Source organism: Citrobacter sp. RHBSTW-00986 (assembly GCF_013783065.1).
Classification (GTDB): Bacteria; Pseudomonadota; Gammaproteobacteria; order Enterobacterales; family Enterobacteriaceae; genus Citrobacter; species Citrobacter braakii.
Genome location: NZ_CP056200.1, coordinates 4,027,356 through 4,085,026, shown reverse-complemented (window position 1 = coordinate 4,085,026; position 57,671 = coordinate 4,027,356). Strand labels below are relative to the sequence as shown.

The 57,671-nt window shown below is 53.5% G+C and carries 47 protein-coding genes, 1 pseudogene and 1 riboswitch (1 of these 49 only partly in view); of the genes and pseudogenes, 20 read left to right on the top strand and 28 right to left on the bottom strand.

What is annotated here, in order from left to right:
* A protein-coding gene (locus tag HV345_RS19760; protein WP_181635957.1) for a class I mannose-6-phosphate isomerase crosses the window boundary here: on the bottom strand, positions 1-931 show its 5' portion. It extends 815 nt beyond the left edge of the window; 931 of the gene's 1,746 nt are visible here — the first part of the coding sequence; it begins with the start codon at positions 929-931; the stop codon falls past the left edge of the window.
* Positions 932-1,118: 187 nt separating this feature from the next.
* On the opposite strand from HV345_RS19760, the gene HV345_RS19755 reads away from it, so the two are divergent.
* The 5 genes from HV345_RS19755 to caiF all read left to right on the top strand — a co-directional run bounded on the left by HV345_RS19755 (position 1,119) and on the right by caiF (position 8,599).
* Complete coding sequence (locus HV345_RS19755; RefSeq protein WP_016151647.1) at positions 1,119-2,126, top strand: LacI family DNA-binding transcriptional regulator; 1,008 nt, start codon at positions 1,119-1,121, stop codon at positions 2,124-2,126.
* Positions 2,127-2,259: 133 nt separating this feature from the next.
* On the top strand, positions 2,260-3,081 hold the full coding sequence (gene dapB / locus HV345_RS19750) for a 4-hydroxy-tetrahydrodipicolinate reductase (protein ID WP_016151648.1): 822 nt from the start codon (positions 2,260-2,262) through the stop codon (positions 3,079-3,081).
* A 455-nt stretch (positions 3,082-3,536) separates the two neighbouring features.
* A complete protein-coding gene (gene carA, locus HV345_RS19745; RefSeq protein WP_181635956.1) occupies positions 3,537-4,685 on the top strand; it encodes a glutamine-hydrolyzing carbamoyl-phosphate synthase small subunit in 1,149 nt (382 codons plus the stop codon).
* A 17-nt stretch (positions 4,686-4,702) separates the two neighbouring features.
* Positions 4,703-7,930, top strand: coding sequence for a carbamoyl-phosphate synthase large subunit (carB, locus tag HV345_RS19740; protein ID WP_047498316.1), 3,228 nt, complete (start codon positions 4,703-4,705; stop codon positions 7,928-7,930).
* Between the two features lie 273 nt (positions 7,931-8,203).
* The gene (caiF, locus tag HV345_RS19735; protein WP_016151651.1) at positions 8,204-8,599 is read left to right on the top strand and encodes a carnitine metabolism transcriptional regulator CaiF; all 396 of its coding nucleotides are present in this window, start codon (positions 8,204-8,206) and stop codon (positions 8,597-8,599) included.
* A 42-nt stretch (positions 8,600-8,641) separates the two neighbouring features.
* On the opposite strand, the gene caiE is transcribed toward caiF, so the two are convergent.
* The 6 genes and pseudogenes from caiE to caiT form a co-directional block, all read right to left on the bottom strand.
* Positions 8,642-9,238, bottom strand: coding sequence for a carnitine operon protein CaiE (caiE, locus tag HV345_RS19730; protein WP_181598600.1), 597 nt, complete (start codon positions 9,236-9,238; stop codon positions 8,642-8,644).
* Positions 9,239-9,298: 60 nt separating this feature from the next.
* The gene (gene caiD, locus HV345_RS19725) at positions 9,299-10,084 is read right to left on the bottom strand and encodes a crotonobetainyl-CoA hydratase (protein ID WP_000004376.1); all 786 of its coding nucleotides are present in this window, start codon (positions 10,082-10,084) and stop codon (positions 9,299-9,301) included.
* A gap of 54 nt (positions 10,085-10,138) precedes the next feature.
* The gene (gene caiC / locus HV345_RS19720) at positions 10,139-11,692 is read right to left on the bottom strand and encodes a crotonobetaine/carnitine-CoA ligase (protein ID WP_047358346.1); all 1,554 of its coding nucleotides are present in this window, start codon (positions 11,690-11,692) and stop codon (positions 10,139-10,141) included.
* Between the two features lie 62 nt (positions 11,693-11,754).
* Positions 11,755-12,972, bottom strand: coding sequence for an L-carnitine CoA-transferase (gene caiB / locus HV345_RS19715; RefSeq protein ID WP_016155668.1), 1,218 nt, complete (start codon positions 12,970-12,972; stop codon positions 11,755-11,757).
* 105 nt (positions 12,973-13,077) lie between these two features.
* Positions 13,078-14,220, bottom strand: coding sequence for a crotonobetainyl-CoA dehydrogenase (caiA, locus tag HV345_RS19710; protein WP_003018898.1), 1,143 nt, complete (start codon positions 14,218-14,220; stop codon positions 13,078-13,080).
* Positions 14,221-14,254: 34 nt separating this feature from the next.
* Positions 14,255-15,771, bottom strand: a pseudogene (caiT, locus tag HV345_RS19705) (L-carnitine/gamma-butyrobetaine antiporter).
* Between the two features lie 481 nt (positions 15,772-16,252).
* Here caiT and HV345_RS19700 point away from each other — a divergent pair.
* The 9 genes from HV345_RS19700 (at position 16,253) to folA (ending at position 24,544) form a co-directional block, all read left to right on the top strand.
* Positions 16,253-17,023, top strand: coding sequence for an electron transfer flavoprotein FixA (locus tag HV345_RS19700; protein ID WP_047417242.1), 771 nt, complete (start codon positions 16,253-16,255; stop codon positions 17,021-17,023).
* Positions 17,024-17,038: 15 nt separating this feature from the next.
* Complete coding sequence (locus HV345_RS19695; RefSeq protein ID WP_181635955.1) at positions 17,039-17,980, top strand: electron transfer flavoprotein subunit alpha/FixB family protein; 942 nt, start codon at positions 17,039-17,041, stop codon at positions 17,978-17,980.
* 49 nt (positions 17,981-18,029) lie between these two features.
* Positions 18,030-19,316: an FAD-dependent oxidoreductase gene (locus HV345_RS19690; protein ID WP_016151658.1), complete on the top strand. Its 1,287-nt coding sequence runs from the start codon at positions 18,030-18,032 to the stop codon at positions 19,314-19,316.
* A complete protein-coding gene (gene fixX, locus HV345_RS19685) occupies positions 19,313-19,600 on the top strand; it encodes a ferredoxin-like protein FixX (protein WP_000203738.1) in 288 nt (95 codons plus the stop codon). The genes HV345_RS19690 and fixX overlap by 4 nt, the downstream gene beginning before the upstream one ends.
* 109 nt (positions 19,601-19,709) lie before the next feature.
* Positions 19,710-21,053 (top strand): MFS transporter, encoded by a 1,344-nt coding sequence (locus HV345_RS19680; protein ID WP_016151659.1) that lies wholly within the window; start codon positions 19,710-19,712, stop codon positions 21,051-21,053.
* A gap of 90 nt (positions 21,054-21,143) precedes the next feature.
* Positions 21,144-21,377 carry a YgdI/YgdR family lipoprotein gene (locus tag HV345_RS19675; RefSeq protein WP_003018880.1) on the top strand — a complete coding sequence of 78 codons (234 nt, stop codon included), beginning with the start codon at positions 21,144-21,146 and terminating at the stop codon, positions 21,375-21,377.
* A gap of 103 nt (positions 21,378-21,480) precedes the next feature.
* The gene (kefF, locus tag HV345_RS19670; RefSeq protein WP_016151660.1) at positions 21,481-22,011 is read left to right on the top strand and encodes a glutathione-regulated potassium-efflux system oxidoreductase KefF; all 531 of its coding nucleotides are present in this window, start codon (positions 21,481-21,483) and stop codon (positions 22,009-22,011) included.
* The gene (kefC, locus tag HV345_RS19665; protein ID WP_016151661.1) at positions 22,004-23,866 is read left to right on the top strand and encodes a glutathione-regulated potassium-efflux system protein KefC; all 1,863 of its coding nucleotides are present in this window, start codon (positions 22,004-22,006) and stop codon (positions 23,864-23,866) included. The genes kefF and kefC overlap by 8 nt, the downstream gene beginning before the upstream one ends.
* 198 nt (positions 23,867-24,064) lie before the next feature.
* Complete coding sequence (folA, locus tag HV345_RS19660; protein WP_016151662.1) at positions 24,065-24,544, top strand: type 3 dihydrofolate reductase; 480 nt, start codon at positions 24,065-24,067, stop codon at positions 24,542-24,544.
* A 94-nt stretch (positions 24,545-24,638) separates the two neighbouring features.
* Here the strand turns inward: folA and apaH are convergent, their stop codons facing one another.
* The 6 genes from apaH to lptD are packed head-to-tail and all read right to left on the bottom strand — an operon-like array spanning position 24,639 to position 31,432.
* Positions 24,639-25,487, bottom strand: coding sequence for a bis(5'-nucleosyl)-tetraphosphatase (symmetrical) ApaH (gene apaH / locus HV345_RS19655; protein WP_016151663.1), 849 nt, complete (start codon positions 25,485-25,487; stop codon positions 24,639-24,641).
* 10 nt (positions 25,488-25,497) lie between these two features.
* Positions 25,498-25,875 carry a Co2+/Mg2+ efflux protein ApaG gene (apaG, locus tag HV345_RS19650; RefSeq protein ID WP_003018867.1) on the bottom strand — a complete coding sequence of 126 codons (378 nt, stop codon included), beginning with the start codon at positions 25,873-25,875 and terminating at the stop codon, positions 25,498-25,500.
* A 2-nt stretch (positions 25,876-25,877) separates the two neighbouring features.
* Complete coding sequence (gene rsmA / locus HV345_RS19645; protein WP_003018865.1) at positions 25,878-26,699, bottom strand: 16S rRNA (adenine(1518)-N(6)/adenine(1519)-N(6))-dimethyltransferase RsmA; 822 nt, start codon at positions 26,697-26,699, stop codon at positions 25,878-25,880.
* Positions 26,692-27,684, bottom strand: coding sequence for a 4-hydroxythreonine-4-phosphate dehydrogenase PdxA (gene pdxA, locus HV345_RS19640; protein ID WP_080859382.1), 993 nt, complete (start codon positions 27,682-27,684; stop codon positions 26,692-26,694). The genes rsmA and pdxA overlap by 8 nt, the downstream gene beginning before the upstream one ends.
* Positions 27,684-28,970 carry a peptidylprolyl isomerase SurA gene (surA, locus tag HV345_RS19635; protein ID WP_181635954.1) on the bottom strand — a complete coding sequence of 429 codons (1,287 nt, stop codon included), beginning with the start codon at positions 28,968-28,970 and terminating at the stop codon, positions 27,684-27,686. Before surA ends, pdxA begins: the two co-directional genes overlap by 1 nt.
* A gap of 53 nt (positions 28,971-29,023) precedes the next feature.
* Positions 29,024-31,432: an LPS assembly protein LptD gene (gene lptD, locus HV345_RS19630; protein ID WP_181635953.1), complete on the bottom strand. Its 2,409-nt coding sequence runs from the start codon at positions 31,430-31,432 to the stop codon at positions 29,024-29,026.
* Positions 31,433-31,775: 343 nt separating this feature from the next.
* Here lptD and djlA point away from each other — a divergent pair, with 343 nt between their 5' ends.
* Positions 31,776-32,591: a co-chaperone DjlA gene (gene djlA, locus HV345_RS19625; protein ID WP_046276044.1), complete on the top strand. Its 816-nt coding sequence runs from the start codon at positions 31,776-31,778 to the stop codon at positions 32,589-32,591.
* A 94-nt stretch (positions 32,592-32,685) separates the two neighbouring features.
* On the opposite strand, the gene rluA is transcribed toward djlA, so the two are convergent.
* From rluA to polB, 3 genes are all read right to left on the bottom strand, one after another.
* Positions 32,686-33,345, bottom strand: coding sequence for a bifunctional tRNA pseudouridine(32) synthase/23S rRNA pseudouridine(746) synthase RluA (gene rluA / locus HV345_RS19620; protein ID WP_016151668.1), 660 nt, complete (start codon positions 33,343-33,345; stop codon positions 32,686-32,688).
* An 11-nt stretch (positions 33,346-33,356) separates the two neighbouring features.
* Complete coding sequence (gene rapA, locus HV345_RS19615) at positions 33,357-36,263, bottom strand: RNA polymerase-associated protein RapA (protein ID WP_047358342.1); 2,907 nt, start codon at positions 36,261-36,263, stop codon at positions 33,357-33,359.
* A 177-nt stretch (positions 36,264-36,440) separates the two neighbouring features.
* Positions 36,441-38,792, bottom strand: a complete 2,352-nt coding sequence (gene polB, locus HV345_RS19610; protein WP_181635952.1) for a DNA polymerase II — start codon at positions 38,790-38,792, stop codon at positions 36,441-36,443.
* A gap of 600 nt (positions 38,793-39,392) precedes the next feature.
* Between polB and HV345_RS19605 the strand changes: the two genes are divergently transcribed.
* Positions 39,393-39,776, top strand: a complete 384-nt coding sequence (locus HV345_RS19605) for a DUF4751 family protein (protein ID WP_016155677.1) — start codon at positions 39,393-39,395, stop codon at positions 39,774-39,776.
* Between the two features lie 44 nt (positions 39,777-39,820).
* Here the strand turns inward: HV345_RS19605 and araD are convergent, their stop codons facing one another.
* From araD to araB, 3 genes are read right to left on the bottom strand one after another with little or no spacing between them, the layout of a single operon-like run.
* The gene (araD, locus tag HV345_RS19600; RefSeq protein WP_016151673.1) at positions 39,821-40,516 is read right to left on the bottom strand and encodes an L-ribulose-5-phosphate 4-epimerase; all 696 of its coding nucleotides are present in this window, start codon (positions 40,514-40,516) and stop codon (positions 39,821-39,823) included.
* Between the two features lie 57 nt (positions 40,517-40,573).
* On the bottom strand, positions 40,574-42,076 hold the full coding sequence (gene araA, locus HV345_RS19595) for an L-arabinose isomerase (protein ID WP_016155678.1): 1,503 nt from the start codon (positions 42,074-42,076) through the stop codon (positions 40,574-40,576).
* A gap of 10 nt (positions 42,077-42,086) precedes the next feature.
* The gene (gene araB, locus HV345_RS19590) at positions 42,087-43,796 is read right to left on the bottom strand and encodes a ribulokinase (protein ID WP_049281576.1); all 1,710 of its coding nucleotides are present in this window, start codon (positions 43,794-43,796) and stop codon (positions 42,087-42,089) included.
* A 339-nt stretch (positions 43,797-44,135) separates the two neighbouring features.
* On the opposite strand from araB, the gene araC reads away from it, so the two are divergent.
* The gene (gene araC / locus HV345_RS19585) at positions 44,136-44,981 is read left to right on the top strand and encodes an arabinose operon transcriptional regulator AraC (protein ID WP_003018834.1); all 846 of its coding nucleotides are present in this window, start codon (positions 44,136-44,138) and stop codon (positions 44,979-44,981) included.
* A gap of 119 nt (positions 44,982-45,100) precedes the next feature.
* Positions 45,101-45,868: a DedA family protein gene (locus HV345_RS19580; protein WP_016155679.1), complete on the top strand. Its 768-nt coding sequence runs from the start codon at positions 45,101-45,103 to the stop codon at positions 45,866-45,868.
* Between the two features lie 49 nt (positions 45,869-45,917).
* Here the strand turns inward: HV345_RS19580 and thiQ are convergent, their stop codons facing one another.
* The 4 genes from thiQ to sgrR form a co-directional block, all read right to left on the bottom strand.
* Complete coding sequence (thiQ, locus tag HV345_RS19575; RefSeq protein ID WP_016151677.1) at positions 45,918-46,619, bottom strand: thiamine ABC transporter ATP-binding protein ThiQ; 702 nt, start codon at positions 46,617-46,619, stop codon at positions 45,918-45,920.
* Complete coding sequence (gene thiP, locus HV345_RS19570; protein WP_181635951.1) at positions 46,603-48,213, bottom strand: thiamine/thiamine pyrophosphate ABC transporter permease ThiP; 1,611 nt, start codon at positions 48,211-48,213, stop codon at positions 46,603-46,605. The genes thiQ and thiP overlap by 17 nt, the downstream gene beginning before the upstream one ends.
* Entirely contained in the window at positions 48,189-49,172 is a 984-nt protein-coding gene (gene thiB / locus HV345_RS19565) for a thiamine ABC transporter substrate binding subunit (RefSeq protein WP_181635950.1), read from the bottom strand. The genes thiP and thiB overlap by 25 nt, the downstream gene beginning before the upstream one ends.
* Positions 49,173-49,205: 33 nt before the next feature.
* A riboswitch (TPP riboswitch) is annotated at positions 49,206-49,308 on the bottom strand.
* Between the two features lie 239 nt (positions 49,309-49,547).
* Positions 49,548-51,203 (bottom strand): HTH-type transcriptional regulator SgrR, encoded by a 1,656-nt coding sequence (gene sgrR, locus HV345_RS19560; protein WP_016155682.1) that lies wholly within the window; start codon positions 51,201-51,203, stop codon positions 49,548-49,550.
* A gap of 99 nt (positions 51,204-51,302) precedes the next feature.
* On the opposite strand from sgrR, the gene sgrT reads away from it, so the two are divergent.
* Both sgrT and HV345_RS19550 read left to right on the top strand, forming a co-directional pair.
* Positions 51,303-51,425, top strand: a complete 123-nt coding sequence (gene sgrT, locus HV345_RS19555) for a glucose uptake inhibitor SgrT (protein ID WP_016151681.1) — start codon at positions 51,303-51,305, stop codon at positions 51,423-51,425.
* Between the two features lie 115 nt (positions 51,426-51,540).
* On the top strand, positions 51,541-52,719 hold the full coding sequence (locus tag HV345_RS19550; RefSeq protein WP_019078362.1) for a sugar efflux transporter: 1,179 nt from the start codon (positions 51,541-51,543) through the stop codon (positions 52,717-52,719).
* Positions 52,720-52,764: 45 nt separating this feature from the next.
* On the opposite strand, the gene leuD is transcribed toward HV345_RS19550, so the two are convergent.
* The 5 genes from leuD to leuL all read right to left on the bottom strand — a co-directional run bounded on the left by leuD (position 52,765) and on the right by leuL (position 57,623).
* The gene (gene leuD, locus HV345_RS19545) at positions 52,765-53,370 is read right to left on the bottom strand and encodes a 3-isopropylmalate dehydratase small subunit (RefSeq protein WP_016155684.1); all 606 of its coding nucleotides are present in this window, start codon (positions 53,368-53,370) and stop codon (positions 52,765-52,767) included.
* 10 nt (positions 53,371-53,380) lie between these two features.
* Entirely contained in the window at positions 53,381-54,781 is a 1,401-nt protein-coding gene (leuC, locus tag HV345_RS19540) for a 3-isopropylmalate dehydratase large subunit (protein WP_016155685.1), read from the bottom strand.
* A 2-nt stretch (positions 54,782-54,783) separates the two neighbouring features.
* A complete protein-coding gene (leuB, locus tag HV345_RS19535; RefSeq protein ID WP_016155686.1) occupies positions 54,784-55,875 on the bottom strand; it encodes a 3-isopropylmalate dehydrogenase in 1,092 nt (363 codons plus the stop codon).
* The gene (gene leuA, locus HV345_RS19530) at positions 55,875-57,446 is read right to left on the bottom strand and encodes a 2-isopropylmalate synthase (RefSeq protein ID WP_181635949.1); all 1,572 of its coding nucleotides are present in this window, start codon (positions 57,444-57,446) and stop codon (positions 55,875-55,877) included. The genes leuB and leuA overlap by 1 nt, the downstream gene beginning before the upstream one ends.
* Positions 57,447-57,536: 90 nt before the next feature.
* Positions 57,537-57,623 carry a leu operon leader peptide gene (leuL, locus tag HV345_RS26740; RefSeq protein ID WP_049269161.1) on the bottom strand — a complete coding sequence of 29 codons (87 nt, stop codon included), beginning with the start codon at positions 57,621-57,623 and terminating at the stop codon, positions 57,537-57,539.
* Positions 57,624-57,671 lie beyond the last annotated feature (48 nt).

Here is a 57,671-nt window from a genome sequence, read left to right as displayed (position 1 = left end):
CCGCGCCAAAGCGCGCATGAACTTTTTCACCCAGCAGGGGGCGGGGACAGGTCAGCACCAGATCCTGAGAGGGGATCTCGATCCGCACGTTGCCAAAACGCAGTAACAGGCTGTTTTCCTCGGGCACGCAATCAAAACACCACGCGTAATTGGGGGCTGAGGGATCGAGATCGAAGCGTTGTTTCATCCATTGCCCGCCCCAGACGCCTGGGTCAAAGAAAGGGGCAACGCGAAACGGTTGTTCGGTGGTTTGTTGCAGACCGGCGCGTAACGCGTCGCCGCTGACCATCGTAGGACTATTTTCTACCGTGGTATCGAGCAAATAATCGGCGCGTTTGAGTAACGGCGTTTTGTGTTTGTCGAATACCCGCCACTCAATGAAAAAAGCACGTTTGTAACGACGAAGAATATCTTCATCCTGGTTTTCTGCACCCCAGTTACCCAGCCCGTTATGACGCATACGCTGTTGAATTTCCCAGCGCGGAAGATCGGCATAAACCAGTACGTCACCAGGGTGTGCCAGCGCAGCGCCCGAGCCGTACACCACAACCAGCCCTGAGGTAACGGCATCAATCTGTTGGCGGAGTTGGCTGAGTTTGTCGCTATCAAAAAATTCATCCAGGTGATGACAGGAGAGAACGCCGAATACGCGATCGTCGGTAAGGTTACGCGCCAGTAAATCATGCAGGGCCTGCTCATCGCGGCGGGCGGATTCAATATTTAGCACCAGTGCGGTATCTAATGTCGTAACAAGCTGTTGCTCCAGCTCGTCAAGCCGCACGCCCGGATAGCAATCCACGATCAATACGGTTTTGGCGCCGGTAGAAACCCTGGTGTTAAGCACTGAATGAATTGACGACCAACCCTGCCAGGCGTGGTTGTCATAGCCCTGAACGTTAACCTCAGGGAATTTATTATAGGTTGTACGCATATTCTGTCTCCGTGTTGGCTTATTTAAGATTAATCGATTAACCTTATTTTCATAGTGTGGTTAACGCGATTAACCCGCCATAATCAGAATCCAGTGCGGTGAAATGCACGTTAGCGTGATGTGAATCACACGTAAAAAGGCAATATTTTGGTTATTCGATTAACCTTCGAAATAAACAGGAGAGGTCATGACTACAGTCACGCTGGCGCAGGTTGCTGAACGCGCGGGAGTCTCCACGGCAACCGTTTCAATGGTGTTGCGTAACCGGGGGCGCATTTCTCAGGCCACACGTGACAGGGTGCTCAAAGCGCTGGACGATGCCGGCTACGTTTATAATCAAACCGCCGCTAACCTGCGTAACCGGAGCAGTAATCAGGTCGGATTGTTGTTACACGATATCACTAACCCTTTTTACGGTGAGATGACTGCAGGGCTAAGCCATGAGATGGAGCGGCATGACCTGCTTCTGTTTCTGGCAAACAGTGAAGAGTCAGGAGAAAGGCAGCAAAAATTTGTCGACTCGTTGATGCGCAATAATGCCTGCGGCATGGTGCTCTGCGCGGCGCGTGAAACACCGACCTCCTTCTTCGAGGCGCTGAAAAGGCGCAATATTCCCGCCATCATGGTGGTTCGCCCTCTTAGCGACCCTGATTTTGATTTTGTGGGAACCGATAACTTTCTCGGTACGCAAATGGCCACCACCCATTTAGTCAAAATGGGGCATAAGAATATTGCGTTTATCGGTGGTAGCCCAAGTTCCGGGAGCCGGGCACAGCGTATCGGTGGATTCACCAGCACGTTGCTGGAGCAGGGAATATCGCCGAATCCGCAATGGATAGTGGCGACGCAGGCCAGCCAGATTGACGGCGCAAAAGTGGCAGAGTCGCTTCTTATGCGGTTCCCGGAAATTACCGCCGCCGTTTGTTATCAGGATATTGTGGCGCTTGGGGTTATGCAGGCATTACGTAAAATGGGGCGTGAACCAGGGCGCGATTTTGCGCTGGTGGGGTTCGATGACATCACCGAAGCGGCGCTGGTACAACCTGCGCTCACCACCGTGTCGGTGGCCGCAAAAGAGATAGGTCGCAAGGCTGGGGAGCTACTTTATAGTCGCATTCAGGGAAATGACGAACCTCCGAAACGCATTATTCTGCCACCTGCGCTGGTGGTCAGAGAATCATGTGGTTTTCGCTGATCGTCATGCCTTTTACTGATATCTCTCCCTGTTTATCATTAAATTCTAATTATCGACGTTTTCGGCTGGCGGCGCAGCGATGTGCTGGTTAATCTGAAAACGATTTACGTAAAATTAACAAAAGAGAATAGCTATGCATGATGCACAAATCCGCGTTGCCATCGCGGGAGCCGGAGGGCGCATGGGGCGTCAGTTGATTCAGGCCACTCTTGGCATGGATGGCGTACAGCTCGGCGCGGCGCTGGAGCGCGAAGGTTCTTCTTTGCTGGGAAGCGATGCCGGAGAATTAGCGGGAGCCGGTAAAACGGGCGTTACCGTGCAAAGTAGTCTTGAGGCGGTGAAAGATGATTTTGATGTTTTCATCGATTTTACTCGCCCGGAAGGCACGCTGGCGCATCTGGCGTTTTGCCGCCAGCACGGTAAAGGGATGGTGATTGGCACCACTGGCTTTGATGACGCGGGCAAACAGGCTATTCGTGATGCTGCGCAGGATATTGCTATCGTTTTCGCCGCGAACTTTAGCGTTGGCGTTAACGTCATGCTTAAGCTGCTGGAGAAGGCGGCGAAAGTGATGGGTGATTACACCGATATTGAGATTATTGAAGCCCATCACCGTCATAAAGTGGATGCGCCGTCAGGCACTGCGCTGGCGATGGGGGAGGCGATTGCCGGGGCGCTGGATAAAGATTTAAAAGAGTGTGCCGTCTATTCGCGTGAAGGTTACACCGGTGAGCGCGTACCCGGTACGATCGGTTTTGCCACGGTGCGGGCGGGAGATATCGTTGGTGAGCATACCGCGATGTTTGCCGATATTGGCGAGCGCATTGAGATCACGCATAAAGCCTCCAGCCGCATGACCTTTGCCAATGGCGCAGTACGATCGGCAATTTGGCTGAAATCAAAGTCAAATGGTCTTTTTGATATGAAAGATGTGCTTGATTTACGCAGTTTATAACTTTTATTACCCTTCGTGATGTGGTTATTGTAATCATAACTATTTGATTACATAGGGCAATGTTTTATTGCCCTTTTATTTTTCGCTTTTTAATTTGATTTTTTATTTAATGACCTATTTGTTGATGTTTTGCGGGGTTATTTTGTTATTTCAATGTAAATTTTGACCAAATGGTCCACTTTTATCTATCGCGCTTCCTGTTTTTACACTCTTTATCTTCCGCAAGCGTTTTCCACCCCAAGTTAGCTGATCTTTTTGCCTGTTAAATCGTGTGTTTTATCTCAGTGGCGTAAAATAATAATAAAAAATGCCCTTTTGGGTAGACTTTTACGTGGGCTATCTCTAGAATGCCGCCGTTTGCCAGAAATCCATAGGTAAGCAAATTTGCATTGATTCATGATGTGTTAATGAATTAATATGCAAATAAAGTGAGTGAATATTCTCTGGAGGGTGTTTTGATTAAGTCAGCGCTATTGGTTCTGGAAGACGGAACCCAGTTTCACGGTCGGGCCATAGGGGCAACAGGTTCGGCGGTTGGGGAAGTCGTTTTCAATACTTCAATGACCGGTTATCAAGAAATCCTCACTGATCCTTCCTATTCCCGCCAAATCGTCACTCTTACTTATCCTCATATCGGTAATGTCGGCACCAATGAAGCCGATGCAGAATCTTCTCAAGTACATGCGCAAGGCCTGGTCATCCGCGACCTGCCGCTGATTGCCAGCAACTTCCGCGATACCGAAGACCTCTCTTCTTACCTCAAACGCCATAATATTGTGGCAATTGCCGATATCGATACCCGTAAGCTGACGCGTTTGCTGCGTGAAAAGGGCGCACAGAACGGCTGCATTATCGCGGGTGATAACCCGGATGCGGCGCTGGCGCTGGAAAAAGCGAAAGCCTTCCCGGGGCTGAACGGCATGGATCTGGCGAAAGAAGTGACCACCGCGGAGCCTTATAGCTGGACGCAAGGTAGCTGGACGCTGGCCGGTGACCTGCCGGAAGCTAAATCCGCCGATGAACTGCCGTTCCACGTAGTGGCCTACGATTTTGGCGCTAAACGTAACATTCTGCGTATGTTAGCGGAGCGCGGCTGCCGCCTGACGGTTGTGCCGGCGAAAACCTCTGCTGAAGATGTTCTGAAGATGAATCCGGACGGTATCTTCCTGTCCAACGGCCCTGGCGATCCGGCGCCGTGCGACTACGCGATTACCGCGATTCAGAAATTTCTTGAAACCGATATTCCGGTATTTGGCATCTGCCTCGGCCATCAACTGCTGGCGCTGGCAAGCGGTGCGAAGACCATTAAGATGAAGTTTGGCCACCACGGCGGCAACCATCCGGTAAAAGATATTGATAACAACACCGTGATGATCACCGCTCAGAACCACGGTTTTGCGGTCGATGAGGCCTCCATGCCTGCCAACCTGCGCGTGACCCACAAGTCGCTGTTCGACGGCACCCTGCAGGGGATTCATCGTACCGACAAACCGGCGTTCAGTTTCCAGGGACACCCTGAAGCAAGCCCGGGTCCACACGACGCTGCGCCGCTGTTCGACCACTTTATCGAGTTAATTGAGCAATACCGTCAGTCCGCGAAATAATCAGGAGTAAAAGAGCCATGCCAAAACGTACAGACATAAAAAGTATCCTGATTCTGGGCGCGGGTCCGATCGTTATCGGTCAGGCGTGTGAGTTTGACTATTCCGGCGCGCAGGCGTGTAAAGCCCTGCGTGAAGAGGGTTACCGCGTTATTCTGGTGAACTCCAACCCGGCGACCATCATGACCGACCCGGAAATGGCCGATGCCACCTACATCGAGCCGATTCACTGGGAAGTGGTACGCAAAATCATTGAGAAAGAGCGCCCGGATGCGGTGCTGCCAACCATGGGCGGTCAGACGGCGCTGAACTGTGCGCTGGAGCTGGAACGCCAGGGCGTACTGGCTGAGTTCGGCGTGACCATGATTGGCGCGACGGCGGATGCCATTGATAAAGCGGAAGACCGTCGTCGCTTCGACATCGCGATGAAAAAAATCGGTCTCGATACCGCACGTTCAGGCATCGCTCACACCATGGAAGAAGCGCTGGCGGTTGCCGCTGACGTCGGCTTCCCGTGCATTATCCGTCCGTCCTTCACCATGGGTGGCACCGGCGGCGGTATCGCCTACAACCGCGAAGAGTTTGAAGAAATTTGCGAACGCGGTCTGGATCTTTCCCCAACCAACGAACTGCTGATTGATGAATCGCTGATTGGCTGGAAAGAGTACGAGATGGAAGTGGTGCGTGATAAAAACGACAACTGCATTATCGTCTGCTCCATCGAAAACTTCGACGCGATGGGCATCCATACCGGTGACTCCATCACCGTTGCGCCAGCCCAGACGCTGACCGACAAAGAATATCAAATCATGCGTAACGCCTCGATGGCGGTGCTGCGTGAAATCGGCGTTGAAACCGGTGGTTCTAACGTCCAGTTTGCGGTAAACCCGAAAAACGGCCGTCTGATTGTTATCGAGATGAACCCGCGCGTCTCACGCTCCTCGGCGCTGGCGTCCAAAGCAACCGGCTTCCCGATTGCTAAAGTCGCAGCCAAGCTGGCGGTAGGTTACACCCTCGACGAACTGATGAACGACATCACTGGCGGGCGGACTCCGGCTTCGTTTGAGCCGTCCATCGACTACGTTGTGACGAAAATTCCACGCTTCAACTTCGAGAAATTTGTTGGCGCTAACGACCGTCTGACCACCCAGATGAAATCTGTCGGTGAAGTGATGGCGATTGGCCGCACCCAGCAGGAGTCTCTGCAAAAAGCGCTGCGCGGTCTGGAAGTGGGCGCGACCGGCTTCGACCCGAAAGTAAGTCTGGATGACCCGGAAGCGCTGACCAAAATCCGCCGCGAGTTGAAAGACGCGGGCGCTGAGCGTATCTGGTACATCGCCGATGCTTTCCGTGCTGGCCTGTCCGTCGATGGCGTGTTCAACCTGACCAACATCGACCGCTGGTTCCTGGTGCAGATTGAAGAACTGGTGCGCCTGGAAGAAAAAGTCACAGACCTTGGCATCAACGGCCTCGACGCTGACTTCTTGCGCGTACTGAAGCGCAAAGGTTTCGCCGATGCGCGTCTGGCGAAGCTGGCCGGCGTACGCGAAGCGGAAATCCGCAAGCTGCGTGACCAATATAACCTGCACCCGGTCTACAAGCGCGTGGATACCTGCGCGGCAGAATTTGCCACCGACACCGCTTACATGTACTCCACTTATGAAGACGAGTGCGAAGCGAATCCAACTCAGGATCGTGACAAGATTATGGTGCTGGGCGGTGGTCCAAACCGTATCGGTCAGGGCATTGAATTCGACTACTGCTGCGTACACGCCTCGCTGGCGCTGCGCGAAGACGGTTACGAGACCATCATGGTCAACTGTAACCCAGAAACCGTTTCTACCGACTACGATACCTCCGACCGTCTGTACTTCGAGCCGGTAACGCTGGAAGACGTGCTGGAAATCGTGCGCATCGAGAAGCCGAAAGGCGTTATCGTGCAGTACGGCGGCCAGACTCCGCTGAAGCTGGCGCGCGCGCTGGAAGCGGCAGGCGTGCCGGTTATCGGCACCAGCCCGGATGCTATCGACCGTGCGGAAGACCGTGAACGCTTCCAGCAGGCGGTTGACCGTCTGAAGCTGAAACAACCGGCGAACGCCACCGTGACCGCCATTGAAATGGCGGTTGAGAAGGCGAAAGAGATTGGCTACCCGCTGGTGGTGCGTCCGTCCTACGTTCTCGGCGGCCGCGCGATGGAAATCGTCTACGACGAAGCCGACCTGCGTCGCTACTTCCAGACCGCGGTCAGCGTTTCTAACGATGCGCCGGTACTGCTGGACCGTTTCCTTGATGACGCGGTTGAAGTGGACGTGGACGCCATCTGCGACGGCGAAATGGTGCTGATTGGCGGCATCATGGAGCACATCGAACAGGCGGGCGTGCACTCCGGTGACTCCGCATGTTCTCTGCCTGCGTATACCCTGAGCCAGGAAATTCAGGATGTGATGCGCCAGCAGGTGCAGAAACTGGCCTTCGAACTGCAGGTTCGCGGTCTGATGAACGTCCAGTTTGCGGTGAAGAATAACGAAGTTTACCTGATTGAAGTGAACCCGCGTGCGGCGCGTACCGTTCCGTTCGTCTCCAAGGCAACGGGCGTACCGCTGGCGAAAGTCGCGGCGCGCGTGATGGCCGGGAAAACGCTGGCACAGCAGGGCGTCACCAAAGAAGTTATCCCGCCGTACTACTCGGTAAAAGAAGTTGTGCTGCCGTTCAACAAGTTCCCGGGCGTTGATCCGCTGTTAGGGCCAGAAATGCGCTCTACTGGTGAGGTGATGGGCGTGGGCCGTACCTTCGCGGAAGCGTTCGCCAAGGCACAGCTCGGCAGCAGCTCCACCATGAAAAAACAGGGTCGTGCACTGCTCTCCGTTCGCGAAGGCGATAAAGAGCGCGTGGTTGACCTGGCGGCGAAGCTGCTGAAGTTTGGTTTCGAGTTGGATGCGACGCACGGCACCGCGATTGTGCTGGGCGAAGCGGGTATCAATCCACGTCTGGTGAACAAGGTGCATGAAGGCCGTCCGCACATTCAGGACCGTATCAAGAATGGCGAGTACACTTACATCATCAACACTACCGAAGGCCGTCAGGCTATTGAAGACTCCAAGCTGATTCGCCGCAGCGCACTGCAGTACAAAGTGCATTATGACACCACCCTGAACGGTGGTTTCGCAACGGCGATGGCGCTGAATGCCGATGCTACCGAGAAGGTGACCTCGGTTCAGGAAATGCACGCGCAGATCAAAAAGTCATAAAAAAAGGGTCCGGTGATAATTGCGCTAACCGGGCCTGCAATATAATTGGGAAAGGGTTTCTGTAAAGAAACCCTTTTTTTATCTCTCATAAGGTCATTCCTGGCCAACCGTGCTTTCATAACCACATTTTCAATGTAATAAGCACGATGTTGCTCACACTAATCAACATTCAAGTCGCATACTATCCATTATATCCACAATTTTAATATGGCTTAGTTTTTATTAATTTGGACAGGCCGTAGCCAGATTTTTAATTTGTGAAATGGTGTGCTTATGTGTGAAAAATATGTTGAAAGACCGCTTTATTTGTTAATTGCTGACTGGATGATGGCTGAAGATCGTTGGATCACAGCAAAGGAAATTTCCCGCCATTTTGATATTGAACACTGCAAAGCAATTAATACGCTCTCTTATATTCTGTCGGAAGTGGGAGAAATTGTTTGTGAAGTTAAGATGATCCCTAATCAAATTGCAGGCCGCGGCTGCCAGTGCCAGCGTTTGGTGAAAGTCATCAGTATTGATTCTCATCTCTACAGACGATTGAATCACAATTTGCAGGAAAAAAAGGTGAGTGTGGCGAAAACGCCGCGACTGCCAGCGGTTCCCCCAACAGAGCTTAACCGTGAGCAGAAATGGCAGATGATGCTCTCCAAGAGCATGCGTCGATAATGGTGATTTGCCGGATCGGCGTGAGCGCTTCTCCGGCATAAATTACCGTGCTGATTTTGGCTTTACGTCCGTCGTGCCTTTCAGGCGCGGCCGATTTTTTTCGACCTGCGTTAATGGCAAGGTTTCGTGTAGTCCTGTTTGGCAGCGGATTGCAAGGTCCTGATACTCTTTGGTGTTCAGCCGTTTCCAGTACAGCTCCTGGTCCGTGACTTCACGCAGTACGCGAACCGGTGAACCAACCAGCATCTGCCTTGCCTCTCCCTGAAATCCGGCTTTGACAAAGCTCATGGCAGCGACAATGCTCTCTTCGCCAATCACCGCACCGTCCATAATCACGCTGTTCATGCCAATCAGTGCATCTCTGCCCACCACGCAGCCGTGCAGGATTGCGCCATGGCCGATGTGTCCATTCTCATGCACGATAGTGTCGGTGTCGCAATAGCCGTGCATGATGCAGCCATCCTGCAGGTTAGAACCGGCTTCCAGAATCAGGCGACCATAGTCACCGCGCAATGAGGCGTGTGGACCAATATAAACCCCGGCCCCCACAATGACATCGCCAATCAGCACAGCGCTGGGATGGACATAGGCATCCGGATGTACCACCGGAATCAGGCCCTCAAAGGCGTAATAGCTCATTGTCTTATCTCGGTTTTATTGCCGGATTGCGGCGTAAATACCTTATCCGGCATAGGCACATTAACGACCTTTCCATACCGGATCGCGTTTTTCCGCAAATGCCTGTGGTCCTTCGAGCGCATCTTCCGAGTGCAGCACCGATGGATAGTGCTTCAGCACACCGCTGCGGATGTACCGGTAGCCTTCTTCCACCGGCATTTCGCTGGTCGCACGGTAAATCTCTTTCAGCGCGGCGATAGCCAGCGGGGCGCTATTTACCAGCTGCTGCGCCAGTTCGCGCGCGCTATCCATCAGTTCGCTCTGGCTGACAACGCGGTTGACGATGCCCCAGCGCAGTGCTTCTTCGGCGCTCATTCGTCTGCCGGTCATCACCATTTCGTTAACGATTGCCGGTGGCAGCAGTTTAGGTAAACGCAGTACGCCGCCGCTGTCAGGCACGATCCCGAGTTTTGCTTCCGGCAGCGCGAAGCTGGCATTTTCCGCACAGACGATAAAATCCGCCGCCAGCGCCAGCTCAAAACCGCCGCCAAACGCGTAGCCGTTTACCGCGGCGATGACCGGCTTATCGAGGTCGAAAATTTCGGTTAAACCGGCGAAGCCGCCTGGGCCAAAATCGGCATCTGGCGCTTCACCTTCGGCCGCCGCTTTTAAGTCCCAGCCCGCAGAAAAGAATTTCTCTCCGCCGCCGGTGATAATTGCTACGCGTAATTCCGGGTCATCACGAAAATTAAGAAAAGCTTCCCCCATTGCAAAGCTGGTTTTAGCGTCAATGGCATTGGCTTTAGGCCGGTCAAGGGTAATTTCCAGGATCGGGCCGTTACGGGTCAGATGTAATGATTCACTCATAGTTCATCTCCAGATAATTAGGTTTCCCGGCCGGAGGAATTCCGACCGGAAGGGTTATTTCAGATTTTTTTTGATTATTTTTCCTGAACAATTGCGCGGCAGGTCGGTTCTTATCTCCATAAAAGAAGGAACCTTGAATTTCGCCATATTGTTTTCGCAGAAGCTGAAGAACTCAGCTTCGCTTAATGTTTCGCCCTCATTAAGGACGACAAAAGCTTTAATGGCTTCATCACGGATCGAGTCTTTAATACCGACAACCACAATGTCCTGAATTTTCGGATGCGCAGAAATAATATTTTCCAGCTCGACGCAGGAGACATTTTCCCCACCGCGTTTAATCATGTTGCAGCGTCTGTCGACGAAATAAAAAAAACCGTCCGCATCCTGGTAACCCGAATCACCGGTATGTAACCACCCTTCAGGTTCCAGCGCTTTGGCAGTAGCGTCGGGTTGCGCGTAGTACTCTTTGAAGATTGTTTTTCCCGGCACGCCTTTAATGCAGATTTCGCCAATTTCTCCGGCGGGCAGGGGACGGTTGTGATCGTCACGGATTTCGGCTTCATAGCTAAAACCCACGCGACCAATAGAGGGCCAGCGCCGTTTGTCTCCGGGGCGATCGCCAATAATGCCTACGATGGTTTCGGTCATACCGTAGGAGGTCAGTAGTCTGACGCCAAAGCGGTCGATAAAGGCATCTTTTTCCTGTTCGGATAAATTGAGATAGAACATCACTTCGCGCAGGTGATGCTGTCTGTCCGTTGGGGCTGCGGGTTGGACCATCAGCGTTCTGATCATCATCGGGATGCATTCGGTGACCGTCGCCTGATATCTACGCACCTGATCCCAGAACGCCCTGGCGCTGTACTTCTCCACCAGCACAAAGGTGCTGCCTGCGGAGAAGGCGGCCATGGCAGCCGTACACTGACAGTCGATATGAAAAGCGGGCATCACCGTCATATAGACGTCATCATCGCGCAGAGCGATTTGCCAGGAGGTGTAGTAGCCCGCAAAGCGCAGGTTGTAGTGGGTAATCACCACCCCTTTAGGCCGCGAGGTGGTGCCTGAGGTAAACAGAATTTCCGCCGTATCGTCAGTGGATAACGCAGGCGTATAGCACAGATTAGTCGACTGGCGGGCTTGCAGTTGGGTAAAGTGGCTCACGCCGTCGTCAACCGGAAGCTGCTCGCCAATCAGACAGATATGATTAAGCGGAGTGGTATTTTCCAGCCGTATCTGGCGGTACATAGGATAAAACTCGGCACTGGTGACCAGCAGGCTCACCTGGCTGTTTTGCAGGATCCAGGCGCTCTCTTCGCCCAGCAAGCGGGCATTAATCGGCACCATAATGGCACCAATTTTTGCCAGTCCAAACCAGCAAAAGATAAATTCCGGACAGTTATCCAGATGCAATGCGACCTTGTCGCCCTTGCGGATCCCTAAGGAATGGAAAAGGTTCGCCGTGCGGTTTATCTCTTCATTGAGCGAGGCATAGCTATACTGCCGAACGATTCCTTCGCAGGATTCGAAAATTAACGCCGTTTTATCTCCGTACACCCCGGCCAGGTCGTCCCACATCTGACGTAAGTTTTGTCCGCCAACGATATCCATAATGCTTTATCCACTGAAATCAGGCGTGAGCGCTAACCAACCAGCAGGTCAGCGCGTCGCGTTTATTCCTCAACTCTGGCCAGGCCTTTGCCGACCAGCTCATTTATGTCTGCTTCGCTATAACCAATGTTTTTCAGAATGGCGGCGGTATCCATGCCGTGTGACGGCATGCCACGCCAGATTTTCCCCGGGTTGTTTTTAAATTTCGGCATGATGTTCGGCCCTTTGCAGGTGCGGCCGTCCATCGTTTGCCACTGAGTAATGGATTCACGGGCAACGTACTGCGGGTTGCCTTCCAGTTCAGGAATGGTCAGTACCTTCGCGCAGGCGATATTCAGCTCAGCAAAGCGCGCCTGGACTTCGGCGATAGTGTGCGTTGCCAGCCAGGCATCCAGTTTCTCTTCCACGAGCGGGCCGTAAGGGCATTCCACGCGATGGATAAGCTGGGTACCTTCCGGGACTTCCGGTGTGCCAAGAATGTGGGCGAGGCCAATATCATTGAAGCACTCGTTGATTTGCGTGATGCCGACCAGCTCCATGACGATATAGCCATCGGCGCATTTATAGAGACCGCAGCCAGCGTAATACGGGTCTTTGCCTTTGGTCATGCGTGGACAAATTTCGCCGCCGTTGAAGTAGTCCATCATGAAGTACTGACCCATACGCAGCATCACTTCGTACATGGCGATATCAATGCTTTCACCCTTACCCGTTTCGCGTACTTTGTGCAGGGCTGCCAGCGCTGCTGTCGTCGCGGTCATCCCGGAGAAATAATCGGCGGTGTACGGGAAGGCAGGCATCGGCTGATCAACATCACCGTTTTGGATCAGATAGCCGCTGAACGCCTGTGCGATGGTGTTATATGCCGGAAGATTGGTGTACTCCTCGGTACCAAACTGGCCGAAGCCGGAAAGGTGGGCGATAACCAGTTTCGGGTTATGTTCCCACAGCACGTCATCGGTAATGCCGCGGCGAGCAAAGGCCGGGCCTTTACTGGCTTCAATGAAAATATCGGTGGTTTCCATGAGCTTCAGAAACGCTTCCCGGCCTTCATCTTTGAAAATATTCAGCGACAGGGCGTGCAGGTTGCGGCGTGAGAGCTGTGGATAGTTAGGTTGCACGCGGATGGTATCGGCCCATGCGACGTTTTCAATCCAGATAACCTCAGCACCCCATTCGGCGAACATCTGTCCGGCGAACGGGCCGGCAATTTCGATCCCTGAAAAAACCACGCGTACCCCGGCAAGTGGGCCAAAGGTTGGCATTGGTAAATGATTCATAATTTTGCTCCTGGCATTTTTTGTAGGCCCGGTAGGCGCAGCGCCACCGGGCATGTTGCCGGATGGCGGCGTAAACGCCTTATCCGGCCTACGAATCGTGCTGAATTAGCGGTATTGCTTGAGTACCGCACGACCCAACGTCAGGATCTGCATTTCATCAGAGCCACCAGAAACACGGTCAACGCGCAGATCGCGCCAGAAACGCGTGATGCGATGGTTACCCGCGATACCTACACCGCCCAGCACCTGCATGGCGGTATCGACCACTTCAAACGCAGCGTTGGCGCAGAAGTATTTGCACATTGCCGCATCGCCCGAAGTGATGGTGCCGTTATCCGCTTTCCATGCCGCTTCAAGCAGCATGTTTTTCATGGAATTCAGTTTGATCGCCATATGCGCGAACTTCTCCTGAATCAGCTGGAAGCGGCCGATCGTTTCGCCAAACTGCACGCGCTGATTGGCGTAGCGCGCGGCGTCTTCAAAAGCGCACATTGCCGTACCGTAGTTGGTCAGCGCGACAAGGAAACGTTCATGATCGAACTCTTCTTTCACGCGGTTGAAACCATTACCTTCCCGACCGAACATGTCTTTCTCGTCCAGTTCAACGTCGTCAAAGGTGATTTCACAGCAGCTATCCATGCGCAGACCGAGTTTCTCCAGCTTGTTGACCTTGATACCCGCTTTGCTCATGTCAACGAACCACTCGGTGTAAACAGGTTTATCCGGCGATGCACCATCTCTCGCCATAACCACGATGTACGGGGTATAGGCACTACTGGTGATAAAGCACTTACTGCCATTAAGATAAACCTTACCATTTTTACGTGTATAAGTGGTTTTCAGGCTGCCAACATCCGATCCCGCTCCCGGTTCGGTGATTGCTGAGTTCCACATCTGCTTACCGGTGCCCTGGAACGCCATGATTTTATCAATCTGCTCTTGGGTACCTTCACGCAGAAAAGTGTTAAAACCGCCCGGCAATTGGTACAACACGTAAGTTGGCGCACCAAGACGACCCAGCTCCATCCAGACTGCAGCGACGGTAACAAAACCCGCTTCCAGACCACCGTGTTCTTCCGGGATCAACAGACTATCAATGCCCATATCCGCCAGCGCTTTTACAAAACGCTCAGGGTAGACGCTGTCACGATCGCACTCGGCAAAATAAGCTTCCCAGTTCTCACTGGCCATCAGTTCACGAATACCGGCGACAAACAGCTCCTGCTCGTCATTTAAGTTGAAATCCATCTTTCAGCCTCTTGATCAATTGGGTTAATAAGAATTACTTGTCTTTCCAGTGCACTTTGGCGTCTTTAATAAAGGACAGCGTCACCATGATGTTGACGAAGAACAGCGGACATCCTCCGGCGATAATCGCGGTCTGAATCGGCTTCAGCCCACCCAGCGCCAGCAGAACGATACCGATGATGCCGACCAGAACGGACCAGCCGATACGCACTAACAGCGGCGGTTCTTCACCATCGCGGACTTCACGACAGGTGGACATCGCCAGGGTGTAAGAGCAGGCGTTAATCAGCGTCACGGTGGCAATAAAGCAGAGGATGAAGAAGCCCCACATGGTGGCGGTGCTGAGCGGTAGAGCAGCCCAAGTTTCGATAATGGCGCGCGCCACACCGTGTTGTTCAATCAGCTGCGGGATATTGAGAACGTTTTTATCCATCAGCAGCAGCGTGTTGCTGCCAAGGACTGTCCACAGGATCCAGGTCGACGCGGTCAGGCCCAGCACCATCCCGAAGCACAGTTCACGGACGGTACGACCACGCGAAATACGGGCCAGGAAGATACTCATCTGGATGGCGTAAATGACCCACCACGCCCAGTAGAAGACGGTCCAGCCCTGTGGGAAGCCGCCTTTACCTATGGCATCGGTATAGAACAGCATCCGCGGCAGATACATCAACAGCATGCCGACGGAGTCGGTGAAGTAGTTCATGATGAAGCTGGCGCCGCTGACGATAAACACCCAGCCCAGCATCAGGAAGCTCAGATAGCTACGCACGTCGCTGGCGATCTTGACCCCTTTTTGCAGGCCGCAGGCCACGCAAATGGCGTTCAATATGATCCAGCAGGTAATGATGATTGCGTCGAGTTGCAGCGTATGCGGAATACCGAACAGATACTGCATGCACTCGGTTACCAGCGGAGTGGCCAGACCGAGGCTGGTACCCATCGCGAAGATCAGCGCCACCAGATAGAAGTTATCGACGATGGTGCCGAACAGCCCTTTCGCATGCTTCTCGCCCACCAACGGTACCAGCGTGGAGCTGGGACGGATGACGTCCATCTTGCGCACAAAGAAGAAGTAGGCGAAAGCCACAGAAAGGAAACTGTAGGTTGCCCACGGCAACGGTCCCCAGTGGAACAGGCTGTACGCCAGGCCCAGCTCTTTCGCAGCCGTAGAGTTAGGCGCGAGAGCAAACGGCGGGGTGGAGATGTAGTAGTAGATCTCGATGGAACCCCAGAACAGCACCGCGGCGGATGTACAGGAAGCGAACATCATAAAAATCCAGCTGGTGGTACTAAACTCTGGTTTTTCGTCGCCTAATTTCTTTTTGGCATACGGGCCAAAGACCAACCAGAACCAGCCGAAGAGCATGACGACCATATACCATTCAAATGCCCAGCCCCAGACATTGGTGACATAACTGAATACCGCATTAATAACGACGTTAGCGGCATCGAGATCTCTTACAGTTAGCCAACAAAGTATCCCAACTATTATTAATGGCGGAAAAAAACCTTCGGTTCAATTCCCGATTTTCTCTTTTCATTTTTCATAAGTGAATTCCAGTGTGAAAACGAAACTTATTTAGCGTGCCCGTGCTTGATCGTTTGTTTATTTATTATTAATGATTTGTTGATAACTTTTTAACCTCTGGGAGCGCCTCAGTGAGTAACCCATAATGAGTATTCATATCGGGTGGTTCTGTTATCTTCGTCACACTTTTTTATGCTGAGTAATTCGCTTAAAAATTTGATATTTTTTGTTTTTAATCAATTAGTTGGTTGTGGTTTTTTAACTTTTTTAAGTGACTGGCGTTCAATATTGTTGAACCCGCAGACAATATTGAAAATTTTCATATTTGACGTGATTCTTTCAATATTGGTGAGGTGCATAACACTATTGAAAGTTACGAATTTCAATGTGTGACATTTTCAATATTGGTGATTAAGGTTTTATTTCCGAATTAAAGAGCGTGATATCTGTATTTAACACTGCCGATATAAATACGTTTCCTTCATGATTTCTGGAGATGCAATGAAGATAATTACTTGCTACAAATGCGTACCTGATGAACAGGATATTGCGATTAATAATGCTGATGGTTCACTCGATTTCAGCAAAGCGGATGGCAAAATAAGCCAGTATGATCTGAATGCGATCGAAGCGGCTTGTCAGTTGAAACAACAGTCAGGAGAGGCCCAGGTTGTGGCCATGAGCGTCGGCGGCAAAGCGCTGACCAATGCAAAAGGGCGAAAAGATGTGCTTTCCCGTGGCCCAGATGAACTGATTGTTGTTATTGACGAGCAATTTGAGCAGGCGCTGCCACAACAAACTGCCAGCGCGCTGGCTGCCGCCGCGCAAAAAGCAGGTTTCGATCTGCTTATTTGCGGTGACGGTTCTTCCGATCTTTATGCTCAGCAGGTTGGTCTGCTGGTGGGCGAAGCGCTGAACATTCCGGCGATTAACGGCGTGAGTAAAATCCTCTCTCTTACTGACAGCACTTTGACGGTAGAGCGTGAACTGGAAGATGAAGTCGAAACTCTGAGCATTCCGCTTCCGGCGGTGATCGCGGTCTCAACGGACATCAATACCCCACAAATCCCTTCGATGAAAGCCATTCTTGGCGCGGCGAAAAAACCGGTTCAGGTCTGGTCGCCGGCAGACATTGGCCTGAACAGCGCGCAGGCATATTCCGAACAACACGTTGCTGCACCGAAGCAGCGCGAGCGTCAGCGCGTTGTAATTGAAGGTGACGGTGAAGAACAGATTGCCGCATTTGTCGAGAATCTTCGCAAAATCATTTAATTATCAGGGGATGTTATGAACAAATTTTCCAGTATCTGGGTATTCAGCGATACCCCTTCTCGTCTGCCGGAACTGATGAATGGTGCGCAGGCTTTAGGTGAAAAAGTTAACACGTTTGTGCTGAGTGAAGAGGACTGCGCGACGGCATGCCATTTAGGCGCAGATGATGTCTGGTTACTCAGCGGCAAACCAGAAGAGCGTATGGTCGAAGACTACGCTGATGTGATGGCCGAAACTATTCGTCAGCACAGCGAGGGCGGGGCGGTGCTGCTGCCAAATACGCGTCGCGGCAAGCTGTTAGCGGCAAAACTGGGTTTTCGCTTGTCGGCAGCGGTCTCAAATGACGCCAGTGCAGTCGCCGTGCAGGACGGAAAAGCGGCGGTAAAACATATGGTCTACGGCGGCCTGGCGATGGGGGCAGAAACAATCGCTTCGCCGTTCGCCGTGATAACGCTAAGCAGTGGAACGTTTGACGCGCAGCAACCGGATACCGCCCGCAGTAGCGAGGTGCACACCGTATCATGGCAGGCTCCGGCTGTAGCCGTTACTCGTACGGCAACTCAGGCACGTCAGAGCAACAGCGTCGACCTCGACAAAGCCCGTCTGGTGGTCAGCGTGGGACGCGGGATCGGCAGCAAAGAAAATATCTCGCTGGCGGAGGCGCTGTGCCAGACGATTGGTGCCGAGCTGGCGTGCTCCCGTCCGGTGGCGGAAAACGAGAAGTGGATGGAGCACGAACGCTACGTCGGCATCTCCAACCTGATGCTCAAGCCGGAACTGTATCTGGCCGTGGGGATCTCCGGGCAGATCCAACATATGGTCGGCGCCAACGGCGCGCAGACGATTTTCGCCATCAACAAAGATAAAAATGCGCCGATCTTCCAGTATGCGGATTTTGGCATCGTTGGCGATGCGCTGAAGATCCTGCCTGCGCTGACGGCTGCTTTAGCGCGTTAAACCATTTCGGGCAGGATGCGAAGGTGTCCTGCCGCTGACAGGAGTACGTATGTCCGAAGATATCTTTGATGCCATCATCGTGGGTGCAGGTCTGGCGGGTTCGGTTGCGGCGCTGGTGCTGGCTCGGGAGGGCGCACAGGTGCTGGTTATCGAGCGCGGCAATTCTGCTGGCGCGAAGAATGTCACCGGTGGGCGCATGTATGCGCATAGCCTGGAGAACATCATTCCCGGCTTTGCTGAGCAGGCCCCCATTGAACGCATCATCACCCACGAAAAACTCGCCTTTATGACCGACAAAGGGGCGATGACCATCGACTATTGCAACGGCGAAGACGCCAAATCGTCGCAAGTTTCTTACTCTGTCTTACGCAGTAAATTTGACGCCTGGCTGATGGAACAGGCCGAAGAGGCGGGCGCTCAGCTCATCACCGGTATCCGCGTGGATAACGTTGTGCAGCGCGAGGGCAAAGTCGTGGGCGTGGAAGCCGATGGCGATATTCTGGAAGCCAAAGTGGTGATCCTTGCCGACGGAGTGAATTCTCTGTTGGCTGAAAAGTTGGGTATGGCAAAGCGCGTCGAGGCATCGCATGTTGCCGTCGGCGTAAAAGAGCTGATCGAGTTGCCGAAATCGGTAATTGAAGATCGTTTCCAGTTACAAGGGAACGAAGGGGCTGCCTGTCTGTTTGCCGGATCGCCCACCGATGGGTTGATGGGCGGTGGCTTTCTCTATACGAATGAAACGACCCTTTCTCTGGGACTGGTCTGCGGCCTTCATCATCTGAAAGATGCGAAAAAATCGGTTCCGCAAATGCTGGAAGATTTCAAACAGCATCCGGCGGTTGCCCCGCTGATCGCCGGTGGCAAGCTGGTGGAATATGCCGCGCACGTCGTACCGGAAGCCGGTATCAACATGCAGCCAGAACTGGTGGGGGACGGCGTACTGATTGCTGGTGACGCTGCCGGAATGTGTATGAACCTCGGCTTTACCATTCGCGGTATGGATCTCGCCATATCCGCAGGTGAAGCGGCGGCGAAAACGGTGCTTTCCGCAATGAAGCGCGACGATTTTAGCAAGCAGTCGCTGGAGGAATACCGTCAGCATCTGGACGAAGGCCCGATGCGCGATATGCGCATGTATCAAAAGCTACCCGCTTTTCTTGATAACCCACGCATGTTTACCGCTTATCCGGAAATGGCGGTCAGTATTGCGCGCGACCTGTTCACCGTGGATGGTTCGGCACCGGTGCCAATGCGTAAAAAAATCCTGCGCCATGCGAAGAAAGTGGGCTTCATCAACCTGATGAAAGATGGCCTGAAAGGAGTGACCGTATTATGACATCTCCCGTCAACGTGGACGTCAAACTGGGCGTCAATAAGTTCAATGTGGATGAAGACAGTCCGCATATCATTCTCAAAACCGATCCTGATAAACAGGTGCTGGAGGTGCTGATTAAGGCCTGTCCGGCTGGCCTGTATAAAAAGCAGGATGACGGTAGCGTACGTTTTGATTATGCCGGATGCCTGGAATGCGGAACGTGCCGCATTCTCGGACTGGATACAGCGCTGGAAAAATGGGAATACCCGCGTGGGACGTTTGGCGTGGAGTTCCGCTACGGCTAAACCTGGTGCCGGATGGCGGCTTCGCCTTATCCGGCCTACAGGAACAATGCGTAGGCCTGATAAGCGTAACGTCATCAGGCATTAAGTTAAAATAAAACAGGACATAACCATGCAGCAGCCCAGGAACTTTGATGACATCAAATTCACCTCTATTCACCGCCGGATAATGCTGTGGGGAAGCGGTGGGCCGTTTCTGGATGGTTATGTGCTGGTGATGATTGGCGTGGCACTGGAACAGCTCACGCCAGCATTGAAACTGGATGCGCAGTGGATTGGTCTGCTGGGCGCCGGTACGCTCGCGGGTCTGTTTGTGGGGACGTCGCTGTTTGGCTACATTTCCGACAAGGTCGGGCGGCGCAAAATGTTCATTATCGATATTATCGCCATTGGCGTGATATCGGCGGCAACCATGTTTGTCTCCTCGCCCGTTGAGTTGTTGGTAATGCGCGTGCTGATCGGCATTGTGATTGGTGCCGACTACCCGATCGCCACCTCGATGATCACCGAGTTCTCCAATACCCGCCAGCGCGCTTTCTCCATCGGTTTTATCGCCGCTATGTGGTATGTCGGCGCCACCTGTGCCGATCTGGTCGGCTACTGGTTGTATGATGTTGAGGGCGGATGGCGCTGGATGTTGGGCAGCGCGGTGATCCCCTGCATTTTGATCCTGATTGGGCGTTTCGATCTTCCTGAATCGCCGCGCTGGCTGCTGCGTAAAGGTCGGGTGAAAGAATGTGAGGAGATGATGATCAAACTGTTCGGCGAACCGGTGGTGTTCGACGAAGAAGCGCCGCAGGAGACGCGCTTTCTTCAGCTATTTAATCGCCGTCATTTCCCGTTTGTACTGTTTGTCGCCGCTATCTGGACTTGTCAGGTGATCCCGATGTTTGCCATTTATACCTTTGGTCCGCAGATTGTGGGGCTACTGGGGCTTGGTGCCGGGAAAAGCGCCGCGTTGGGAAATGTGGTAATCAGCTTGTGCTTTATGTTGGGATGCATTCCTCCCATGTTCTGGCTTAATAGCGCGGGCCGACGACCGCTGTTAATTGGCAGCTTCATTATGATGACGCTGGCGCTGGCCGTGCTGGGGTTAATCCCTGATATGGGCGCGTGGCTGGTGGTGCTGGCGTTTGCCGTATACGCATTTTTCTCTGGGGGACCAGGAAACCTGCAATGGCTATACCCTAACGAACTGTTTCCCACCGATATTCGTGCGTCAGCCGTCGGGGTGATTATGTCCTTAAGCCGTATCGGCACCATTGTTTCAACCTGGGCGCTGCCAGTGTTCATCACCAAATACGGGATCAGTAATGTCATGTTGATGGGGGCGGGAATTTCGCTGATCGGCCTGCTCGTGTCCATCGCTTTCGCCCCGGAAACGCGAGGTCTGACGCTGGCGCAAACCAGCCAAATGACGATCCGCAGTAAACCCGTGACCAGGACGGGTTATTAGGAGTGTTCTGTATTTTCCCTGCAACTCAGTCAGTTAGCCTACAGTTAACGGGTATATCACTGAAAACGACTGAAAAGCAGGGAGAACACCATGCAAAAACATATTCTGATCACCTCTATTTTTACCGCAGCAGCACTGTTCACCGTTGCCGGTTGCTCCTCGAACCAGGCGGTTAAAACGACCGATGGCAAAACAATCGTGACCGACGGCAAACCGCAAGTCGATGATGATACAGGCCTGGTGTCGTACAAAAATGCGCAAACGGGTAAGACGGAACAAATTAACCGCGATCAGGTTAAAGATATGAGCGAACTGGATAACTAGTTCAGTTTTCTCCATTCAACCACTCAATAATATTGACTGTTAGCCTGCGGATTAACTGACTAAACTCACTGTTATTACAATAATGCAGTGAAACAGGCTAATCATGATCCTCATCATTTATGCGCATCCCTATCCGCAGCACTCACATGCGAATAAGCGGATGCTTGAACAGGCAAGGATGCTGGAGGGCGTGGAGATCCGCTCGCTCTACCAGCTCTACCCCGACTTCAATATCGATATTGCCGCTGAACAGGATGCGCTGGCGCGCGCTGATTTGATTATCTGGCAGCATCCTATGCAATGGTATAGCACACCTCCCTTACTCAAGCTGTGGATGGATAAGGTCCTTTCGCACGGTTGGGCATATGGCCACGGCGGGACTGCGCTCCACGGTAAACATCTGCTGTGGGCAGTGACGACCGGCGGCGGCGAAAACCACTTTGATATTGGCTCCCATCCCGGATTTGATGTGCTTTCCCAGCCCTTACAGGCAACGGCGCTCTACTGTGGCCTCAAATGGCTGCCGCCGTTTGCGATGCACTGTACGTTTATCTGTGATGATGAAACTCTGCAGGCGCAGGCGCGTCATTACAAACAGCGTCTGTTGGAGTGGCAGGAGGTTCATCATGGATAACCATACGCTAATACAGGCGCTGATTTATCTCGGATCGGCGGCGCTGATTGTCCCCATTGCCGTGCGACTGGGGCTAGGATCAGTGCTGGGGTATCTCATCGCAGGGTGCATTATTGGACCATGGGGTCTGAGGATGGTGACCGACGCTGAATCAATCCTGCATTTTGCCGAGATTGGCGTGGTGTTGATGCTGTTTGTCATCGGTCTGGAGCTGGATCCGCAACGTTTGTGGAAACTGCGGGCCTCGGTGTTCGGTGGTGGTGCGCTGCAGATGGTGGTATGCGGCGGTCTGATTGGTTTGTTCTGTATGTTCCTCGGCCTGCGCTGGCAGGTAGCGGAACTGATCGGCATGACGCTGGCGCTTTCCTCCACGGCTATTGCTATGCAGGCGATGAATGAAAGGAACCTGATGGTTTCGCAAATGGGACGCAGCGCGTTTGCCGTGCTGTTGTTCCAGGATATCGCCGCTATTCCTCTGGTGGCGATGATCCCATTACTTGCGGCGAGCGGCGCATCGACAACGCTTGGGGCGTTTGCGCTCTCCGCCCTTAAAGTGGCGAGCGCCCTAGTGCTGGTGGTGTTGCTGGGGCGTTATGTGACGCGTCCGGCCTTGCGTTTTGTCGCTCGCTCTGGCCTGCGGGAAGTATTCAGTGCCGTTGCGCTGTTCCTCGTTTTTGGCTTCGGTCTGTTGTTGGAAGAGGTTGGACTGTCGATGGCGATGGGGGCGTTCTTGGCTGGCGTGCTGCTGGCAAGCTCTGAGTATCGTCACGCGCTGGAAAGCGATATCGAGCCATTTAAAGGGCTGCTGCTGGGACTGTTTTTCATCGGCGTCGGGATGTCTATCGACTTTGGTACGCTGATTGATAATCCCTTGCGCATTATCATTCTGTTGGTCGGTTTCCTGGTTATCAAAACCGTCATGCTGTGGCTGATAGCGAAACCCTTACAGGTGCCGAACAAGCAGCGCAGATGGTTTGCCGTGTTATTAGGGCAGGGCAGTGAGTTTGCCTTCGTGGTGTTTGGCGCGGCGCAAATGGCAAACGTGCTTGATCCTGATTGGGCGAAATCTCTGACGCTGGCGGTGGCGCTGTCGATGGCGGCGACGCCGATTTTACTGGTAATTCTGACGCGTCTGGAAAAATCGGCGACCGGTGAAGAGCGGGAAGCAGATGAAATCGACGAGGAACAACCTCGTGTGATCATTGCCGGGTTTGGGCGATTTGGTCAGATAACCGGTCGTCTGTTGTTGTCAAGCGGGGTCAAAATGGTGGTTCTTGATCATGACCCGGACCATATCGAAACGCTGCGTAAATTCGGCATGAAGGTTTTCTATGGCGATGCGACGCGGATGGATCTGCTGGAGTCTGCCGGGGCAGCTAAAGCTGAAGTTATTATTAACGCCATTGACGATCCGCAAACCAGCCTGCAACTGACCGAAATGGTGAAACAGTATTTCCCGCATCTGCAAATTATTGCCCGTGCGCGCGACGTGGATCATTACATTCGCCTGCGCCAGGCTGGCGTGGAGATGCCGGAACGTGAAACCTTTGAGGGCGCGCTGAAGACCGGACGTCTGGCACTGGAAGGTCTTGGGCTTGGACGCTATGAAGCGCGTGAGCGGGCCGATGTATTCCGCCGCTTCAACACGCTGATGGTTGAGGAGATGGTGAAAGGAGAAAATGACGCAACGTCCCGCGCGGCGGTATATAAACGCACCAGCGAAATGCTGAGTGAAATTATTGCGGAAGATCGTCAGCACTTATCATTAATTCAACGCCATGGCTGGCAAGGCACGGATGAAGGTAAGCATACGGGCGACGTCGCCGATGAGCCGGAAGTGAAACCGTCAGCATAGGGTAAAAAATGTGATGTTCTGCAAACTTTACTGCTAATTGGCTGTTTTTGAACTACTGTAATGCTGGCGTACCACCTTAAATAGGTCGGTTCGCCAGCAGAACGGAAAATTTTCATGCTCATCCTCTTTCCGCCAGTCGACGAAAGATTGCGCTTTCCGTATAGTGGCGACAATTTTTTTGTATCCGGGAAACATTCAATGATCAGTCTGATTGCGGCGTTAGCGGTAGATCGCGTCATCGGTATGGAAAATGCCATGCCATGGAACCTACCTGCCGATCTCGCCTGGTTTAAACGTAATACCTTAAACAAGCCGGTTGTCATGGGACGCCACACGTGGGAATCCATCGGGCGACCGTTGCCAGGGCGTAAAAATATCGTCATCAGCAGCAAGCCTGGCACCGACGATCGCGTGCAGTGGGTGAAGTCTGTTGAGGAAGCGATCGCGGCCTGTGGCGATGAACCTGAAATTATGGTTATTGGCGGTGGGCGTGTGTATGAGCAGTTCCTGCCGAAAGCGCAGAAACTGTATCTGACACACATTGATGCGGAAGTTGAAGGGGATACGCATTTCCCGGACTACGAACCAGATGACTGGGAATCGGTGTTCAGTGAATTCCACGATGCTGACGCGCAAAACTCCCACAGCTACTGCTTCGAGATTTTGGAACGTCGTTAATGTGGATGCCTGATGGCGTTGCGCTAATCAGGCCTACAGATTGCACATTCGTTTGCCGGATAAGGTGTAAGCACCGCCATCCGGCAGACGACTATCAGGCGTTGACGGCCTCGCCGGGATCCAGATTCAGATGGCGATTTGATGGTTGTACAAAGTACTGTTTGTCTTCCCAGCGCAGACAGGTAAGATCCCCGCCCCAGCAACACCCCGTATCTAACGCGTAAATACCTTCTGGCGTGCCTTTGCCCTCCAGCGATGCCCAGTGCCCGAATGCAATGCTATAGGCTTCACTGACCGGTCCAGGAATGGCAAACCACGGCTTCAGCGGGGCAGGCGCATCTTCTGGCGACTCTTTGCTGTACATGTCCAACTGACCGTTGGGGAAGCAGTAACGCATGCGGGTAAACGCGTTGGTAATAAAACGCAGGCGCGCCAGCCCCGTCAGCTCCGGGGTCCAGTTATTTGGCATGTCGCCGTACATGGCATCAAGAAAGAATGGATAAGAGTCGCTCGACAGTACGGCTTCAACATCGCGAGCACAGTCCTTCGCCGTCTGCAGATCCCACTGTGGGGTAATCCCTGCATGCGCCATGACCAGTTTCTTCTCTTCATCAACCTGCAACAGCGGCTGGCGACGTAGCCAGTTAAGCAGCGTGTCAGCATCCGGTGCCTCAAGCAGCGGCGTGAGCCGGTCTTTCGGTTTATTACGGCTGATGCCAGCAAACACGGCCAGCAGGTGTAAATCGTGATTACCGAGGACTAACCGTACGCTGTCGCCAAGCGATTTAACGTAGCGCAAAACGTCTAATGACCCTGGCCCACGCGCGACCAGATCGCCGGTGAGCCATAAGGTGTCTTGTTCTGGATTAAAGTCAACCTGGTGCAGCAAGGCTACCAGTTCATCGTAACAACCGTGAACGTCGCCAATGAGGTATGTTGCCATAGCTATTGTTTTAATGAATGAGTGTAGGAACGGCGAGTCGGAACACGGGAATGTCGATGGTAAAGGCGATCCCTTGCTCATCGATCATTTCGTAATGACCCTGCATGGTGCCCAGCGGTGTTTCAATCACCGCACCGCTGGTGTACTGGTACTCTTCGCCAGGTTCGATGTGGGGCTGAACGCCAACCACGCCTTCGCCCTGAACTTCGGTTTCACGGCCATGACCATTGGTGATCAACCAATAACGCCCCAACAGCTGCACAGGCGCTCGCCCCAAATTGCGGATAGTCACGGTATAAGCAAAAACGTAACGTTCATCATCAGGTGAGGATTGCGCCTCAATGTAGACGCTTTGTACCTGAATGCACACTCGGGGCGAATTGATCATGTTTAACTCTCCTTCGATGGCGCGTTTTCTGACAGATAGTTAGCCATCCGGCAGTATTGCGCGACAGAGATATTTTCCGCTCGCATCGCCGGATCAACGCCCAGCTCTGTCAGTACTTCAACGCTAAACAGGTTGCCGAGACTATTACGTACCGTTTTGCGACGCTGATTAAACGCTTCAGTGGTAATACGGCTCAGCACACGAACATCTTTAACGGGGTACGGCATTGTCGCGTGAGGGACCAGACGCACCACGGCGGAATCGACTTTAGGCGCAGGCGTAAATGCGGATGGCGGCACTTCAAGTACCGGGATCACATTGCAGTAATACTGCGCCATTACGCTTAATCGACCATACGCTTTACTGTTTGGCCCTGCAACCAGACGGTTAACCACCTCTTTTTGCAACATGAAATGCATGTCGGCGATGGCATCAGTATAGGAAAAAAGATGGAACATGAGCGGCGTGGAGATGTTATACGGCAGGTTGCCGAATACGCGCAGCGGCTGACCCATCGTTTGTGCGAGTTCGCCGAAGTTCATGGTCATGGCATCTTGCTGATAAATCGTCAGCTTCGGCCCTAAAAACGGGTGTGTTTGCAGGCGGGCGGCGAGATCGCGGTCCAGCTCAATGACCGTAAGCTTGTCCAGGCGTTCGCCTACAGGTTCGGTCAACGCTGCCAGGCCCGGGCCGATTTCGACCATAGCCTGACCTTTCTGCGGGTTGATAGCAGAGACAATACTTTCGATCACAAACTGATCGTTGAGGAAGTTTTGCCCGAAACGTTTACGGGCTAAGTGGCCCTGATGGACTCGATTATTCATTGGTATTAACAATCATTTTGATGGCGAGATTAAGCGCCGTAATAAAACTGCCGACATCTGCTTGCCCACGACCCGCAAGTTCAAGCGCGGTGCCGTGATCGACGGATGTGCGAATAAAGGGCAGGCCCAGCGTGATATTCACACCGCGACCAAATCCCTGGTATTTTAGCACGGGGAGACCCTGATCGTGGTACATTGCCAGCACGGCATCCGCGTGGTCGAGATATTTGGGCTGAAACAGCGTATCTGCGGGCAGCGGGCCGTTTAATTTCATCCCCTGCGCACGCAGTTCATCAAGGACCGGAATGAGGGTGTCTATCTCTTCCGTTCCCATATGACCACCTTCACCGGCATGCGGGTTAAGACCGCACACCAGAATATGCGGATCGGCAATACCAAACTTGGTGCGCAAATCATGATGCAAAATACCGATCACTTCCTTAAGCAGAGCAGGCGTAATGGCATCGGCAACGGCTCTGAGCGGCAAATGAGTGGTTGCCAGGGCAACGCGCAGCGTTTCAGTCGCCAGCATCATGACGACTTTCTTCGCTTGTGAGCGCTCTTCAAAAAACTCGGTATGTCCGGTAAACGGGACGCCTGCGTCATTGATTACGCCTTTGTGCACCGGACCGGTAATCAGCGCCGCAAACTCACCTTGCAGACAACCATCGCATGCGCGAGCCAGCGTATCCACCACATATTGTCCGTTCTCTACCGCCAACTGACCCGCGATAACAGGCGCCCGCAGAGCAATCGGCAACAGCGTCAACGTACCTGCTGATTGCGGTCTGGCTGGGGTATCTGGAGAGTATGGGAGGAGTGAAAGCGGTAAACCGAGCATTGCTGCCCGGTCACTGAGGAGTGCGGCATCCGCACAGACAACGAGTTCTACAGGCCACTCACGCTGGGCGAGCTGAACCACCAGGTCCGGGCCAATCCCGGCGGGTTCGCCGGGAGTGATCACAACGCGTTGAATACGAGTCATTAGTTGCTCAGAACTTTAACGTAGGCGCTGGCGCGCTGTTCCTGCATCCAGGTCGCAGCTTCTTCCGAGAATTTACGGTTCATCAGCATACGATAAGCTCTGTCTTTCTGCGCCGCGTCAGTTTTATCAACGTTACGCGTGTCCAGCAGCTCGATCAGATGCCACCCGAAAGAGGAGTGCACCGGGGTACTCATCTGGCCTTTCTGAAGTTTGGTCAGCGCATCGCGGAAAGCGGGATCGAAAATATCCGCTGCAGCCCAGCCCAGATCGCCGCCCTGGTTGGCAGAACCCGGATCCTGAGAAAACTCTTTTGCCGCTGCCGCGAAGGTTGTTTTACCGCTCTTAATATCAGCTGCGATTTGTTCCAACTTCAGACGCGCCTGTTGATCGGTCATGATCGGCGATGGCTTGAGCAGAATATGGCGGGCATGAACTTCAGTCACGGAGATACTCTGGCTTTGACCACGCATATCGTTGACTTTCAGGATGTGGAAGCCGACACCAGAACGAATTGGGCCAATGATATCGCCTTTTTTCGCGGTGCTCAGCGCCTGGGCAAAGATGCCAGGCAGCTCCTGAATACGTCCCCAACCCATCTGGCCGCCTTTCAGCGCCTGCTGGTCAGTGGAATAGGTGATAGCCAGTTTGCCGAAATCGCTACCGTTACGCGCTTCATCAACAACAGAGCGCGCCTGACTTTCAGCCGCGTTAACCTGGTCAGAAGTTGGGTTTTCCGGTAATGGGATCAGAATGTGGCTCAGGTTCAGCTCGGTGCTGGCATCGTTTTGGTTGCCGACCTGCTGCGCCAGAGCATCCACTTCCTGAGGCAGGATAGTAACGCGACGGCGAACTTCGTTGTTCCGCACTTCAGAGATGGTCATCTCTTTGCGGATCTGGTTACGATAGGTCGAATAGCTTAAGCCATCCTGTGCCAGACGGCTGCGCATCTGATCCAGCGTCATGTTGTTTTGCTTGGCGATGTTGGCAATCGCCTGATCCAGTTGCTCGTCAGAGATTTTAACACCCATCTTCTGACCCATCTGCAGGAGGATTTGATCCATGATCAAACGTTCCAGGATCTGATGACGCAGCGTGGCGTCGTCCGGTAATTGTTGACCAGCCTGACCCGCATTAAGTTTTACTGACTGCATTAAGCCATCGACGTCGCTTTCCAGAACGACGCCGTTATTGACGACGGCTGCGACTTTATCGACTACCTGCGGGGCAGCGAAACTGGTATTCGCGATCATGGCGATACCGAGAAGCAGCGTTTTCCAGTTCTTCATACTTTTTCCATTTCAATTAACCGCAAAGCGGATTACGTTGTAAATCAATCAGATCATAAAGAGCTTTGATACGGCAAAATGTTAGAACGCAACATTTGGTTGGTGCCGAGACCGTAGTTAGAACTCAGGCCGCGTAGTTCGATATTAAAGCCGATCGTGTTGTCATAAACTGCATGTTTCTGAGTGTCATCCCAGCCGTTCAGCTTACGTTCGTAGCCGAAGCGAATGGCGTAACAGCAGGAGTTGTACTGCAGACCCAGCATGGAATCCGCTTCTTTGTTCACGTTGGTATCAAAGTAGTAAGCCCCGACAATCGACCAGCGGTCGGCGATCGGGAAGCTTGCTACCGCGCCCACCTGTGAAATCCCGTTTTTATACTGCTCTGCTGTAGAGTAGTAAGACGGCAGGGTTGCCTGGATATATTCAGAGCTGGCATAACGGTAGTTCAGCTGCAGCATACGGTTTTCGTCGCGGCGGTATTCGATACTGCTGCTGCTGGTTGCAACGCTGTCCAGACGCGTGTCGTACTGGATCCCACTGCGTAAGCCCCAGCGATCGGAGATGCGCCAGTAGGTATCGCCAGCCCATACCAGTGAGCCCGTTTTGTCGTCATTCTCCCATTTAATGTTGTCATCGCCAGTGCGAGACTCGGTGAAATAGTAGATTTGACCCACAGAAATATTAAAACGTTCAACGGCCGCGTCATCATAAACGCGAGATGTGACCCCGGTCGTTACCTGGTTGGCAGATGCGATGCGGTCCAGACCGCCATAGGTACGATCGCGGAACAGGCCGCTGTAGTCAGCTTGCAGAAGGGACGAGTCATAGTTAAAAATATTACTTTGATCGCGATACGGTACATATAGGTACTGCGCACGGGGCTCCAGCGTTTGGGTATAACCCGGCGCCAGCATCTGCATGTCACGCTCGAACACCATTTTGCCGTCAACTTTAAACTGAGGCATTACGCGGTTCACGGACTCTTCCAGAGAATTGGCCGCGTTAAGGGTATTTAAATTATCCGGATTAGGATTGTTACGATAATTATTTCTTGCGAATGATTGATACTCGCTGATGTTGTTTTGCTGATAGTGCGTTGCCATCAGCTTCAGCTCAGTGTTGATACTTCCCCAATTATTCGACAATGGCAGGTTAATGGTCGGTTCAAGGTGTAAACGAGTTGCTTCCGGCCTGTTGTCGTTGGAATTAACGAAATGGACTGCCTGACCATAAATCCGGGTGTCAAACGGGCCCACATCATTCTGGTAGTAGTTGACGTCTAACTGCGGCTGCGCAGAGTAACTGTTACTGTTTTGTGCGTCGAAGACCTGGAACTGCTTGGTCGAAACCGTCGCGTCAAAGTTTTGTACTGCGTAGCCGACGCTAAATTTTTGCGTGGCGTAGCCGTCGGTACTGGAACCGTATTTATTATCAAAATCATTAAAGTAGCTGGTGTCGCTGACCTTGGTGTAGTCAACGTTGAAACGCCACACCTGATCCATCACGCCAGCGTGTTGCCAGTAGAACAGCCAGCGGCGGGAATTGTCATCCTTCGGATGTTCATCCTCGTACACTTTATCGGAATTCAGATAGTCGAACTCCATCAGACCTGCGCCCGCCTGGGTGAGGTAGCGGAATTCGTTCTCCCACATGATACCGCCACGACGGTGCATATAATGCGGCGTGATGGTGGCGTCCATATTGGGCGCAATGTTCCAATAATACGGGAGATAGAACTCAAAATAGTTATTGGTAGAGTATTTTGCGTTCGGGATCAGGAAACCAGAACGACGCTTATCGCCGACGGGTAACTGTAAATAAGGACTGTAAAAGACCGGAACCGGACCCAGTTTAAAACGGGCGTTCCAGATCTCTGCGACCTGTTCTTCACGGTCGTGAATGACTTCGCTACCGACGACGCTCCAGGTATTGGAACCTGGCAGACAAGAGGTGAAGCTACCGTTTTCCAGAATGGTATAGCGGTTTTCCCCACGCTGCTTCATCAGATCGGCTTTTCCGCGCCCCTGACGGCCTACCATCTGATAATCACCTTCCCAGATGTTGGTATCTTTGGTATTCAGATTAGACCAGCCCTTCGGCCCCTTCAGAATAACCTGATTGTCATCATAATGGACATTGCCAAGCGCATCGACGGTACGAACTGGCTCCGGCTGGCCTTCTGCCTGCTTCTGATGAAGCTGCACTTCGTCGGCCTGCAGGCGGCTGTTACCCTGTGCGATGTCCACATTGCCAGTAAACACCGCGTCATCCGGGTAATTCCCTTTCGCGTTGTCAGCAGTGATGGTGACGGGTAATTCATTGGTCTCGCCCTGTACCAGAGGACGGTCATAGCTTGGCACGCCCAGCATACACTGTGAGGCGAGATCGGCTGCCAGACCCTGATGGCTATAGAGGGCGCTGGCAATCATGGTGGCCAGAAGAGTGGGAATACGTTTTTTCATACGTTGTATTTATTGTTCCATCATCAGTAGCGTCGCGCGTGACAAACGGTCACAGCCTAACTTATCTCATCTTCACTTCGCTAGTATTAATCCTGCCCATTTTATCCCGCCACCTTTCAAGCTGCATCTTCGTTCCAGACGAATTGGTCACTGCGTTGCCGCCTTGTTGCAACTCGAAATCCAACGGGTATAGCGTTTGTGGTGTTAGGCACGGCATAGAATGACAGGTATGATAATGCAAATTATAGGCGATGTCCCACAATTGACCGCAGCCGTAAATCGGTAAAAGCACCTTATATTGTGGGACATATCCTGGCTGAGAGCAGAAAGATTTGGGGAGTCTATGCAGTATTGGGGAAAGATAATTGGTGTCGCCGTGGCCTTAATGATGGGCGGCGGCTTCTGGGGTGTGGTTCTGGGCCTGTTAGTTGGTCACATGTTCGACAAAGCCCGCATGCGCAAAATGGCGTGGTTTGCCAACCAGCGTGAACGCCAGGCGCTGTTTTTTGCCACCACTTTTGAGGTGATGGGGCACCTGACCAAATCCAAAGGTCGCGTCACGGAAGCCGATATCCATATCGCCAGTCAATTGATGGATCGAATGAATTTGCACGGTGACTCGCGTACCGCCGCGCAACATGCCTTCCGGGTGGGAAAATCGGACAATTACCCATTACGTGAAAAAATGCGTCAGTTTCGCAGCGTCTGTTTTGGTCGCTTCGATCTGATCCGCATGTTTCTGGAGATTCAGATCCAGGCGGCTTTTGCCGATGGGTCGTTGCATCCGAATGAGCGTGAAGTGCTGTATGTGATTGCTGAAGAGTTGGGGATCTCACGTACCCAGTTTGATCAGTTTCTGCGCATGATGCAGGGCGGCGCCCAGTTTGGCGGCGGATATCAGCAACAGTCCGGTGGCGGTGGCTGGCAGCAGACGCAACGCGGTCCGACGCTGGAAGACGCCTGCAATGTGCTGGGTGTGAAAGCGACCGATGATGCGACCACCATTAAGCGCGCATACCGTAAGCTGATGAGCGAGCACCATCCGGACAAACTGGTGGCGAAAGGCCTGCCGCCAGAAATGATGGAAATGGCGAAGCAAAAAGCGCAGGAAATTCAAAAAGCTTACGAGCTAATTAAAGAACAGAAAGGTTTTAAATAATCGTTATGCCGGATGGCAGCTAGCGCCTTATCCGGCCTACGTTAATAAATGTAGGCCGGGTAAGCGAAGCACCCGGCCTAAATGGGTCCTGCGTTTAAAAATCTGCCGGAACTTTAAACGTCATACTGTTGCCGTATTCGGGATGCGTGATAGTTAACATCTCTGCGTGCAGCAGCAGGCGCGGCGCTAACGCCAGGGCCTGTGGCGGGGCGTAGAAGCGGTCGCCCAGGATCGGATGCCCTAATGCCAGCATATGCACACGTAACTGGTGGGAGCGTCCAGTAATGGGTTTGAGCACGACCCGGGCGGTGTTATCTTCCGCAAACTCCACCACTTCATACTCGGTCTGCGCCGATTTTCCGGTCTCATAACACACTTTCTGCTTTGGCCGATTCGGCCAGTCGCAAATCAGCGGTAAATCAACCAGCCCCTCGGCCGGAGCGGGATGTCCCCAGACGCGTGCGACATACTGTTTCTTCGGCTCGCGTTCGCGAAACTGGCGCTTTAGCTCGCGCTCTGCCGCTTTAGTTAGCGCCACTACAATCACGCCGCTGGTTGCCATATCCAGACGATGTACGGATTCAGCCTGCGGATAATCGCGCTGAATACGCGTCATCACGCTGTCTTTGTGTTCATCCAGACGACCCGGCACGGACAACAAGCCGCTCGGCTTGTTGACCACCATAATGTGCTCATCCTGATACAGGATAACCAGCCAGGGTTCCTGCGGCGGATTATAGTTTTCCATCCCCATGTCTGGCTCCGTTACTGATGCGTCACGACGATCAGGCGCAGGGCATCCAGACGCCATCCCGCCTGATCCAGGCTTTCCATCACCAGCTGACGATTGCTTTCAATGGCGCTGAGTTCGTCATCACGGATGTTCGGGTTAACGGCACGCAGCGCTTCCAGACGGGAGAGTTCAGCCGTCAGCTTCTCGTCCGCCTCTTTACGCGCCGCGTCGATCAGCGCGCGGGCCGATTTTTCTACCTGCGCTTCACCGAGTTGCAGAATGGCATGCACATCCTGCTGTACGGCGTTGACCAGTTTACTGCCGGTGTGGCGGTTAACGGCGCTGAGCTGACGGTTAAAGGTTTCGAATTCAACCTGCGCGGCAAGGTTGTTGCCGTTTTTGTCCAGCAGCATGCGTACCGGGGTTGGCGGCAGGAAGCGGTTTAACTGCAGCTGTTTTGGCGCTTGCGCTTCAACGACGTAGACCAGTTCAACCAGCAGAGTACCGACTGGTAATGCTTTGTTTTTCAGCAAAGAAATGGTGCTGCTTCCGGTGTCGCCGGAGAGGATCAGATCCAGACCATTACGGATCAGCGGATGCTCCCAGGTAATAAACTGCGCGTCTTCACGCGACAGGGCAACATCACGCTCAAACGTAATGGTACAGCCATCTTCCGGCAGCCCTGGGAAATCCGGCACCAGCATATGATCGGACGGTGTCAGCACGATCAAATTGTCGCCACGGTCATCCTGATTAATACCAACGATATCAAACAGGTTCATGGCGAAGGCGATCAGGCTGGTATCGTCGTCCTGTTCTTCAATACTCTCAGCCAGCGCCAGCGCTTTTTCGCCGCCGTTAGAGTGGATCTCCAGCAGGCGATCGCGACCTTGCTCCAGCTGTGCTTTCAGCGCGTCATGCTGTTCGCGACAGGTTTTGATCAGATCGTCAAAGCCATCGGTGTTTTCTGGCTCAGCCAGGTAGCCGATCAGATTGTTATATACCGTGTCATAGATGGTACGTCCGGTCGGGCAAGTGTGTTCGAACGCATCCAGACCTTCGTGGTACCAACGCACCAGCACGGATTGCGCGGTTTTTTCCAGGTATGGAACGTGGATCTGGATATCATGCACCTGACCAATACGGTCCAGACGGCCAATACGCTGTTCCAGCAGGTCCGGATTGAACGGCAGATCAAACATCACCAGATGGCTGGCGAACTGGAAGTTACGCCCTTCGGAGCCGATTTCAGAGCACAGCATCACCTGGGCGCCGCTATCTTCTTCGCTAAACCAGGCCGCAGCGCGGTCACGTTCAATGATCGACATCCCTTCATGGAACACGGCGGCGCGGATACCTTCGCGCTCGCGCAGAACCTGCTCCAGCTGAAGCGCAGTGGTGGCTTTCGCACAGATGACCAGAACTTTTTGCGAGCGGTGGCTGGTCAGGTAGCCCATCAGCCATTCCACGCGCGGGTCAAAGTTCCACCAGGTGCCGGTGTCGCCTTCGAATTCCTGATAAATCTGCTCCGGGTAGAGCATGTCGCGCGCGCGGTCTTCCGCGCTCTTACGCGCGCCCATAATACCGGAGACTTTAATGGCCGTCTGGTATTGGGTTGGCAACGGCAATTTGATGGTATGCAGCTCGCGTTTAGGGAAGCCTTTCACACCGTTACGGGTATTTCGGAACAGCACGCGGCTGGTGCCGTGGCGGTCCATCAGCATCGAAACCAGCTCCTGACGCGCGCTCTGGGCGTCTTCGCTGTCGCTGTTTGCCGCCTGCAATAACGGCTCAATGTCCTGTTCGCCAATCATGTCACCTAACATGTTCAGCTCATTGTTACTCAGCTTGTTGCCAGCCAGTAACATGGCGACGGCATCGGCGACCGGACGGTAATTTTTCTGTTCTTCAACAAACTGGGCGAAATCGTGGAAGCGGCTTGGATCCAGTAGACGCAGGCGCGCAAAGTGGCTTTCCAGGCCCAGCTGTTCCGGCGTTGCGGTCAGCAGCAGGATGCCTGGTACGCGCTCTGCCAGCTGTTCAACGGCCATATATTCACGGCTGGGCGCGTCTTCGCTCCACACCAGGTGATGGGCTTCATCGACAATCAGCAGATCCCATTCGGCATCACACAGGTGCTCCAGACGCTGTTTACTGCGACGGGCAAAGTCCAGCGAACAGATAACCAACTGTTCGGTTTCAAACGGGTTGTAGGCATCGTGCTGCGCTTCTGCATAACGCTCATCATCAAACAGCGCAAAGCGCAGGTTGAAACGACGCAGCATTTCGACCAGCCACTGGTGCTGTAACGTCTCCGGGACGATGATCAGAACGCGCTCCGCGGCGCCTGACAGCAGTTGTTGATGCAGGATCATCCCTGCTTCAATGGTTTTACCTAAACCCACTTCGTCTGCCAGCAACACGCGAGGGGCATGACGACGGCCGACATCATGGGCAATGTTGAGCTGGTGGGGGATCAGGCTGGTACGTTGACCACGCAAACCACTCCACGGCATACGGTACTGTTCGCTCTGAAATTTACGTGCGCGATAGCGCAGCGCAAAGCGGTCCATACGGTCAATCTGGCCGGCAAACAGGCGATCCTGGGGTTTACTGAAAACCAGTTTGCTGTCGAGCAGCACTTCACGCAGCGTTACACCGGTTTCTTCGGTATCAAGGCGGGTTCCGATATAGGCAAGCAGGCCTTTTTCTTCTTTTACTTCATCGACATGCAGTTGCCAGCCTTCATGGCTCGTTATCGTGTCGCCAGGATTGAACATCACGCGGGTCACGGGGGAATCACTGCGCGCATACAGACGGTTTTCACCCGTCGATGAGAAAAGTAAAGTGACGGTTCGCGCATCCATGGCGACAACAGTACCAAGTCCCAATTCGCTTTCTGTATCGCTGATCCAGCGTTGACCAAGTGTAAAAGGCATATATGTTCGGCTCTATATCTTTAATTGCAGGCAATACTCGTCATTTTCCGGGCTAGTCCCCGTTATTGAGAGCATATGACCCCGCTACCAGGCTAATAAATCAGTGGTAGGGGTGTTAAATGGGTCCAGGAATGGAAAGGGCGCTATGGTACTGGATGGCGGCGGTTTCGTCACGCGTCAAAATAACCCCAGTTGTCCTGTGAGTAGTGTAGCAAAATTATCGTCAATAAAGGGAAGAATTCCCTCGGCAACCGGCTGGATCTGGCGGGTCAGATAATGCTCGTAATCAAGTGCAGATAGCTGATAATCAACAGGTTCAGGTCCATTTATCGTCCAGACATATTTAATCGTGCCACGATTCTGATACTGCTGAGGACGCCCCAGTTTGACGTTCTGCTCATCGGCGAGCCGTGCGGCGCGAACGTGCGGCGGAACATTCCGCTGGTATTCGCTCAACGGGCGGCGCAGGCGTTTGCGGTACACCAGGTGTTCATCCAGTTCACCCGCCATCAGACGGTCGATAGTCTCGCGAACAAACTCTTGATAAGGCTCGTTACGAAAAATTCGCAGGTACAGCTCCTGCTGAAACTGCTGGGCCAGCGGCGTCCAGTCGGTGCGTACCGTTTCCAGACCTTTAAAGACCATGCGTTGCTCAGCGCCCGACTGAATCATTCCGGCGTAGCGTTTTTTGCTGCCGGTATCTGCACCGCGAATGGTCGGCATCAGAAAGCGACAAAAGTGGGTTTCAAATTCCAGCTCCAGCGCGCTGGTCAGGTTTTGCTGCTTCAGCGATTGCGTCCACCAGTTGTTGACATAGCTCACCAGCTCCCGACCAATCCGGGCCGCATCGTCTTCCGAGTGCGCCTTTTTAAGCCAGACAAAGGTGGAGTCGGTGTCGCCATAGATGACGTCGTAACCCTGAGCCTCAATCAGCGCTTTGGTCTGACGCATGATCGCGTGACCGCGCATGGTGATAGACGAAGCCAGCCTCGGGTCGAAAAAGCGGCAGGCGGTGGTGCCAAGCACGCCGTAAAACGCGTTCATGATGATTTTCAGCGCCTGTGAGAGCGGCTTATTGCCGCGGCGTTTGGCTTCATCGCGCCCATGCCAGATCTGGGTAACAATTTCCGGCAGACAGTGCTTTTCGCGTGAGAACCAGGCGTCAAGGAACCCCTCGGTACTGTGTTCCCGATCCGGCTGTGCCATCCCTTCGATAAGTCCCACTGGATCGATCAAAAAAGTACGAATAATTGACGGGTACAGGCTTTTGTAATCCAGCACCAGCACGGAGTCGTACAAACCCGGGCGCGAGTCCATCACGTAGCCACCGGGGCTGGCGTGCGCGGGAACTTCCCCCAGATTCGGTGCCACATAGCCCGCCCGGTGCATTCGCGGTAGGTAGAGATGGCCGAAGGCGGCAACGGAACCGCCGTGCCGGTCGACCGGCAGGCCGTTTACCGTCGATCGTTCCAGCAAAAATGGCATGATCTCGGTTTTATGAAAAATACGCGTGACCAGCTCACAGTCTTTGAGATTGTAGGTGGCGAGCGCGGGCTTATCCTGGGCAAACCGGCGATCTATTTCGTCCATCCTGTCCCAGGGATTATCTATCGACTTCCCTTCGCCCAGCAGCTCCTGTGACACCGTTTCCAGCGAAAAGGATGAGAAATTCCAGAATGCGGATTTAAGCGCCTCAATGCCGTCGATAATCAGGCGACCTTTAGCCTGCGCGAAGAATACGCCGTTTTTGAAGCCATGTTCGCGCCACTCCAGCTCGCTATTGTCACGACCAAAACGCAGGGGAATGCGGTAACGTTCAGCATGCTTTTGCAGGACGCGTAAATCGAATTGCACGACGTTCCAGCCGATTACCACATCAGGATCGTGACGGGCAATCCAGTCGTTGAGTTTTTCCAGTAACTGCGGGCGGCTTGCGACATATTCAAGTTCAAAATCCAGCGCTGAGGCATCGCCGTTTGCCGGGCCAAGCATGTAGACAATACGCTGCCCACAGCCTTCAAGGCCGATACAGTAGAGTTCGCCGTGGCGCGTGGTTTCGATATCCAGCGAGACCCATTTCAGCGGCGGTCGATAGTCAGGGTTTGGCTTCAACCGGGCATTAACCAGCGTACCGTTATGTCTGTCGCCTTCAACCCAAACAGGTGAGGTGATAAAACGCTCCATCAGATACCGTTCCGGCGGACGCACGTCGGCCTCGTAGACGGTAATTGCGTTTTCACGCAGCAGCTTTTCCAGCCGCATGATCTGGCGATGTGAGCGGCAATACAGGCCGGAAACGGGCTGGCGGTGGAAGTCTTGCAATTGCAGCGGCGTCAGACGATAGCCGTTTTCATTGCGTAATAATGACGCTACGCGAGGAACCTGACTGACAGGAATAAACGCGACCGACTCCTGAGGCGCGAGCGTGACCTGTAGCGGCCCGTCGTCCGTAGCCAGCCAGAATGTGACCTCAGTTCCCTGCGGGGTGTCCCGCCAGTGCCGGGTTAAAATAAAGCCTGCCTGCGCCACGCTGCGTACCCATTAAAAAACCAGGCATTATTATAGCCTGGTTTACACGATTGTACTGTTATTTTGTACAGTTAAAAATGAGAGCTGCGGGAAGTTATTGTGACAATAAAAGTAAAATGCCCTCCGCAGTAAAAGTGTTACAGGATAGGGTTTGGTATTTAATAAATGAATGCCTTAATTGAAAGCTCTTCCTTTAATTATTTTATTGGCCTGTCATGGCTATTTGGATCTATTATTCTTTTGTAATTATATTTGTTTCATAAATTGGAAGTCCGTTTCAGGATTTTTATGTCATTTTCGGAATCGTGCTCGTACGGTTTTGTTACTCATCCCTCGGTTCAGGAAAAATGGTTCTTTTTTTTATTTGTTTTTATTCATGGTTAGTGTAACTATTTTAATCAAACACTCGGGTTACCAGATTGAATATAATATATTTTTATGGCTTGCTATTGTCTGGATAAAAACGGATTTTCGGTTCGATTTCGTCGGGAATATCTCTCTGTATAATTTGATTTTTATCGCTGAATATAATTTTATTCATCAGATAGCTCGGGTGTTTTATATCAATGGCTTGGGTGCGTAGTGTTATGGAGGCCTATTATGGATATTTATACTCAGGCGTTACAGGTAGGATATGATCACTATTTATTTGTTAATACTCAGTTATCTAACCCTACAATTAAATCAGTAAGTCAATATATTGAGTATAGAACGTGGTCAGGTCAAATTTGGCGTACTGAGGTTATTGAACGTGGGAATGCTTTCTTTCACTGGCAAGGGCATGACAGAATAAATGGTCATCGTGATACGGTGATTAATTATCTGTTGAATGGACAGCGCTGGCAGTCAACGATTACAGATTACATTTTCTTTCATTCACTGGATGGTGAAGAGGCGCAGGGACATTATGACAACGTGATTAAATACGTTTGTGCTAATAACTGTGTGTATCGAAGTGCGTTTGCGGAATATATAAAGGAATAACCAGAGAGCGCGCCACCGAGATTCCGGGCGCGCTCAGATTGTTTTCACTGGCCGTAGTAGGCTTTTGCGCCGTGTTTACGTAGGTAATGTTTATCTAACAGGGTTTGCTGCATATCCGGCAATTGCGGCGCGAGCTGGCGACAGAAGATCCCCATGTAGGCGACTTCTTCCAGCACGATGGCGTTGTGTACCGCATCTTCGGCGTTTTTTCCCCACGCAAACGGACCGTGAGAGTGCACCAGCACGCCAGGCATCTGCGAAGCGTCAATGCCTTGTTTCTCAAAGGTTTCAACGATTACGTTACCGGTTTCCCACTCATATTCGCCGTTGATTTCTTCCTCGGTCATTTTCCGTGTGCAGGGAATCGATCCGTAGAAATAGTCCGCATGGGTGGTACCCGTGGCTGGAATCGACTGGCCCGCCTGCGCCCAGATGGTCGCATGACGCGAATGGGTATGAACAATGCCGCCAATGGTCGGGAATGCCTGATACAGCAGACGGTGCGTTGGGGTATCGGAGGAGGGTTTCTTCGTACCTTCTACAACCTCACCGGTGGCGATACTGACTACGACCATATCTTCTGCGGTCATAACGCTGTAATCGACCCCGGAAGGTTTTATCACAAACACGCCGCGCTCGCGATCGACGGCACTCACGTTCCCCCAGGTCAAGGTGACCAGGTGGTGCTTAGGCAACGCCAGATTGGCTTCCAGCACCTGACGTTTGAGATCTTCTAACATGTTGATTCCTCTGTGCCGGATGGCGGGCAAGCGCAGAGCCATCCGGCAACAACATAATTAACGTTTAAAACCGTAATAGACGTCGTTCCAGCGCAGCGCGTCCTTAAAGGCCGGCAGGCGGGTATCGTTGTCGATCACGGCGATCTCGATATCGTGCATTTCAGCGAACTGGCGCATATCGTTCAGATCCAGCGCGTGGCTGAAGACGGTGTGGTGCGCGCCACCGGCCAGGATCCAGGCTTCAGATGCGGTTGGCAGATCAGGCTGGGCCTTCCACAATGCGTTAGCCACCGGCAGTTTCGGCAGGGAGTGCGGTGTTTGAACCGTGTCGATGCAGTTAACCAGCAGGCGATAGCGATCGCCAAGATCGATCAGGCTGGCAACGACTGCCGGGCCAGTTTTGGTGTTGAAGATCAGACGAGCGGGATCGTCTTTACCACCAATGCCGAGATGCTGAACGTCGAGGATCGGTTTATCTTCCACCGCGATAGACGGGCACACTTCCAGCATGTGCGAGCCGAGCACCAGATCGTTGCCTTTCTCGAAGTGGTAGGTGTAATCCTCCATAAATGAGGTGCCGCCCTGCAGACCGGTTGACATCACCTTCATGATGCGAAGCAGAGCGGCGGTTTTCCAGTCGCCTTCGCCCGCAAAGCCGTAGCCTTGCTGCATCAGACGCTGTACGGCCAGACCCGGGAGCTGTTTCAGGCCGTGTAAATCTTCAAATGTCGTGGTAAAGGCGTGGAATCCGCCCTGTTCCAGGAAGCGCTTCATCCCCAGTTCAATACGGGCCGCTTCCAGTACGTTCTGACGTTTCTCACCGTGGACTTGCGTTGCCGCCGTCATGGTGTAGGTGCTTTCATACTCATCGATTAGCGCGTTGATTTCGCCGTCGCTAATGGAGTTCACTACCTGCACCAGATCGCCTACGGCCCAGGTATTTACCGAGAAGCCGAATTTGATCTGCGCAGCGACTTTATCGCCATCGGTGACCGCGACTTCACGCATGTTGTCGCCAAAACGGCAGACTTTCAGATGGCGGGTATCCTGTTTGGACACGGCCTGGCGCATCCAGGAGCCGATGCGTTCGTGCGCTTGTTTGTCCTGCCAGTGACCGGTGACCACGGCGTGCTGCTGACGCATACGTGCGCCGATGAAGCCGAATTCACGGCCGCCGTGCGCGGTCTGGTTCAGGTTCATAAAGTCCATATCAATGCTGTCCCACGGCAGGGCGGCGTTGAACTGGGTATGGAATTGCATCAGCGGCTTGTTGAGGATAGTCAGACCGTTAATCCACATTTTGGCCGGAGAGAAAGTGTGCAGCCAGACCACCAGACCTGCGCAGCGATCGTCGTAGTTAGCGTCACGACAAATAGCGGTAATCTCGTCAGGTGAAGTACCCAGCGGTTTTAAAACCAGTTTGCAGGGCAGTTTAGCTTCAGTATTCAGCGCGTTAACGACGTGCTCGGCATGTTGGGTTACCTGACGCAGGGTTTCAGGGCCATACAGATGCTGGCTACCAATCACAAACCACACTTCATAGTTATCAAAAATCGTCATTGTCGTGTCCTTAATGTGTCAGGGTTGCCTGGTCTACCGGGGTTTGTTGCGCCGGAGCGGCAGTCGGAAGGTATTGTTGTTCAGCGCTAACCGCCCACTGCTGGTAGCGGCGGTAAAGCTGTTCAAAACGTTGAGCCTGCTCTGGTCGAGGTTGCAGCGTGTTTTCCACGGCGCTTGCCATCTGTTGCTGAGCGGCTGGGATATCGGTGTGTACTTTCGCGGCAACGGCGGCAAAGATAGCCGCACCGAGTGCGCAGCACTGGTCTGAAGCGACAATCTGTAGCGGACGGTTGAGCACGTCACAGCAGGCCTGCATGATGACCGGATTTTTACGGGCGATGCCGCCTAGCGCCATTACGTTGTTAACCGCAATGCCTTGTTCGGTGAAGCATTCCATGATGGCGCGTGCACCAAAGGCGGTGGCGGCAATCAGACCGCCGAACAGCGCTGGCGCGTCGGTTGCCAGATTCAGATCGGTAATCACTCCTTTCAGACGCTGGTTGGCATTGGGCGTACGGCGACCGTTGAACCAGTCGAGCACCACCGGCAGGTGATCCAGCGACGGATTTCTCGCCCAGGCTTCGGTTAGCGCTGGTAGCAGCTGTTTTTGGCTGGCTTTAATCTGGGTCTTCAGCTCCGGGTGCTGCGTGGCAAGCTGCTCCAGCGGCCAGCTCAGCACACGGCTAAACCAGGCATAGATATCGCCGAACGCGGACTGGCCTGCCTCTAGGCCAATAAAATGCGGCACCACGCTGCCATCAACCTGGCCGCAAATGCCTTTCACCGCGCGCTCGCCGACGCTGTGTTTGTCAGCAATCAGAATGTCGCAGGTCGACGTGCCAATGACTTTCACCAGCGTATTGGGCTGTGCGCCCGCGCCGACCGCGCCCATATGGCAGTCAAAAGCGCCGCCTGCAATCACCACGCTTTCCGGTAGCCCCAGACGCTGCGCCCACTCGGCGCATAGGGTGCCAACCGGCAGGTCGGCTGTGAAGGTATCGGTAAACATCGGGTATTGCAGATGGCGGTTGAGGATGGGGTCGAGTTCGTCAAAGAAACTGGCTGGCGGTAGACCACCCCAGCTTTCATGCCACAGGGATTTATGCCCGGCGCTGCAGCGACCGCGACGAATATCCTGTGGACGTACGGTATTAGAGAGCAGGGCCGGAACCCAGTCGCACAGTTCAATCCACGAAACCGCGGCCTCGGCAACCGCGTGGTCCTGACGGGTCACATGCAGGATTTTGGCCCAGAACCATTCGCTGGAATAAATACCGCCGATATAGCGGGAGTAATCGATCTTGCCCGGTGTGTGGCACAGACGGGTAATTTCTTCAGCTTCTTCTACTGAGGTGTGATCTTTCCACAGGACAAACATTGCATTTGGGTTTTCAGCGAACTCCGGACGCAACGCCAGTACGTTGCCGTCGGCATCGATGGGGGCTGGGGTTGAACCAGTACTGTCGACACCAATCCCGACCACTTCCGCACGCTGTTTAACGCTCAGTTCGGCCAGCACGGTTTTCAGCGCCGCTTCCATCGATTCAATGTAGTCGCGTGGATGATGGCGAAACTGGTTGTTTGGGCCATCGCAATACTGTCCTTCCTGCCAACGTGGATACCACTCTACGCTGGTGGCGATTTCTTCTCCGGTGGCACATTCCACTGCCAAAGCGCGTACTGAATCACTGCCAAAATCGAGGCCAATTGCAATCGCCATCGTCTTACTCCATCCAAAAATACGGGTATGGATAAACAGTAGTTAGTAGGGATAAAAACCGTCAGGCAGGATTCGCTAATCTTATGGACTAAAATGCTGTGGCATCACAAAGTGTGACGCCGTGCAAATAATCAATGTGGACATTTCTGCCGTAGTTATAGACACTTTTGTTAGCCGATTTTAACGTTGGCGCAGTACATATTTTTTACAAAGTGCTTTTCACAAGCGGGGTTGATGGTCCATTACCGCAAACACAGCGGCCCGCAGGGGCGACGGCAATGATGTCTGGCGTAATATGGACAAATTGTTTCTTAGCAGAACATAGGGAGTATTGAAATTATGGCTGAAACGCAAAACGATCCCCTGCTGCCAGGCTATTCGTTTAATGCGCATTTGGTGGCCGGATTAACCCCCATCGAGGCGAACGGATACCTGGATTTTTTTATCGACAGGCCGCTGGGTATGAAGGGCTATATCCTCAATCTCACTATCCGTGGCGAAGGGGTTATCAATAATCAGGGCAAACAATTTGTCTGTCGGCCTGGCGATATTTTGCTGTTTCCGCCCGGAGAAATTCACCACTACGGACGCCATCCTGATGCCAGTGAGTGGTATCACCAGTGGGTTTACTTTCGCCCACGCGCCTACTGGCAGGAGTGGCTGACCTGGCCGGCCATTTTTGCCCAGACTGGATTCTTTCGCCCGGATGAAGCACATCAGCCGCATTTTAACGAACTGTTTGGGCAGATAATCAACGCCGGGCAGGGAGAAGGTCGCTATTCCGAACTGCTGGCGATTAATTTACTGGAACAGTTATTGCTCCGACGTATGGAAGCCATTAATGAATCGCTGCATCCCCCCATGGACAACCGCGTGCGCGACGCCTGCCAGTACATCAGCGATCACCTGGCGGACAGTAATTTTGATATTGCCAGCGTCGCACAGCACGTCTGCCTGTCGCCTTCCCGTTTGTCGCATCTGTTCCGTCAACAGTTGGGTATCAGCGTATTAAGCTGGCGCGAGGATCAGCGTATCAGCCAGGCCAAGCTATTGCTGAGTACCACTCGTATGCCCATTGCGACGGTGGGGCGCAATGTTGGCTTTGACGATCAGCTCTATTTTTCTCGCGTTTTCAAAAAATGTACTGGCGCCAGTCCGAGCGAGTTTCGCGCCGGATGTGAATAAAAAGTGAATGATGTGTCCTGAAAGTTGTCATAACTCGCAATCTATTCAGACAATTGATGGCTTGACGAAGTTGAGACGGGTTATCAAAATCCCTGCTTCGTAAATCTGACGGACACATTATGCAAGCATTGCTGGAACACTTTATTCTTCAGTCCGCCCTGTACTCCCTGATCGCCGTACTGCTGGTGGCCTTTCTGGAGTCACTGGCGCTGGTTGGTCTGATTCTGCCCGGTACCGTGATGATGGCGGGGCTGGGGGCGCTGATTGGCAGTGGCGAACTGAACTTCTGGCATGCCTGGCTTGCGGGCATCATTGGTTGCCTGTTGGGGGACTGGATCTCTTTCTGGTTGGGCTGGCGCTTTAAAAAGCCGCTGCACCGTTGGTCGTTCATGAAAAAGAACAAGGCGTTGCTGGATAAAACCGAGCACGCGCTGCATCAGCACAGCATGTTTACCATTCTGGTGGGGCGTTTTGTGGGACCGACGCGTCCGCTGGTGCCAATGGTGGCGGGCATGCTGGATCTGCCTGTCGCTAAATTTATCGTCCCGAATATTATTGGTTGCATACTGTGGCCGCCGTTCTACTTCCTGCCGGGGATCCTGGCGGGGGCGGCAATTGATATACCTTCTGAGATGCAAAGCGGGGATTTCAAATGGTTGCTGCTGGCGACGGCGCTGTTGCTATGGGTAGGGGGCTGGTTTTGCTGGCGACTGTGGCGTAGCGGCAAAGCGGCAGTCGATCGCTTAACCGCGTATTTCCCCCGCAGCCGTTTACTGTATCTGGCGCCGTTGACGCTTGGGATCGGCGTGGTTGCGCTGGTGGCGTTACTGCGCCATCCGCTGATGCCGGTGTATATTGATATTCTGCGTAAAGTCGTGGGTTTCTGACGATTCTTTTGCCGGATGGCGCTGACGCTTATCCGGCCTGGGAAATCAATCACTCGGCTTTGATGCCCAAGAGCGTCGAGGCGCTGGCCTGACCGCTTAATAACTCATCCGTTTTGCCCTGCCAGGCGATGCGCCCGTCGGCGACCACAATCGAACGGGACGCAATTCGCGCCGCATCTTCTACGCTGTGGGACACCATCAGCAACGTAAGCTGTTTATCGCGACAGACCTCGGCAACCAGCGTTAACATCTCCTGGCGCAGGGCGGGATCGAGCGCAGAGAACGGTTCATCAAGCAGCAAAATGGGTTGTTCCCGCACCAGGCAACGCGCCAGCGCTACGCGCTGTCGCTGACCGCCGGAAAGCTCACCGGGGAGGCGCTCCAGCAGTGAGTCGATCCCCATTTGCTGGGCGATGTGATGCATTTTCTCCCGCTGCGATGCGTTCAGCTTCAATCCCGGGTTAAGGCCCAGGCCGATGTTTTGTTGCACGCTCAGGTGGCTGAACAGGTTATTTTCCTGAAACAGCATCGAAACGGGGCGACGTGAGGGAGGCGTGGCGGTGTGATCTTCACCTTCAATCAACATGGTACCGCTGGCAGGCGTGAGAAAGCCGGCGATCAGATTCAGCAGCGTACTTTTCCCGGCGCCGCTGGGCCCGAGGATCGCGACCTGCTCACCGCGCGCGATCGACAGCGTAAAGCGCATCGGCAAATGGTGATAAAGCCATGTGATATCAATCAGTTTTAACATTTCGACCCGGCAATTTCTCAATAACGGTAAACAGCGTAAAGCACAGGATCAGCAGCAATAACGCCGTAACTGCGCCACCCTGACTGCGATAAGAGCCAATCTGCTGATATAAATAAAACGGCAGGGTGCGGAAATCCTCATTACCAAATAGCGCGACCACGCCAAAATCGCCAATCGACAGCACGCAGGCAAAAGCCATCGCCTGCGCCAGCGGGCGCTTCAGGGCACGCAGTTCAACCACTTTCAGGCGCGACCATCCCTCAATTCCCAACGACTGGCACAACATACTGTAGCGGGTGGTGACGTCCCGCATTGGGTTTTCCAGCACCTTCAGCGCGTAAGGGATCGCCATCAGCGCATTGGTAAAAATGACAACCCCGTCGGCTGATTCGGGGAGTCCAATGGTGTTATTGAGCAGCAGAAAGAAGCCGGTTGCCAGCACGATGCCCGGCATGGCGAGGATCATCATGCCGCTAAGTTCCAGCATCTGACCAGCCAGCACCTGCTGTCGGGCACGCAGTTCACGACTGCTCCATAACAGCATCATGGTGAGAACTACGCACAACGCACCTGCCGCCAGCGCAATTCGTAGTGAGGTTCCCAGTGCGTGCCACAGTACAGGTTGCTTAAGAACATCCAGCATATGGCGGTTAATACCATCGACAATTACCGCCAGCAGCGGCGGCAGCAGTAGCAGCAGGGCCAGAATAATCAGCAGCGCGTCTGCCAGGCGGCTGTGCAGACGATCGTCGGGATCGCGCCAGCCCTGAACCAGCGTGGTACCGGGGGCAATGGCGCGGCTCAGACGTTGGCTGAAGAGCACCAGCGCTAAACAACAAACCATCTGGATCAACGCCAGCATGGCGGCGCGGGCGGGATCGTAATCAAAGTTCAGCGCCTGATAAATCGCCAGCTCGATGGTAGTGGCCTGCGGTCCGCCGCCTAGCGACAAAACGGTGGCGAAGCTGGCGAAACAGAGCATAAAGATGAGCGCCGCGACGGGAAGGATTTGCCGACGCAGCCACGGCCATTCAACAAAGCGGAAGAAATGCCAGCCGCGCAGACCTAACTGAGCGGCTAACTGTCGCTGTTCGCCGGGAATATTCTCCAGCGACTGCAACAGCAGACGACTGGCCATCGGCAGATTGAAAAAGACGTGCGCCAGCAGAATGCCCTGCAGACCGTACGGCGAAAACGTCCATTCCAGCCCGAATGTATGCCAGATCGAGGCCAGCCAGCCCTGACGACCGTACACGCTAAGAATACCGAAGACCGCGACCAGCACTGGCAGGATTAACGTCATCGCGCACAGGCGCAGCAGCGCCAGTCGTCCTGGAAAACGGCGGCGATAGAGCGCTCTGGCAAGGAAAATCGCCGGGATGACCGACAGCACTGCGGATAAAAAAGCCTGCCAGAAAGAAAAGCGCACCACGTGCCACAGGTAGTCGTCTTGCCACAGTGAGAGCCACTCCCCCCGTGGGGCGTTAAACCACAGCGCCAGAAACGCGGCCAGGGCAACGGCCACCATCAGCGTGGCGGCGGTAAGCCCTGGAACCAGCCAGCCGGGAATTAACGGCTGACGGCGCGTTGCCATTCGCTAATCCATGCCTGGCGTTGAGCCGCAACCTGCTGCGGCGTAAATTCCAGCGCGGTGGCTGGCTTATTCAGTTGCTCGAATCCAGAAGGCAGGGCGACCTGGGTTACCGGATACATCCAGTTGCCGGTCGGAATCGCATTCTGGAAGGCTGGAGACACCATAAACTTGAGGAATTTCTCGGCCAGTTCCGGCTGTTTGCTGGCCGCAGTACGGGCGGCGACTTCTACCTGCAAATAGTGGCCTTCGCTAAAGTTGGCTGCGGCGTAGTTGTCTTTTTTCTCGGCGATGATGTGATAGGCCGGAGAGGTGGTATAGCTGAGTACCAGGTCGCTTTCGCCTTTCAGGAACAGGCCGTAGGCTTCACTCCAGCCCTTGGTGACCGTGACGGTTTTTGCCGAAAGCGCGCGCCAGGCCTTCGGCGCCTTATCGCCATAGACTTTCTGCATCCATAGCAGCAGGCCCAGCCCCGGCGTGCTGGTACGCGGGTCCTGATAAATGACGCGCCATTTTTGATCGCTCTCTACCAGTTCTTTCAGGCTTTTGGGCGGATTCTTCAGCTTGTTCTTATCATAAACGAAGGCGAAATAGCCGTAATCAAACGGAACGAAGGTATCGTTTTTCCAGCCGCCGGGCACGTTTACCGCTTCACTTGCTACACCGCTTTTGGCAAACAGTTTGGTTTGGGTGGCGGCTTCCAGAAGGTTGTTATCGAGGCCCAGTACGACGTCAGCTTTACTGTTTTTTCCTTCCATGCGCAGGCGGTTAAGCAGCGAGACGCCATCTTCCAGCGCGACCAGTTTCAGTTCACAGTTGCAGTCAGCTTCAAAGGCTTTTTTTATTGTCGGGCCCGGGCCCCAGTCAGCTGCGAACGAGTCGTAGGTATATACGGTCAGTACAGGTTTGGCGAAAGCAGGCGCTGCGCACAGCAGTAAAAGCGGAAGACATTTTTTAAACACTTTGCACCTCATAAAGTTGGGTGGCAAAGGACTTGAGTTGCAGCCTCAAATCCCTTCGCCGGCATTATCCGGATCAGGTTCGACGGGTATCTCTCAGCCCATACACTTCATCATTCACGCTGCCTCTGTGTTGGCTGCGTTACTCGGCCCATCTCCGGGCCTCGCCCCTTCGGGGCCGCTGCAAGCAGCGTTCAAATCTGCTCCCGGCAGATTTGTCGCTCACCCCAGTCACATAGTTATCTATGCTCCGGGGGACTCACTCGCTTGCCGCCTTGATGCAGCGTGAATGATTTTGTGTATGTTTTTATTTAGCACCCCGTTGAGAACGGCGTTAGTGTAATGATTTTGTTGTTATGCGGCAATCAAGAGCCGGATCTAAGGATCCGGTGGTGCAAACCACGCTGATTTAAAATCAAACCAGCCGAGGGTGTTCATGCGTAATCCGCGCATACTGCGCTGTCCTTGAATGATGAGCCAGTGGTGGATCAGCGGCACAATGGCCTTTGTGGCGAGCAGCTGTTGGCACCATGCCGCCAGGCTCATTTCGCCCGTTCGCCAGCGGGCCGCATCGTTTTCCCAGTCCCGCGAGATACAGTTTTGCAGCAACGGGACTTCGCACAAATGGGCGAACAGCGAGAAATCCAGCGGTAGGGTAAAGTTGGCGCTGTTGAGCCAGATATCGCTGACGATTTCACCCGCATGCCACTGATCGTAGTCGATCTCCTGAATATTTAACTGTACCTGATGCTCTGCCAGCAACGTCTTCATGATCTGCGCGATAATCCGATGTTCGATGTGATCGCGATAGTAGGTGATCGTCAGCGTTTCCAGTCCGGCGGGTTTTTCACCATGGCCGGGTTTGGCATGGTGCCAGCGGGGGAGCAAACCGTAGGCGGGAAACCACAGTCGCTGGAACTGTTCGTCGGCGTGGCAGATGAGATGGGTTGGCGAAAGAACGCGGCTAACCCAATCGCGAACCTCCTGATTAGCGCCACGGTGGGTGCGCGCATCAAACAGCAGGTAGTAGCATCCTTCCTCGAGGCGGCTTTCGATCGCCTTTTCATCCTCCGTGGGGCCTTTTAGCGTCAACCCACCGCCAGGCTCTTCACCGATATCGGGTAAAACCCAAACGTTAACTTCGTCGATCAGCGCCCGGTAGCCAAAGTAATCATCAAATGCATGAATTTTCAGTTGGTTATTGGTATTGCGCATCACCGCATAGGGACCAGTGCCAATTGGGTGGCTGGAGAAGTTGCTGAGCGTCTCCCATTCTCGCGGCAGGATCATGGCGGGGACTTGCCCCAATAGCCAGGGAAGCCAGCGGTCGGGTTGGGCGAGATGGATATCCAGCGTCCAGGCCGTGGGAGAAACGATCTGCGTGATGTGCGAGTACAGCGGCAGGGCGTTAATGCGCATCAGCGAGGTGATGACATCTTCCATTTCCAGTTCGCGGCCATGATGAAAATGAATCCCCGGACGCAGGAAGAATCGCCAGTGTAAAGGTGAAATCTGCTGCCAGTGATGGGCGATGTCCGCTTCCAGTTCCCCATTTTCCTCATTTACCCGAATTAAGGCGCTGAAGATTTGCCGGGCGATATGAGTTTCTGAACGGCGTAGCGCCGTACCGGGAAGCAGGTTGTGCATGGGACGATAATAGAGAACGCGCATGATGTGCCGCCCCTGGCGAAAACTGCGTCCCAGGTGCGAAACCAGCATCTGTCGTACGGCCGTTTTGTCACCGACCAACTGCACCAGTTGATCGATGCGATCCTGTTCCAGCAGGTCTTCTGCCCGCTGCTGCTGGAGTGCCAGCCCGGTATAGAGGAAAGTCAGGCGCGAGCGTTTACCTCGCCCAACTTCGGCTTCCCACGTTAACCAGCCGCGTTCTTGCATGGTATTGAGCAGGGTACGCATATGGCGGCGCGAACAACTCAGCAGCTCCGCCAGCTCGTTCAGCGTCGTGTCTTGCGTTTTGCCGTCACAGCATTGCCACAGACGGATGAACTGTTGTTGCAGACGACCAGAAGACATAAAAGGGGAACTCCTGCGAAAAACTCAGCAATTTTATTATCCCTATATTAAGCCAATAATAGATTCCGATGAAGCGATGAGACAACGAAGGGGTCATCTATGCGTCAGTTCTGGTTGAAATACTTTACCGCGACAGAAAAATCGTCCTGGTTGGCTTGCCTGAGCGCACCGCAGCGCTTAAAGATGCTCGAAGAACTGATGCAGTGGGAGGTGACAGCCTGACTCCTGAATTGGGAATTGCAGACATCATGTGTGACTGAGTATTGGTGTTAATCGCCGCGCCAGCAGATAATCACTGCTGGCTTTTTTTGTTTCTGCTGCGCTAAAAGGAACTGTAATGCTCTGGATTATGACCATGGGACGGCGCCTCAACGGCGTTTACGCGGCATTTATGCTAGTCGCTTTTATGATGGGCGTAGCAGGTGCATTGCAGGCACCCACGCTGAGCTTGTTCCTGAGCCGTGAAGTCGGGGCGCAGCCGTTTTGGGTCGGGCTGTTTTATACCGTCAATGCGATTGTCGGGATCGTTGTCAGCCTTGGCCTCGCGAAACGATCCGACAGCCAGGGCGACAGGCGCAAGCTGATCATGTTCTGCTGTCTGATGGCAATCGGAAACGCGCTGCTGTTTGCGTTTAATCGCCACTATCTCACGCTTATCACCTGCGGTGTGCTGCTGGCCTCGCTGGCGAATACCGCCATGCCGCAGCTGTTTGCGCTGGCGCGGGAATACGCTGATAACTCCGCGCGTGAAGTGGTGATGTTTAGCTCGGTGATGCGTGCGCAGCTTTCGCTGGCCTGGGTAATTGGACCGCCGCTGGCCTTCATGCTGGCGCTGAATTACGGCTTTACGGCGATGTTTTCCATTGCCGCAGGGATTTTCGCCATTAGCCTGGTGCTGATTGCGCTGATACTGCCGTCAGTCACACGGGTGGAGCAACCTGTTGACGTACCGCTGGAACAGACCGGCGGTTGGCAGGACAAAAATGTGCGCATGTTGTTTATTGCCTCCACGTTGATGTGGACCTGCAATACCATGTACATCATCGATATGCCGCTGTGGATAAGCCTTGAGCTGGGGTTACCGGACAAGTTGGCCGGGATCCTGATGGGGACGGCGGCTGGGCTGGAAATTCCGGCGATGATCCTGGCGGGCTACTATGTGAAGCGCTTTGGTAAACGGCGAATGATGATCGCGGCCGTCGCGGCTGGCGTCCTGTTTTATCTTGGTTTGATCTTCTTTCACAGCCGCACGGCGCTGCTGGTGCTGCAACTGTTTAATGCAGTATTTATCGGTATCATCGCCGGGATAGGAATGCTGTGGTTTCAGGATCTTATGCCCGGGCGTGCGGGGTCAGCGACCACATTATTTACCAACAGTATTTCAACGGGGGTCATTCTCGCGGGAGTGATTCAGGGGGCTGTTGCGCAAAGCTACGGTCACTTTGCCGTCTATTGGGTGATTGCGGCGATTTCTGTGGTCACGCTGGTGATGACCGGGCGGGTAAAGGACGTTTGATTTTTGGAGTGCCGGATGCGCTGCGCTTATCCGGCACCACAAGGACTAGCGCATAAACGCTGGCTGCTTGTCTTCGTACTCGGTGATGGCTGCTTCATGCTGCAGCGTCAGCCCGATGCTGTCCAGACCGTTCAGCATGCAGTGGCGGCGGAAGTCGTCGATTTTAAAGCTGTAGGACTTATCGCCCGCTTTCACCACCTGCGCTTGCAGATCCACTTCAAATTTAATGCCCGGATTGGCTTTCACCAGGGCGAACATTTCATCTACCTGTGCATCGCTCAGGGTCACCGGCAGCAGTTGGTTATTGAAGCTGTTGCCGTAGAAGATGTCAGCGAAGCTTGGCGCGATCACTACTTTAAAGCCGTAATCGGTCAGCGCCCATGGCGCATGTTCACGGGAAGAGCCGCAGCCAAAGTTTTCCCGCGCCAGCAGAATTGACGCGCCTTTATATTCCGGGAAGTTCAGTACGAACTCTGGGTTAGGCTGTTGCCCTTTTTCATCCAGAAAACGCCAGTCGTTAAACAGATGAGCGCCAAAACCGGTGCGCGTAACCTTCTGCAAAAACTGTTTGGGAATAATCGCGTCGGTATCCACGTTGGCGGCATCCAGTGGGACAACCAGGCCGGTATGTTGGGTAAATTTCTCTGCCATGGTAGTTTCCTTATTTGATGCTGCGAATGTCGGCAAAATGACCGGTAACGGCGGCAGCGGCGGCCATGGCCGGGCTGACTAAATGCGTGCGACCACCGCGGCCCTGGCGGCCTTCAAAGTTACGGTTGCTGGTGGATGCACAGCGCTCGCCTGGGTTCAGGCGGTCATTGTTCATGGCCAGACACATGGAACAGCCCGGTAAACGCCATTCAAACCCGGCTTCGATGAAGATCTTGTCCAGACCTTCCGCTTCAGCCTGCGCTTTCACCGGACCAGAACCCGGCACAACCAGCGCCTGTACGCCTGGCGCAACTTTGCGCCCTTTGGCGATTTGGGCCGCAGCGCGTAAATCTTCAATACGCGAGTTGGTACAGGAACCGATAAACACTTTATCGATGGCCACTTCTGTTAACGGAATGCCCGGTTTCAGCCCCATATATGCCAGCGCTTTTTCAGCCGATGCGCGCTCAACGGGATCGGAAAATGACGCCGGGTCGGGAATATTATCGTTCACCGAGATGACCTGACCCGGGTTCGTACCCCAAGTGACCTGCGGTGCGATCTCTTCTGCCTGCAGGGTAACGACGGTATCAAACGTCGCGTTGTCGTCGGTTTTCAGCGTTTTCCAGTACGCAACCGCGTTGGTAAAATCCTCACCCTTCGGTGCGTGTAAACGCCCCTGCACATAGTTAAAGGTGGTTTCATCCGGTGCGACCAGACCCGCTTTGGCGCCCATTTCAATGGCCATGTTGCACAGGGTCATACGGCCTTCCATGCTCAGCGCACGGATGGCTTCGCCACAAAATTCAACGACGTGCCCGGTACCGCCTGCACTACCGGTTTTACCGATAATCGCCAGCACGATATCTTTGGCGGTAATGCCAGGTGCTGCCGTGCCGTTAACTTCAATCTTCATGGTTTTGGCACGCCCCTGTTTCAGGGTCTGCGTCGCCAGAACGTGTTCAACTTCAGAGGTGCCAATACCAAAGGCCAGCGCGCCAAACGCGCCGTGTGTGGCGGTGTGGGAGTCGCCGCAAACGATGGTCATACCCGGCAACGTCACGCCTTGCTCAGGCCCCATCACGTGGACGATCCCCTGATACGGGTGGTTCAGGTCGTACAGTTCGACGCCAAATTCATTGCAGTTTTTGATCAATTCCTGCATCTGAATACGCGCCATTTCGCCGGAAGCGTTAATGTCTTTGGTTTGCGTGGAGACGTTATGGTCCATGGTGGCAAAGGTTTTACCCGGCTGGCGCACCTGACGTCCATGCGCACGCAGGCCATCAAACGCCTGCGGAGAGGTCACTTCATGCACCAGATGTCTGTCGATATACAACAGCGGGGTTTCGTTTTGCGCTTCGTAGACGACGTGCGCATCGAACAATTTTTCGTATAACGTTTTGGCCATGATTACACCCCTTCTGCGACGTAACGGGCAATAATGTCACCCATTTCATCGGTACCGACTGCGGCAGCGCCACGGGCTAAGTCACCGGTGCGAATGCCTTCTTCTAATGCGCGGTTGATGGCGCTCTCAATTGCGGTTGCCGCATCATTGGCGTCCAGGCTGTAGCGCAGCAGCAGCGCCAGCGAAAGGATTTGGGCGATAGGGTTAGCAATGTTTTTCCCGGCGATATCCGGAGCGGAGCCGCCAGCGGGCTCGTACAGACCAAAGCCCTGCTCATTCAGGCTGGCGGACGGTAACATCCCCATTGATCCGGTGATCATGGCGCATTCGTCAGACAGAATGTCGCCAAACAAGTTGGAGCACAGCAGCACGTCGAACTGGGATGGATCTTTGATCAACTGCATCGTCGCGTTGTCGATGTACATATGCGCCAGCTCAACATCCGGATATTCATTAGCAATTTCATTGACGATTTGGCGCCACAGAATAGACGTTTGCAGTACGTTGGCTTTATCAATCGACGTGACTTTGCGGCGACGCTGGCGAGCAGATTCAAACGCGATACGTGCGATACGCTCGATCTCGAAACGGTGATAAACCTCGGTATCAAAGGCTTTTTCATGTTGTCCGCTGCCTTCGCGGCCCTTTGGCTGACCGAAGTAGATACCGCCAGTCAGTTCGCGCACGCACAGGATGTCGAAACCGTTTGCGGCAATATCTGCGCGCAGAGGGCAAAATGCTTCCAGACCCTGGTACAGCTTAGCCGGGCGCAGGTTGCTGAATAATTTGAAGTGTTTACGCAACGGCAGCAGCGCGCCGCGTTCAGGCTGCTGGTTTGGTGGCAGATTTTCCCATTTCGGGCCGCCAACGGAGCCAAACAGAATGGCGTCGGCTTGCTCACAGCCTTCAACCGTCGCAGGCGGCAGCGGCTGACCATGGTTATCGATAGCGGCACCCCCCACGTCGTAGTGGCTGGTGGTAATGCGCATGTTAAAACGGTTGCGGATTGCGTCCAGTACCTTCAGGGCTTGCGCCATCACTTCCGGGCCAATACCGTCGCCCGGCAAAACAGCAATATGATAATTCTTCGACATCACACGGTTTCCTTGTTGTTCTCGTTGTTCTGAGCTTTGCGTTGCAATTCTTTTTCGACTTCTTCGGCGCGCCAAATGTTGTTCAGCACATGAACCATCGCTTTCGCGGACGATTCGACGATATCCGTTGCCAGACCGACGCCGTGGAAGCGGCGACCGTTATAATTAGCAACGATATCCACCTGGCCCAGCGCATCTTTACCGTGCCCTTTGGCGGTCAGGCTGTATTTCACCAGTTCGATGTTGTACTCGGTCACACGGTTGATGGCCTGATAAATGGCATCGACCGGACCGTTGCCGTTCGCCGCTTCGGCTTTGACTTCTTCACCGCAGGCCAGCTTGACGGAGGCGGTGGCGATGTCATTTGAGCCGGACTGCACGCTGAAGTAATCCAGACGGAAATGCTCCGGCTCTTCCTGCTGTTTATTAATAAAGGCCAGCGCTTCCAGGTCGTAATCAAATACCTGACCTTTTTTATCCGCCAGCTTCAGGAATGCGTCGTACAGGTTGTCCAGGTTGTATTCATTCTCTTTATACCCCATCTCGTCCATACGGTGTTTCACCGCGGCGCGTCCGGAACGGGAAGTCAGGTTCAACTGCACCTGGTTCAGACCGATGGATTCAGGCGTCATGATTTCGTAGTTTTCACGATTTTTCAGTACGCCGTCCTGATGGATGCCAGAGGAGTGGGCAAAGGCGCCGCTACCGACAATGGCTTTGTTGGCCGGAATGGGCATGTTGCAGATTTGGCTGACTAACTGACTGGTACGCCAGATTTCCTGGTGATTAATGCGGGTCTGTACGTTCAGGATATCTTTGCGCACTTTGATCGCCATGATCACTTCTTCCAGTGAGCAGTTACCGGCGCGTTCGCCGATACCGTTCATCGTGCCTTCCACCTGGCGAGCACCGGCGTGGACGGCCGCCAACGCGTTGCCAACGCCCAGACCTAAATCATCATGGGTGTGCACGGAGATGATGGCTTTATCGATATTCGGTACGCGTTCATACAGACCAGAAATGATTGCTCCGAATTCGAAAGGCATGGTGTAGCCAACGGTATCGGGGATATTGATAGTTTTGGCTCCCGCATTAATCGCGGCTTCGACCACGCGGGCCAGATCGGCAATAGGGGTACGGCCAGCATCCTCGCATGAGAACTCCACGTCATCCGTATAATTACGCGCACGCTTCACCATGTAGACTGCTCGCTCGATCACTTCATCCAACGTGCTGCGCAATTTCGTCGCGATATGCATCGGCGAGGTGGCGATGAACGTATGAATGCGGAAAGCCTCAGCGACCTTCAGAGATTCTGCGGCAACGTCGATATCTTTTTCTACGCAGCGGGCTAAGGCGCAAACGCGGCTGTTCTTCACCTGACGAGCGATGGTTTGTACGGACTCAAAGTCACCCGGTGAAGAGACCGGAAAACCGACCTCCATCACGTCAACGCCCATACGCTCGAGGGCCAGCGCAATCTGCAGTTTTTCTTTCACACTCAGGCTCGCCTGTAACGCCTGTTCACCGTCACGTAAGGTGGTATCGAAAATAATGACTTGCTGGCTCATGGTTTAGGTCCTTGGTCTTTAGGGCGCCTTGCTTCGAGCATAAAAAAACCCGCGCAACGGCGCGGGTTTTTTGTCTTAACTGGAGCTGACTTAATGCTGAATGTCGTCCACCAGTCTACCGCGCAATGAGAATGCGTTTAGTAGTAGTAGACCGATAAAACGAGCAATGTAAGTCATCAATCAAGCTCCAGGCGAATGCGATATGCTTTTAGTGGTACTAGATAT

Bases quoted from the DNA above. Each gene is read 5' to 3' on its own strand.
- HV345_RS19755 (WP_016151647.1), top strand. From the start codon at position 1,119: ATGACTACAGTCACGCTGGCGCAGGTTGCTGAACGCGCGGGAGTCTCC.
- dapB (WP_016151648.1), top strand. From the start codon at position 2,260: ATGCATGATGCACAAATCCGCGTTGCCATCGCGGGAGCCGGAGGGCGC.
- carB (WP_047498316.1), top strand. From the start codon at position 4,703: ATGCCAAAACGTACAGACATAAAAAGTATCCTGATTCTGGGCGCGGGT.
- caiF (WP_016151651.1), top strand. From the start codon at position 8,204: ATGTGTGAAAAATATGTTGAAAGACCGCTTTATTTGTTAATTGCTGAC.
- caiE (WP_181598600.1), bottom strand. From the start codon at position 9,238: ATGAGCTATTACGCCTTTGAGGGCCTGATTCCGGTGGTACATCCGGAT.
- caiD (WP_000004376.1), bottom strand. From the start codon at position 10,084: ATGAGTGAATCATTACATCTGACCCGTAACGGCCCGATCCTGGAAATT.
- caiC (WP_047358346.1), bottom strand. From the start codon at position 11,692: ATGGATATCGTTGGCGGACAAAACTTACGTCAGATGTGGGACGACCTG.
- caiB (WP_016155668.1), bottom strand. From the start codon at position 12,972: ATGAATCATTTACCAATGCCAACCTTTGGCCCACTTGCCGGGGTACGC.
- caiA (WP_003018898.1), bottom strand. From the start codon at position 14,220: ATGGATTTCAACTTAAATGACGAGCAGGAGCTGTTTGTCGCCGGTATT.
- HV345_RS19700 (WP_047417242.1), top strand. From the start codon at position 16,253: ATGAAGATAATTACTTGCTACAAATGCGTACCTGATGAACAGGATATT.
- HV345_RS19695 (WP_181635955.1), top strand. From the start codon at position 17,039: ATGAACAAATTTTCCAGTATCTGGGTATTCAGCGATACCCCTTCTCGT.
- HV345_RS19690 (WP_016151658.1), top strand. From the start codon at position 18,030: ATGTCCGAAGATATCTTTGATGCCATCATCGTGGGTGCAGGTCTGGCG.
- fixX (WP_000203738.1), top strand. From the start codon at position 19,313: ATGACATCTCCCGTCAACGTGGACGTCAAACTGGGCGTCAATAAGTTC.
- HV345_RS19680 (WP_016151659.1), top strand. From the start codon at position 19,710: ATGCAGCAGCCCAGGAACTTTGATGACATCAAATTCACCTCTATTCAC.
- HV345_RS19675 (WP_003018880.1), top strand. From the start codon at position 21,144: ATGCAAAAACATATTCTGATCACCTCTATTTTTACCGCAGCAGCACTG.
- kefF (WP_016151660.1), top strand. From the start codon at position 21,481: ATGATCCTCATCATTTATGCGCATCCCTATCCGCAGCACTCACATGCG.
- kefC (WP_016151661.1), top strand. From the start codon at position 22,004: ATGGATAACCATACGCTAATACAGGCGCTGATTTATCTCGGATCGGCG.
- folA (WP_016151662.1), top strand. From the start codon at position 24,065: ATGATCAGTCTGATTGCGGCGTTAGCGGTAGATCGCGTCATCGGTATG.
- apaH (WP_016151663.1), bottom strand. From the start codon at position 25,487: ATGGCAACATACCTCATTGGCGACGTTCACGGTTGTTACGATGAACTG.
- apaG (WP_003018867.1), bottom strand. From the start codon at position 25,875: ATGATCAATTCGCCCCGAGTGTGCATTCAGGTACAAAGCGTCTACATT.
- rsmA (WP_003018865.1), bottom strand. From the start codon at position 26,699: ATGAATAATCGAGTCCATCAGGGCCACTTAGCCCGTAAACGTTTCGGG.
- pdxA (WP_080859382.1), bottom strand. From the start codon at position 27,684: ATGACTCGTATTCAACGCGTTGTGATCACTCCCGGCGAACCCGCCGGG.
- surA (WP_181635954.1), bottom strand. From the start codon at position 28,970: ATGAAGAACTGGAAAACGCTGCTTCTCGGTATCGCCATGATCGCGAAT.
- lptD (WP_181635953.1), bottom strand. From the start codon at position 31,432: ATGAAAAAACGTATTCCCACTCTTCTGGCCACCATGATTGCCAGCGCC.
- djlA (WP_046276044.1), top strand. From the start codon at position 31,776: ATGCAGTATTGGGGAAAGATAATTGGTGTCGCCGTGGCCTTAATGATG.
- rluA (WP_016151668.1), bottom strand. From the start codon at position 33,345: ATGGGGATGGAAAACTATAATCCGCCGCAGGAACCCTGGCTGGTTATC.
- rapA (WP_047358342.1), bottom strand. From the start codon at position 36,263: ATGCCTTTTACACTTGGTCAACGCTGGATCAGCGATACAGAAAGCGAA.
- HV345_RS19605 (WP_016155677.1), top strand. From the start codon at position 39,393: ATGGATATTTATACTCAGGCGTTACAGGTAGGATATGATCACTATTTA.
- araD (WP_016151673.1), bottom strand. From the start codon at position 40,516: ATGTTAGAAGATCTCAAACGTCAGGTGCTGGAAGCCAATCTGGCGTTG.
- araA (WP_016155678.1), bottom strand. From the start codon at position 42,076: ATGACGATTTTTGATAACTATGAAGTGTGGTTTGTGATTGGTAGCCAG.
- araB (WP_049281576.1), bottom strand. From the start codon at position 43,796: ATGGCGATTGCAATTGGCCTCGATTTTGGCAGTGATTCAGTACGCGCT.
- araC (WP_003018834.1), top strand. From the start codon at position 44,136: ATGGCTGAAACGCAAAACGATCCCCTGCTGCCAGGCTATTCGTTTAAT.
- HV345_RS19580 (WP_016155679.1), top strand. From the start codon at position 45,101: ATGCAAGCATTGCTGGAACACTTTATTCTTCAGTCCGCCCTGTACTCC.
- thiQ (WP_016151677.1), bottom strand. From the start codon at position 46,619: ATGTTAAAACTGATTGATATCACATGGCTTTATCACCATTTGCCGATG.
- thiP (WP_181635951.1), bottom strand. From the start codon at position 48,213: ATGGCAACGCGCCGTCAGCCGTTAATTCCCGGCTGGCTGGTTCCAGGG.
- sgrR (WP_016155682.1), bottom strand. From the start codon at position 51,203: ATGTCTTCTGGTCGTCTGCAACAACAGTTCATCCGTCTGTGGCAATGC.
- sgrT (WP_016151681.1), top strand. From the start codon at position 51,303: ATGCGTCAGTTCTGGTTGAAATACTTTACCGCGACAGAAAAATCGTCC.
- HV345_RS19550 (WP_019078362.1), top strand. From the start codon at position 51,541: ATGCTCTGGATTATGACCATGGGACGGCGCCTCAACGGCGTTTACGCG.
- leuD (WP_016155684.1), bottom strand. From the start codon at position 53,370: ATGGCAGAGAAATTTACCCAACATACCGGCCTGGTTGTCCCACTGGAT.
- leuC (WP_016155685.1), bottom strand. From the start codon at position 54,781: ATGGCCAAAACGTTATACGAAAAATTGTTCGATGCGCACGTCGTCTAC.
- leuB (WP_016155686.1), bottom strand. From the start codon at position 55,875: ATGTCGAAGAATTATCATATTGCTGTTTTGCCGGGCGACGGTATTGGC.
- leuA (WP_181635949.1), bottom strand. From the start codon at position 57,446: ATGAGCCAGCAAGTCATTATTTTCGATACCACCTTACGTGACGGTGAA.
- leuL (WP_049269161.1), bottom strand. From the start codon at position 57,623: ATGACTTACATTGCTCGTTTTATCGGTCTACTACTACTAAACGCATTC.